The organism is Petralouisia muris (assembly GCF_004793545.1).
Lineage (GTDB): Bacteria > Bacillota > Clostridia > Lachnospirales > Lachnospiraceae > Petralouisia > Petralouisia muris.
This window is the reverse complement of the sequence record NZ_SRYA01000008.1, coordinates 57,672-114,796: the sequence shown is the minus strand read 5'-3', so window position 1 is coordinate 114,796 and position 57,125 is coordinate 57,672. Positions and strand designations below refer to the sequence as shown.

The following is a 57,125-nucleotide window of genomic DNA, read 5'->3' as shown; positions in this document are numbered from 1 at the left end:
AAAAGATGCAGCCCGTGTAATCACATCAAATTCTTGAATTACATAGGTTTTAAATTTTTATTGAGCCTGCCCACCATCCAGGCAATCCGATATTTCGCCCTGCGTCTGTCTTTGCGTCAAAATATGCCCGGGTATAGGTTTTCTTAACCAATAGTGACATAGCCTCAAAATTTGTATGAGCAGGCTCATAGCCTTCCAGCAATACGGAAAGCTGAGCAATCTGTTCCTCTGTAACCGCCACTGGTTTTGTAGCGTTCCACTGTCCGTTTTTTGGGACTTCTTCTATTTTCTTTCTGCCAAAATCGGTCATAAGCCCCGTTCTTCCAGCTCTGTCCCAAGAATGCCGCTTAATTCAGTGTCTCCTATCCCATTCACGAATTCAAACCAACCATCTGCGAAACTCCTCTCCCCTTCCGCACATTCCGTGATATAGTTACCTCAACAACAAAACAACAGCAAAACAAACACCCAAACAAAAAGAGAACAACATGACAACTTTAACATTTTTATTCTTAGCGGTAACTGTTTTAACACTGGGGATGGCAGAAAATCTGTAAAAAACTTCACAGAGCCATTTCCCGTGAAAAGCACCACATTTTCAAAAGCTTTAACCAGTGGCGCACTGCCATCCTCTCTGCTTTTGGCTATGACCCGCTCAAATGTGAATGTGGCACAACTATGCTGTTTTTAGAACTCTATTTCAACCACAAGCGCGTTTCCCTGGAAGAATTGTACGAGAAAGCCATGTCCCGTTCTCGTGGAAGAAGGTCGTCTGCGTGACTTTCTTAATTCCCATTCCTGTGGTATACTCCTTTCAAAGGAGGCTGCACTTATGAACCCAAACACAGAGAAACTACGCAAAAAATATATGGATAATCCACCCGAAGACATGACATCCGGGGACATACGCCGCATGAGCGAGGATGACCTTCTTGATATGGATTATTTCTTAAATGAAGACGACTTATTTGATGACGAGGCTGGAGTGGAAGGTTTTTATATCTTCTAAACCGCGTCGTCCTGTCGTTGTTCCCAGACAAGAGTTTATCTAACATATGTTCGGTAAACTCTTGTTCTTTTTCTCTCCTCAAAAATCGCAATTTCCTATAAAGTAAAAAAGTGTCTTCGACACTTCAACTCCCCTGGCCCCTCATTCATAAGGGGAATTAGGGGTTTCTTTTTTTGCTGTTTCCCTGCATAATAATCTCATGAGCATACTGCAAGATATTTTTAGAGACCATTATGAAGAAATGGTTTATCTTCTTCATCCCCGTGACTCTGTCATCAAAAATGTTGAAAAAATGATCAACTGCGGCGCAATGTACGGCTGCCCTCATTGCGGTAAGTTATAATTCGTTCCTTTCCGCTGTCACAGCCGCTTCCGCCCCACCTATGGCAATTTGTGCGCCATGCAGCGCGCGATCCTTGAGGGCCGCTCCCGGCTTGACTGTCTCTTTCATTCCGTAAACAGCGTTGTTTCACAAATGTTTTTCAAGCTAAATAAGTACATGAATTTCACTCCCGGTTTTATCATGGTTCTCCATACCTTTGGCAGGGATTTGAAATGGAATCCAGGATCGGACACTCTTTTAAAAAAGTGAAAGCTCGCTGTTGCCGGGAACACAAGGAAGGCTTTTATGTCTATGCAAAACCAAACAAACGCGATCACAAAACCGTGGCGAAATATATTGGGCGTTATCTCGGACGTCCCGTGATTGCCACTTTCCAGATTGATAAATACGATGGCGACTTTGTCACTTTCCATGATAATCGACACGAAGATGACGCCTATGTGGAAGAAACGCTTCCTGTTATGGAATTCATTGAACGCCTGATCCGCCATATCCCAGAAAAGCATTACAAAATGATCCGTTATGGCGGCATTTATGCAAGGCACCGGGAGATTGACAAAAAACTCCACAGAGCCATCTCCCGTGAAAAACATTCGATTTACAGAAGTTTTAACCAATGGCGCACCGCCATCCTTTCTTCTTTTGGTTATGACCCTTTAAAATGTGAATGTGGCACGGCCATGCTGTTTTTTGAACTTTACTTTAACCATAAACGTATTTCTCTGGAAGAAATGCACGAGAAATCCATGTCCCGTTCTCGTGAAAGAAGGTCGTCCGCCTGACTTCCCCAAATCCCGTTCCTATGGTATACTCCTTTCAAAGGAGGCGGCGCCTTTAACCGTCTGTTTTGTACGTCTTAAACACATATCTATTTAACATATGTTCAGTAAACATATGTTTTTCTTTGTGTCTCAATAGGTCGGAATTTCCTATAAAGCAAGGAAATAGGTCAGCATGGCTGCCCCTATGGCTTTTGCCAGAGCTGTATGATAAATCCTGCAAAGCAGCAGGGAAAGCAGAAATAAAATGGCAAGGGAAAGCGCTGCCTCGGTTAACAGCACCTGCAGGCCCTCTTCCTGTCCAGTGAGCCCCGATACCCGTACAAATCCCCATTCACTGCGCAAAAACCAATATAAATATCGTATAATGCTTCCATTTTTTTCTCTCCCGCTAATGCGGCTGCAATTCAGAACATGGCTGCGGACTGGACAAAAAACAGTAAAAATATCGCTGCAACCCGAAAACTAAGCGGCATAACTCATTCCTCCCTGAATGGCAAACTCATCATTCCGTTTCTATCTGGCACATACTCATAGTAAGCAGCGCCGCCTTATGAGAAGCAGGCGTCACGCCTGCACAGCAGGAAGGATCTACCCGGATGGTATTTTGAGGCATTGCCGCTTTCAGCAAAAGCGCGTTGCTTACCACACAGATATCGGTACACAGGCCTGCCAATTCTATTTCCAGAGTCTCCTTTTCATTTTCCTGCTTCAGCAATTCCATCAGCTTCAGGGAACCAAAGGTAGGTTTGTCAATCACATGGGACTGCTCTGCGAGAGCCTCGATCGCTGGATGAAGCTGCCAGCCTTCTGTCCCCTTGATGCAATGAACCACCGGAAGCTTCTTTCCTTCCGCCGTGTCCAGGTAATCCTCCCCATGGGTATCCCGGGTGACATAAATGTCTGATTTATCATAAGATTTCATTTTCTCAATCACAGGATTTACAATGGCCTGGGCTTCCTTTGTTCCCAGGGAACCGTCAATAAAATCCTTCTGCATATCTACCACTACTAATATCCTACGCATTTCTCACGCTCCGTTCCCCGGCTGATGGGACAGCCGGAAATACTCCGATCTTCCGGCGCAGGAAGTGCTGATGGACTCAATAGCCACTCCTCCGCCCCGCACAATCTCAATATGCCTGTATTTACTCCGCAGCAAATCAATCAGCTCATTGTTGCGCCGCTCCGTCATTTTACACTCCAAAAGTACGCTGTCTGTGCCGATGTCTGACACTTCCACATGAAACACCTGTGCAATCTGAAACAGCTCCGCCTTGTCTGCCACAGAGCAGTTTTTCACTTTTGCAAAAAGGATTTCCTTCATATGGATAGGCATATCTGTCAGGTCAATGACCTTAATCACTTCCACCATCCGGTTCAGCTGTTTCTTAATCTGCTCAAAGGTAATATCATCGCTGGTCACGCAGATCGTCATCCGGGAAACCGTTTCATCCTCCGTAGTTCCCACCGTCAGGCTCTGCAGATTATAAGATTTTCCGGAAAAAAGCCCGGATACCTTCGCCAGGACGCCCACCTGATTTTCCACATACAATGCAATCCATCTGTTCTTCATTCCAGTTCCCCCTTCCTACTTCAAAATCATTTCTGTCATGGGATTGCCGCCTTTTACCATCGGCAGCACAATTTCCTCCGCAGCAATCATAAACTCAATAAAAACAGGAACCTTCTGTTCTTTCGCCTTTTCCAAAGCAGGGGCAATCTCCTCCTCTTGTGTGACACGGACGCCCATGGCTCCATAGCTTTCCGCCAGCTTCACAAAATCCGGCTCATAGGGGGGACAGGCCGGATTCGGCCCTTTGCAGTCGTTGGGACAGTTTTTTCTCCGCCGCAGACAGGTGGCCTTATAGCGTTTTCCATAGAAAAGCTGCTGCATTTGACGCACCATGCCCAGATAATAATTATTCAGGATACACACAATCACATTGGCGTCCTGAGCCATGGCGGTAGCCAGCTCCTGCAGGTTCATCTGCATGCCGCCATCTCCGGTAATGCACACCACCTGTTTCTCCGGGCAGCCGATTTTGGCCCCGATGGCCGCTGGAAAACCGAAGCCCATGGTTCCAAGGCCGCCGGAGGTGATGTACTGTTTCTTTTCATTCAATTCTATGTACTGGGCCGCCCACATCTGATGCTGCCCTACATCTGTAACTATAATTCCTTCAGTAAACTGCTCATTGATGCATTCCATAATCATCTGAGGAGTCATGCCCTTGTCCCTGCGCATTTCCAGGGGATTTTCCTGATCCCATTCCTGAATCTTAGAAAGCCACTCTTGGGTGTCCTGAGGCTCCGCCCACTCCAGAAGCTTCTCTAAAGCCAGATTGGCGTCTGCTACAATGGGCACATCTACCACTACATTTCTGGAAATGGCTGCTGTGTCAATGTCCACATGGACAATCTGGGCATTTGGGGCAAATTCATTCAAATCCCCGGTAATCCGATCATTGAACCTGGTGCCGATGGAAAACAGCACGTCACACTGACCCACTGCCAGATTCGCGGCATATTTTCCGTGCATGCCGCTGTTTCCAATATAATAGGGATGATCTGTGGGAATGGCGCCTTTCCCCATAATCGTAGTCACAACAGGCACCTTTGTCTGCTCCACAAGCTGTAACATTTTCGCATTGGCTCTGGCAATATTGATGCCCCCGCCCACCAGAAATAAGGGCTTTTTGGCTGACTTCAGCAATTTATAGCCTTTTTTTAACTGTCCTACATGGACGCTCTCATTCGGCTTATATCCCCGGATGGATACCTCCTTTGGGTATTCTCCCGGCCCCTGGGCCGTCTGGATATCCTTGGGCAGATCAATCAGCACCGGCCCCGGTTTGCCAGTTTTGGCAATGTGAAAGGCCATTTTCAGGATTTTCCCCAATTCTCTCCGGTCACGGACGGTAACCCCATACTTGGTAATGCTGCGGGTCATGCCCACAATATCCACCTCCTGAAAAGCGTCATTTCCAATGAGATTTAAGGGCACCTGGCCAGTAATGCATACCAGCGGGATATTATCGTAATGGGCATCTGCAAGGCCCGTAATCACGTTGGTGGCCCCCGGGCCGCTGGTTACCACGCATACCCCGACTTTGCCGGTTGCCTTCGCATAGCCTTCCGCTTCGTGGATCAGCCCCTGCTCATGTCTTGGCAGCACCAGCTCAATTTCCTCATGCTTGTATAATTCATCCAAAATATCTGTTACCATGCCGCCGGGATAGCCGAACACAGTGTCCACCCCTTCTTCCAGCAATGCTTTTACAAATAATTTTCTTCCTGTTATATCCATCGCCATAACATTCACCTCTGCTTTTTTTACTGTATCTGCTCTATTGTAGCAGAAATTTCAGCTTTGGAAAAGTGGCATTCTTAACCAATCTTAAAATTTATCCAAAATTTTGGTTCAGGAGATGCAGCGCCCGAAAAATCTGTAAAAAAACAAGAAACTTATTTCACCTGAGAAACAATTATAGTATAATACAGACAGGGATGATTAGAATGAGTTGCGTTACGGCTGCAATCGGAACCCGAATGGCTGGCGAGAGTAAGGAGCACGTTAAAATAAAATTTTTAGGAACAGTTCTTTCTATAGGAAGTAAAAACCATGGAAAAAAATAACCGTTTTGAAACGATATATAAAGAAGACAATGCACTTGTAAAAGGATTAAAAATAGTACTGGTCGATAAGGAAACCGGCGTCAATTATCTCTTTGTGGCAGCAGGGTACGCAGGAGGATTAAGCCCTCTGTTAGATGCGGATGGCAAGCCTGTAATCAGCGACTTGCACAAGTAAAGCAAAATTAGCAGCATATTAGAACATGAAATTGGAGCGTGAAGCAAATATGAGCATTGATTTAAATTTTTGGAAATATCAGGACGGCAGATACTTAGATCCTGCTGCTGTCTATCAAAACGCCTGCTGCAACCATGAGGAAATGGAGGGATTGGAAGTCCTGCCAATAGAGGATATTTTGAAAGAAACAGCAGCCGCTTTCCATGGATGGAATTCCCCTGACCCCTTCCATTATGAGAGACCAGAACATGGCTCCTTCCAAATCTCAACTACTCCGCACACAGTTCGTTTTGATTGCTATTCGATGGAACAGACGGATATGAAACGTTTTTCATCTGTTATGTCAAAATTCGGGTGCCCTCTATATGACCCACAATTAGGTGTGCGCTTTGATAAAATAGCCGCTTTTTTGGTCGATGAAGCAGGCGAATATAAAACGCAGATAGAACAGGAACTTTCCCGTTTGCTCCCCTGTTTGGAAATTATAACGCAAACAGTAAGTTGGGATGAGTATGCACAGCTTTCTAAAACGCTTAAACACATTCAATATAATGCCGTTATCCATCGTGCAAAAACCTTGACGAAGGTAACTTCATTTATGCAGTTTGGCAGCGCCTGGGCAAATCGCCCCTGCCAATGTAAAACCGCCCAGCTTGCAGATAAGGATACGGCACAAAAGCTTCTGGAGGGATTGCTGCAAAAATCTATCCAACGTGTCGTAAATGATTTTCTTGACAGAACTTATTACGGATAATTGTATGCGTTTGCTGTGTGATTCAATCGCAGGTTGATAAGGCAAGCGAAGGATAGTTCCAAAAATCAGACTTTACCATGTCTGGTAACATAGGGAGAAGAAACGATGGAAATAAAAGCCGTAACAAATAATGACAAACAATTTGTCATGAGCATTGATAAGCATATTGATGATACAGGTTTCGCCAATCGGGTATATACAAAATCCGGTTACGTTATTTGGGAAGGAAACCAACAGATCGGAACCATAGCGCATTGTGTTTTGTGGGATAACCTTCCATTTATGAATTTGATATTCATCAAAGAGGAATACCGCAGGAAAGGATTTGCAAAGCAGGCAATCCTTAATTGGGAAAATGAGATGAAACGTCAAGGCTATCTGATGACTCTGATTTCCACACAGGTTGATGAAAAAGCGCAGCATTTATATCGAAAGCTAGGGTATATAGATTGCGGTGGGTTAGTGTTCCATAATACGCCGCTTGACCAGCCTATGGAAATGTTTTTTAGAAAAGTTTTATAGGAAACTGCCATCATGCTCGGCCTGCCAGATGGCAGGCCGCATGGCCATCCTTATTATGGAAGCCGAAGGCTTTCATAATAAGGATGGAACATTAACCTTGTAATAGCTTCATCACGCTCTGATTCGCCATATTTGCCTGAGCCATGACAGCCGAATTTACCTGCTCAAGAATTTGGCTGCGTGAAAATTCCACCATCTCATCTGCCATGTCGGCATCAGCAATCCTGCTTTCAGATGCCGATACGTTCTCACTTGTAATGGCATTGGCAGCATACAGATGCTCGAGTGCATTTTGATAGCTGCCGTAGCGGCTTCTTTGCTTAGAAACATAACCAATGGCCTGATCGCACAAGGAGATTACCTCTTGGGCAGCGCTATGGCTCATCACATTCAAAACCGCATCTTTGCCAAAGACCGCTGTGGTGCGCATATCGGCATAATCAATTCGAAAGAAGTTCCCGCTGTATGCGCCCACCTGCAGATAGATAAAACCATTTTTGGCGGATGATAACCCGCCGCCTGTACCGCCGCCGGAAGATGGTGCGTTTCCACCCGTCTGCCCATCCAGTTTGAGAAACCATGCATCATTGTCTCCTTTGTTTTTGCCTGCAATGTCCCCGTCATTGGAGCTGCTGTTGCCGCCCAGCAGAATATCGCCGTTTCCGTCCTTAAAGATGAAGTTGAAAGAGTCGTTTCTGCTTCCGCCATGCACTTCATCCCAAATAATATCACCGGAGTCCTTGTCAATCATAAATACCCATGCGTTCTCCCCGGAATACCCAGGCTTTTGGGTTACATCCCTGTCCATTGCGCCTACTTTTCCGGCAATGGCAAAGCCCTTTTCTGTTTCAACAACGACGCCTCCAGCATCATCTTTGCTGCTTCCATAGGATCTGCTCCAAATAGGGGTCAAGTTTTTGTCCAGCTTCATGACCCAGATATTTGAACCATTTGTTTCGTCAGTGGAGGGTGCAGCTGTCCCCACAGTATCCGAAATCTTGGCTGTTCCGACCACGAGATACTCTCCGGCAGAGGTCTCTATAATTTGATTGATGTTTTCTCCGCTGTTGTGAATTGTGCCTGGGGCATGGTCATCCCCGAACCGCAATATCTTTTCCACATCCCCATTCTTATCAAACTTCGTAATAAAGGCGCTGTGGCTGCCGTTTCCGATTTGATCTGCCGGCGGTTTGCTGATGCTGCCATCGTTATTGCTCTGCACGAAATTCGTCGTGAGTGTATAGTTTCCGCCGATGTATCCACCATCTGAGGTAGGATAGAGCCGGGCAATTTGTTCGTTCCCATCACCGCCGACCCGATATGCCTTTTTCTCAAAAGCATCATAATCATCATTCGGGTTGACCGAAGGGTCAATCACCAGCATGATTGCATCCCGGCCGCCCAGAGCCGCTCCTCCTAAAGGATTGCCTCTCCCGTCCCTGATACCATTTCCATCAAATGACTGAATGGAGAGAAAGACATGCCCGCTGCCGTCCTGCATGAGAAATGCATTGTTGGCATTGTTATCTGTGCCGCTGCATTGAAACTGGTATGTCCATGCAACACTTCCATTTGTATCCAACTTTGCCAGAAAAGGGCTCCCATTGCTGCTTCCTACCGCCAAATATCCACCGTCTGCTGTAGCAGTGATGGAATTAAAAGTTTCCCTTCCAGCATTATCTACCTTTGTCGTCCAAAGAACCTCACCGTCCGTCCCAACCTTGGTGACCCATCCGCTTTGCACTCCTGATGCTGAACCGACACCATCCAGATCCTGGTCACTGCTGGTTGTCCTTCCGCAGAAAACGATGGTGCCATCGGGGTTACAGATAGCAGAGCCCATATAATCATTTCCAGAACCGCCATAAGTAGTGCGATTGGAGAGTGCATCAGAGACGGCGCCACCTATCACAGAGCCCGTGCCAATGCTGCCACTACCTCCTACTACTCCGGCAGTTTCTCCACAGAGCATATGATGCCCGTTGAAAGAGGTGCCATATGCGATCTTGCTAATTTCTGCTGAGAGGGCATCAATCTCCAATTGGATTGCATTGCGGTCCCCCAGCGTATTTGTATCATTCGCTGCCTGGACAGACAGCTCACGGATCCGTTGGAGAATTTTGTGTACCTCCTGCATTCCGCCTTCTCCAACTTTCACAAAATTGATGCCGTCTTGTATATTCTCATTTGCCTGATTTAAGCCGCGAATCTGCGCACGCATTTTCTGCGAGATAGAAAGGCCAGCCGCATCGTCTGCCGCACGATTGATGCGATAGCCACTGGCGAGACGTTCGGATGTCTTGGCCTTCCGGGCAGAGGTAACCTTGGATTGGCGGAAAGCCCCCATGCTTGCTAGATTATGTTGAATAATCATTGCATTTTCTCCTTTTAGATTTATTTGCCATAGGCATACCTTTTGAAAGTTCTCTCATTACCTTGTATTATACCAAAAAATTATAGGAAATCAATAAATTGTGGCAAATAATCAGGATACACTTAGCGATTGATTATATTCAGGAATATGGTATGATACTATTATGGTGAGCCCTACTGTAAAGCGGACTGCTTAAAGCGTTAACAACTCCCATGGAGTTATTGCACAAATGGCTATGTGGAAACACATAGCCATTTCAATTTCAATTCACCAAAATCTAAGGAGAAAACGAATATGAAATTACATGAATTATATGATCTGATTGGCCTGCAGGCTGAGATCATCCAAAAACTGAACGCTGCCGGTGAGCAAATGGATTTCACGCAGATTGATTTCTATCTGGAACAATTGATGGACATGAAGACAGCGGCTTCTTCCTACAAACATTTGAAATCTATATGGGAAGAGGATACAGATCAGATAAAGATGCTGTACTGCCAATTAGAATGTGCCCGGCGGGTATATGCCCACTACCTTTCGCAGCATATTCCAAAAGCAATTTATATTGGCACAATGAAATGTTTTTCCAGACATATTACGGCGGTTATGAATACCAACATTATACCAGCAATTCATGGCTGCTGTCACCGGTATTGACGCCGCTGTTATCTGAAACCTCCCGTATATTATCCTTCCAGAGACGTTTTAACATCCTCCAGAAAAACAGGGCGGATCAGGAATATATCGAATGGCTGTTCCAGGTTCCGGTTGATACAGACGCCCAAAACCTGCCTGCAGAAACCAGCCTGCAAAAAAAGGTCAAAGAACTGCTTCTGGATGGCAAAACTGTTGGATGTGCGTATGGAATTATGAAAGCTTCCATATTATAATTACTGCATTTTAGGAAATGTAATAACAAAAATACTCTCACAAATTTTTAATACTTCTTCCCGTGGCTTTCCAGAGAGTTTCTCCCGAAACAACTTTACAATTAAATTATTAAATTCATAGGCTGGCATTTTTCCATTGTTATCAATAACATTCCTGATAAAATCAAACAATTGACGTGATCGGTATTCTGGATCATTTAAACGAAATCTATAGATATGCGTTTCGATAAATCTAAGTTCTTTCTGTGAATATGCATGCTTGTTTTTTGCTGGCTCAAATTCCATCTTCATAACATTATACTGCAAAGCCTGCATTTCATTTGAATCGCTGCCCCTTATCCCCATTGGCTGTAATAGAATTTCCGCCCCTGGCAGACTACTGTAACTTTTCTGCAATTCCCTCAATGCCTGGCAAGGCATCGTACATTGCTTCCGGCTTATGAGGGAACATCTGCTATTTTTCTCATATTCATTAATAACAGATTTCGATATTTTTCTCTTCTTTTCTCCTATACGCTTAAATGTCTGATTGCATACGGAGCAGGTTAACCCTATATCCGGCACGCAATCAATCAGTTTTTGAGAATTTCCCTTTTCAATCGCATGTTCTAAATTAGCATATAATTTTTCATCCACTCGTATTCTTGAAAAACAATACATACAATATCCATCTGTACTCTCTTCCAGAACTGCTTTCAGATTATTTTTTCTTTGGCATTAGTATATCCATATGTTTCTTCCTTAACATCAAATCCCCTGTTTACTGCATCTATGAAATATACTGCCTGGTCATTCCTTACCATTTCGATAAAAAGTTTTAATAACAATGTTTTTCCGCTAGAATTATCTCCAATGACCACATTGTCTCCGTAAGGCAGTTCATTTGAATGTATTTTCTTCACGATATGATTTATCGTCTCCAGTCCAAATTTCATATACTGCTTTCCACCTTTCGTTCATACTTTTCATCTTTACAGTACCTTGCTTTGCATTTGCAATATATTTTGGATTCTTCAAAACGTCATTATATATTGCAGGCGTTATATATTTATGAACGTCCAGTTTTTCATAAACAATATAAAAACTCTCCAATAGAGCTACTTTAGATGACTGCGTTACATTCACTTTAAACAAATCCAAAAATTTTACCAGGCTGTTTTTGTATTCCGCTATCTGTTTTTCATTATACTCCATGACCTCCTCAGAAAACCGATCTAATAATTTTGCATAGGAACTTTGATACCCTTCTATTACGAAATCAAAACTTTTCTGCTTTTTTATAATATTGACATAATTCCTCAATGCGCAAAGCCGCAGCAAAGCCTCCATATCACGTTCCCCTGCATCTTCCCTCCCCCATATCTTTCTCCAAATGCTGCTATGCCTGTTGAAATCCTGCAACATATCATAAAAGGCACAGCCATATATTCCATTCCTTTGCTCTTGTAATGTTAATACCGTACCGCCTGCATTTAAATTTGCAAATATCTTCCTTAAAATTTTTGAGCGCTGTTTTTTATCATCAATCTTTATCTCTATCACAGTAATGGATGTATAATCCACACGCCTTTTCATTTCTAAAGGCAGTGCAGAATAATCCACATTTACCGAATTCCCTTTTCCCCCTCTAACTCAATATGAAGCTCTTTTAATGCAAACTGATCCATCAATGCATCCTTAAATGATCTATTATCTATCACAAGTTCCGAAAAATTAATACAACTGTTCTTACTATTATCCAAATAATAGCCAATATAGTAAAAAAACAGGCTCATAATCCGCTGCTGCCCATCCAGTATTTCTAACTGATTGTCTTCATTTCTGCACGTATAAATCGGAGGAATCGGCATACCGAAAATCAAAGATTCCACTAAGGAAGAAACCTGTTCCTTCGTCCAGCGGTATTTTCTCTGATACCTTGGTATAATATACAGATTTTCATTTACACTTTCCACCAGTGTCCGAAATCCAATATCTGTTTTATACTGCTGAATGCCCATCCCTTCATGTCATTCATCAAATATCCTCCTTAGCTGTCGTATACGGCTGCACAAGCGCATCGTAATATCTCTATTTCTTAGATTTTATCTTAGCATAAATCTTTCAGAGAATCTACATGCTTTATCCCAAAAAAATAATTTCAAATACTCCCAAGAGTCTTCAGCAGAAAAATCCATCCTGTCAAAGTAAAAGACGCAAGCAGCGTAGTCGCAACCACAATACTGGCCGTCAACGTCCCATCATTCCCCATATTTTTTGCCATAATATAGCAGCTTGGAGTGGTGGGGGAGGCCAGCATAATCAGAATCCCAATCAATTTCTCTCCATCAAATCCAAGGGCTATGGCTATGGGCAAAAATGCCAGAGGCTGCACCGCCAGCTTTATCATAGAAGCGGCTAATGTGGGCCTGAGTTTTGCCAAAGCCTTTCTGCCCTCAAATCCTGCTCCCAGGGTAATCAACGCCAGCGGCGTTGCCATCTGGGACACATTGCTTATGGTTTTATCTACCAGAAGCGGAAACTGAATCCTGCACAGTGAAACCGCAAGCCCTAAAAATATACTGATAATTATGGGGTTTTTCAGAATATTAATGCAGGCTTCCTTGATTTTTTCCTTCTTATCCGCATTCTGGCTTTGCCGCCCCTCAAACGTCAGCACAATCACCGAGTAAATATTGTACAAAGGCACCGCGCCCACAATCATCAATGGCCCCATTGTCGACTGCCCGTAAATATTCTGAATAAAGGCAAGCCCCATCACCGCCGCACTGCTGCGGAAAGACGCCTGTACAAAAGCTCCTCTCATAGAACCGTCTTTCAGAAATAATTTCGCGCCGCCCCAGATTACCCAGAAACAGGCGGAACTTGCCAAAGCGCAAAACAGCACATACTGCAAATCAAAAACAGCCCGGATATCCACCGAAGAAATATCCCGAAACAGCAGGACAGGCAGCGTCACCTGAAAATTAAATTTGTTGGCCACTGTCACAAAATTATCATTCAGCATTCCCATCTGCTTTAAGGCCCATCCCAACGCCATTACCAGGAATATCGGAATCGTCACGTTGATGCTGAACACAAAGTTTTCCATGCTACTGCGCCTTCTTCCGCTGATATTTCAGAAAATAATATTCCAGATCAAAATAGGTCTGCTCTTCGCTGTCCTCTACAAGCTCCCACTCTTCCTTTTCATCCAGATTCGGAAACCAGACGTCCGCCAGATATTCAAAATTAATTTTCGTAATATAGGCGGTATCGCACAAATCTGCCATCTGCCGGTAAACGCTCTCCCCTCCGGCAATATAGATATCCTGGCTGTCGTACTTTTCCAGTTCTTCCAAAAGCTCTTCCATACTGTGTACCACAACGGCGCCTGTTATCTTAACATTCCGATTGGCCGTCAGCACGATATTCGTCCTGTTTTTCAAGGGCTGTCCGCCGGGAAAGGTTTCTAATGTTTTCCTTCCCACCACTACCACTTTGCCAGTGGTCATTTTCTGAAAAAATTTCATATCTTCGGGAATCCGCACCAGCAATTTGTTGTCCATGCCGATGCCCCAGTTCTTATCTGCCGCTGCAATTAAATTCATTGTCTGTCCTCCTAATCCAAAACACAGGTTCCGCAATCCGCCCAACATCATCCACAGCTTAAACCGCCACTGGAATATCCGTAATCTGCGGGCCTGTCACATAGTTTTCCAGCCTGACGTCATCCCTTGTAAATTCATAGAAATCCTTCACCTCCGGGTTCAGCCAGAATTTTGGCGCAGGATATGTTTCCCGCCCAATCAGTTCCTCAATCAGAGGAATATGCCGATCATAAATATGGGCGTCCGCAATCACATGCACCAGCTCTCCCGCTTCCATTCCGCAGACCTGGGCCAGCATATGCATCAGCACCGCATACTGGCATACATTCCAGTTATTTGCCGTCAGCACATCCTGAGAACGCTGGTTCAGAAGCCCGTTCAGGGTCAGCTTCTCCTGTCCCGGCTTCTGAGTCACATTAAATGTCATGCTGTAGGCGCAGGGATAAAGATTCATCTCACTCAAATCCTGGTGCACATACAGATTGGTCAGAATCCTGCGGCTGAAAGGATTATGCTTCAAATCATAAATCACCCGGTCCACCTGATCCATCATCCCTTCTTTATAGGAATGCTTCACTCCCATCTGATATCCATAGGCTTTGCCGATGGAGCCTGTCTCATCTGCCCACTCATCCCAGATATGGCTGTGCAAATCCTTGATGTTATTGGATTTTTTCTGCCAAATCCAAAGCATTTCATCAGTGCAGCTTTTGATGGCTGTCTTCCGCAGGGTAATCGCCGGAAATTCCCTGGACAAATCATAGCGGTTGACCACTCCGAATTTTTTAATGGTATAGGCGCTGGTTCCGTCTTCCCAGTGGGGACGCACCTTTTCTCCCTCTGTGCTGACGCCATGCTCCAGAATGTCCCGACACATTTCTATAAAAATATGATCTGCTAAACTCATTGAATTCTCCTTGTTCCACTTATTTTTCCATCCAGATTATCATAACACAAATCTATCCAATTTCAAGCCTTTCTTCCAAGCCCATTCCCTGAGACAAGCCCTCGCCATGACTAACTGCACGCCTGCGCCTTTATAAAAATTATTTTTTTTCTTTTTTTTAAAGATTTTTTCACAAAAATAGTGTATACTGTAAAAGATTAAGAGCCAAAAACCGCTCATATATTACAATGTAAGGAGAATGGCTATGAGTCAGAAAAAAGTAGACCAGTATAAAAAAGAAAAAGCAAACCGCAAACAGATTATGAAACGTGAGAAAATGAGGCGCACGGCGGCGGCTGCATGCGGCACCGTTGTCTGCGTTGTAATCGTAGGCTGGGTTGGATATTCCGCTTTCGGATATTTTAACCAGAAAGACGCGGAAAATCCCACCCAGACAGAAGTAGATTTAAGCTCTCTGACAGAATATCTCAGCGGTCTGCAAACAGAAGAAGCTGTGGAGGAATAATCCTTCCACAGCTTTTTACAGGCAAACTGTTATTTGATATAGGTTTTTCCCTGATAAACTGCAGCAATCCATCCGGAAGGCGTTTGTATCCAAATGTCTTTTCCAACGGTTTTCACTCCTGTGCAGGTTACCCTGGTTCCCGCGTCTACTGCACCGTCCCGATCCGAATCATGTTTCTGACCATTGGCCGTTAACTCGCTGTAGCTTTTGGCCCGGTAATTGGTTCCGGCCCCGGTACGCACCTTCATTTCCGCCTGCAGAGTATACACCTTGCCCACCTGATAATTGCTAACTTTTTCAGGCTCTTTGTCTGTGACCGCCTCACCATTTTGATCAAACAAGGTACGCACTTCTATCATATCATTTCTGCGGCTGATGTTCGAATAGGTAACGCCCAGCCCCGGATTCTCTTTGGTATTAATAGATCTTCCAATCGATTCATACATTTTCCCATTTTCATCACAGATGGACACATGGACTGCCCGTTCAGGGGTTCCAAAAAACAGCAAATCCCCTTTTTTCCTCTCGGCAAGCGGGATTTTTCTTCCTATGGCCCTATACCCCTGGGAAGTGGTGCGTCCCACCTGGAATCCAGAATCCTGCAGCACCCGGTAAAGCAGTCCGGAACAGTCGTACCCGCCTTCTTCCATACTCTCACCGCCCCAGACATAGGGCCTGCCAAGATACTTTTTACAATTTTCTATCAAAACATCTCTGTTGATCTTTCCCATTTTTACTCACTCCCATTTCTAATTCTGTTAATGTTTCCAAATCTCCCCTCAGAATATTATATGCGCCAGGCGGGATTTGGACTGTGCCAGAAAAAATTTCAGATTTCGGAGTTACTCTCCAAAAACTGCCAGATTTCGCCTTCATTAATTGTTACAAATGTAATATGCAATTTAATTTTAAAATAAGGGAGCTGTATGTTATGAATGCCGACTATTCAGATATTACACGGGAAATGAAGGAAATACTGTCCGCCCCCTATGAAGACGGAGACATTTTGGAGAACCGTTACCGGATTCTGAGCCAAAATCCCGGCAGGCAGGGCCAGATTTATTACTGTTATGATTTATGGAGCCAGGTTCCATGCGTGCTGAAAACATCCAAAGTTCAGAATCCAGATGCTTTCCAGACAGAAACAAAAAAATTACTAAATCTTCCTTCGCATAAAAATGTAGTGAAACTCTATCGCTTTGAACAGAGCCAATCCGGATATTATACCGTAATGGAATGGCTCCCAAACTCATTAAAATCCCTGATTGCCAGCGGAGCGCCTGTTTCTGCGGATAAAATAGCATCCATCGCATTATCTGTCTGCCTTGGCATAAGCCATTGCAGCAAATACCTGTCCGAACCAGGAAAACCTTTTGTGCACGGACACTTAAGACCTGCCAATCTTCTTTTTACCTGGGACGGCGATGTCAAAATAGCTGACCTCATTGGCGGCACATATCCTTTACAAACTCCGGCCTTCCATGCCGACGACGATATTTTCAGCCTTGGAAAAATGATGGAAATGCTGTTTCATTGCGGAAAAGGCGACAGACAGCCGCGCACTTCTCAGGAACAGCAGTTAGAGCATATCATACAGGGCTGTATTGCCAAACAGCCAAAAGACAGAATACAGTCTTTTCAGCAATTAATGGATTTATTAACAGAATTTTTACATCTTCCCTCTGACTTTGACGAAAAGGGACATTGCTGCGCAGACCCGGAAGAAAAGAACTGGCTGAGAGTAAAGGCATGCGACTGGGCAATTCTTGGCGAATACCAAAAAGCAGATCGGCTGCTTTCTCAGCTGTTAGAAGCCGAAGAAACAAATAATGATAACTTCCTGGCGGACGCCTGCTGCAGCCTGGCAGAAATATACCGGAACCAGAAAATGTTTGAGAAGGCGCTTCCCCTTTACGAGAAGGCAATCGCCTATGACGGGGACAGAAATTCTTATCTTTGGACAAGCAAGGGAATCACACTCCGCTGCATGGATCGCCGGGAAGATGCTTTCCAGTGCTTTTGCCAGGCCCTTACTATCAACCCTTATGATTTTCCCGCCATCAAAAATGAGCTTGACATTCTCTGCAGGCAAGGGCGCATACATGAACTGAAAAAGGCCAAGGTCCGGCTGCTTTCCCTTTACAAAAAGCAGCCGGACGAAGAAGAACTTTTAAAACACATCGGGTACGCCTGTTATGCTTTAAAAGAATTTGAACAGGCCCGAAGCTGCTTTCAGAAATATCTGGAATACAATCACAATGACTGGGAAGCGATCTATTATTGCGCCATGTGCTTGTACACCGGCCGGGACATCACCCATTCACGGAAATATTTTCAGACAGCCGTCCGAAAAATGGAAGAAGAAGGCATTACAGATGAGTCCCAAACAAAGCTTATGTATTTAAGCGTCAGTCTTTACAACCTGGGAGATTTTTATGGGGCTATGGAATATCTTGAACAATATCAGCGCAATTTCGGCAGCACGGCACAGACAAAGCATCTAAAACTGCTGCTGCAATTGGACTGTCAGCTGCAGGAAAAATACGGTCCCTTGCTCTCAGACGTGTACAGACAGCTCACCAATGTAATTTTTACCAATGACCCCAGGAAACACTATACGCCCATGCTGGAACAGCTAATTTCTATGAAAGAATACTGGGAACAGAACAAACTCACCGAAAACCTCACCGGACATGCCTGCGATATGTATCTCTCATGCCTGGATTACCTGGTGGCTTGCTGTGAAGGACTGGGCGAAACGGAACGTGCGTTAGCTTATTGCGATCAAATCCTGTCTTATGACCGCTCATTGCCGGAAGGATTATATAATAAAGGAAGAAACCTTTTTCTTTCGGAAAGGGTCTATGAGTCACTGCCCTATTTTCAGGCTGCTTTACAATACCAGCAGGATCCGGATACACGAATCCAAATGGAAGAAAGCCTCCACCAGGCGCAGAGCACAGCAGAGGCTTCCCCGGAATGCAGGAAGCTGTTCCTGGAACAAATCATCAATGAAGCTGCCGAAGCCAATGGCAGGCCCGAAACCCTGCAGGTAATTGTAGAAGAAAAATCTTTTTTTCTGAAAGAAGAGTTTCCAGACATGCTGCAGGCTTACGTCAGCGAAAGAATCACCAGCTTAAAATCCTCATCCTGCGGGGCTGGTTCTTTGGACGCACCGATACATAATTCCGAGGACAACGTCTGGAAATTCATACTGCAAATCCTGAATCTGGCAGGCGCCCTGCAGCAGATTTCCGGGGAAAAGAAACATATCTGCGCCAGTGGGGCTCTAAGCCTGTACCGGATACTGGATGAATACGCTGCGGAGGCAAAAGACGATCTCAAAGAAAATTTGTCCAAAGCCCGAGAGGATTTACTCAAAAAGGCCAAGCTGTCAGAAGGTAAAACCATTTACGCCAACGCCTGCATAGAACTGGGCGATATTCTTATGGAAAAATATCTGGATGCAGAACGTCCCCAGGAAATGCTGAAAGAGGCAGCCATCTGCTACCATCAGGCGCTGAATCATTACCGCCAAAACACCTTTCCCCGGCAATACGCTTTTTTGATGCTCCGCATCTCTGCATTGATGGAAAAACGCTACCGGCTGCTTAAGGATCACAGCCTGCTTCTGGCCCGGGTCTATTTCAGTCATGTCACCCCAAACGATCTGCCCGAAGGGAAAGAAGCAGCTGACCTGTATCGCCGCATGAAGCAAACGCTTCAGTAAATAGCAGCCGCCTTGCAACGAGATAATAGCAGCCGCAAAAACGTCGTCTCCCCATTGAAAGAGGCGCAGACAGATTCAGCCCGCTTCTGCTATATCTATACAGAAGCGGGCTGGCATTTATACTATTTTTTGGGTTGTCCATAGCTTTTGAAGCCTTCCAGCACTTTTGCCATCTCTTCCTCTGACAAATAAACCGGATTGCCAATTGTTTTTGCCCGATACTCTACCTCGGCGCAAAACTCCATTCCGCATGCAAGAGAATATGCGCTCTTCAAGGTTCCTCCGCAGACCAGCAGGCCATGGTTCGCAAGCAGAACCGCATTGCTGCCGCCAATCGTACTGGCTGCCGCGTCCGCAAGCTCCCGCGTCCCAAACGTGCAATAGGGAGCGCAGGGAACCGTATCTACGCCTGCGTCTGCAATTACATAGTGGGCGGCTTTCAAGGGCTGACGCAGCGCCGCAAATACGGTACAGTACATGGAATGGGTATGTACAACGGCCCTGCAGTCCTGTTTCGCCTTATACATCGCCGCATGCAACGCCCACTCACTGGAGGGCTTGCGCGCGCCGTCTATGATTTCTGCATCTAAATCCATAATTACAACATCCTCCGGCTTTGTATCGAAATACCCGATTCCGGACGGGCTGATTGCCATCCAGCCTTTCTCGGCATTGTAAATACTAATGTTTCCGCTTGTCCCGGCTGAAAGTCCGTCGCCGCTCATCCTTTTCCCATACTCTACAATCTGTTCTCTCTCTTCCTGTAATACCATTTTGTCTCCTTCTTTCTGCTTCACTTATAATGTTTTTATATTCCATTCCCGTTTTCAGGGATTCAATGCCTGACGGTTTGCGAGCCATTCTTCATAATATGCATGAATTAAACTCTGTTCACAGGGTATATAAACTTTTTCTTCCTTGTCACCCGTCTTCTCTTCTGTATCTATTCCATAATGCCGGTTACAAACCTTTCTGCATCCGTGAATGGACGCCTGCTCAAATCCTTCCCTGATAATCAGCTTCTTGCCTGTAAGATCTGCCAGGTGCTGGCATAACATCTTAGAACGGAATCCGCCGGCGCATCCTAAGAGGTAATCCTTCTTATGCCCTGTCATCCCGCACAGACTATTATATTGCACATAGATGGAACAGGCAATATCCGCCACTACCGCCCAGGCAAAATCAACGGCTCTCAAAGCGGCGTCAAAGGGCGCCTTCGTGACAAATCCTCCCTTTTTCAAAGAGCGTTTTTCCGAAAAATGCAGGGATGAGAATGAAGCGGTGCATACGTATTCTCTCTGCCGCGCCATATTCTCTTCTAATTCTTCATACGATATATCCGGAAAGAACATCTCTTTCATTCTCTGATAATTCAGACCGGTTACACCCGGATTCGTCTCTATCTGATAGGTCTCTCCTCTCAAATTGGAATCTGTCCAGCACCTCTTTTGTTCATCGGAATATTTGTAATCCGTAATGGTTACCACCGGCGAAGTCGTCCCTGATACAACGGCCACATCTCCAACGCCGATTCCAATGCCTTCCACCGCTATCTGCGTATCTGCGCCACCTACAATAAACTCCGCGTTCTCACTGATTCCAAGCTCACTTGCAATCTCCTGTTTGATGGTTCCCAAACGGTCTCCCGCTTTCGCAATTTCCGGCAATAGGCTTATTGATATCCCATAATCCCTGCAAAGCCTCTCTGACCACTTTCTCTCCTGAATATCGAATAGCTGCGTTTCACATGCTTGAGAGGGTTCTATCACGAGTTTTCCTGTAAACACTTCGCCAATCCACTCGCTCAAACTTGTAATTTTCGCAATGCTTTGAAACTCTCTGGGGTACTTTTTCCTATACCCCATCAGTTTCGCCGCCGGAAAATCTTCCGTCACCCATCTCCCCGTCCGGTCATAGATAAATTCACGATCTTCAATCTCGTTCATCCATGCGCGGCCCCGGTTATCAATATTCGGAAGGCCCATGAAAGCCTCCCCATCCGCATTATAGAGAACAATGCTCTGTCTGGCTCCGGTTGAAGTAACGGCCTTCACTGGATGCCCTGGAAATTCTTCCATTAATTCCCGGCATCCCCGCACCAAATTTCTTTCCCACTCTTTGGGAAGGAAATACTGCGCGTCTTCATATAGTTTATCGGCGTAATACTGATTCACGTAGCTATGGATCCCCCAGATGGTTCCGTCGGCAGATACAAGCGCGACTCTGGAATTTCCGGTTCCCATATCCATAACCAGATAATTATTCTCCACCCGCTTCTTCTCCCTTTCTTTTTATTTGTTCTCGTTCATCCATGCAGCCACCTTCTCTGTCATAATCAGCGACTGATGATCCGTCACCTCATAGGCGGCCCCGCAGATATGAGGCGTTAAGAGTACATTGTCTAATTTTGCAATCTCAAGAGCATCTTCCGTTGGCGGCTCAACAGACAGCACGTCCAAAATCGCTCCTCTGATTTTTTTCGCTCTCAATACTTCCAGCAGCGCCGGCTCTTCAACCACTGCGCTTCTGGCCGTGTTTACAAATATGGCCGTTTCCTTCATCTTTGCCAACAGCTCCGCATGGATCATTCCCTTGGTACTGTCAATGACTGGAAGATGAATGGATATAATATCTGAATTCTCGAATATTTCTTCTAATCCGCATTTCTTATAGGCATCCTTGACAAAATCCACAAATGGATCATAGAAGAAAATCTCGCATCCATATGCTTCCAAAATCTTGGCCGCATGCTTCCCAACCGCGCCAAATCCAACGAATCCAACCTTTTTCCCATACAGCTCGTTTCCCATCCAAGTATAATAAGGGGTCGTTCCTTCCACCCATTTACCGTCTTTCACCCACTGCACTGCCGGAATAATATTCCGCATGTAGGCCACAAGGAGGCCTGTCAGCATTTCCGCAACTGCCTGCGCATTTCTTGCAGGGGTGCACAGCACCGGCACGCCTGCTCTCTTACAGGCTTCCACGTCAATGTTTGCCGGGTTTGCGCGGCAATCCCCGATGAAGATCAATTTCCCATATCCCTCCAGAACCTTCTCCGTGATACGGTCAAGCTCTGTAATCAGCGCATCCGGCTGCTCTTTTTTCAATACTTCCAGCATCTCGTCTTCGTAATAACGCTCTCCTGTCCTGGTCCATGGGTCATAGATAATCTCATCAAAATAGGTTTCCAGCCTTTTTCTTTCACTTTCTGCAAAAGGCGCTCTTATTAATAATTTCATTGTTCCATTCCACCTCTCTGGTATTATTATCATCTTATATTAATAGAAATTACTGACTTTTCCCTCAAAGTAGTCGTTTAACAGATACGGCACATAGATGCCCTTATCGGTTACCACGCCGCTGATTAAATGCGGCGGCACGACGTCAAAGGCAGGATACATTCCTTTGACCTGTGGAATGACGCTTGGAATTCCACGATAGGAAAGCGCTTGTTTCGGATCTCTTTCTTCTATAATAATTTCGCCGCCATGCATCTTGTCTTTATCAGGGATTCCAGTCACATAATACGGAACTTCAAAATATTTTGCCAGAATCGCAATCTGGAACGTTCCAATCTTGTTCGCAATATGGCCGTCCCTGGCAATCGTATCCGCCGCCGAAGTAAAGAGATCAATTCCTTTCCGCTGCATGGCATAGGCCGCCATATTATCCGTAATTACCGTAGTGTCAAACCCCATCTGCGCGCAGCAGGTTGCCGTTAATCTCGCCCCCTGAAGATAGGGCCTTGTTTCTGCGCAATAAATCCTGATGTCATTCTTATTTTTTCTTGCCGCCCGCAACATCATTCCTATGATGGTCTCGCCAAAGCACTGCGTCATAATAGTTCCATTCTTCGGAAACAGAGCGGCCAGATATTCTCCCACTTTCTCCATTGCAGAATATCTTCGATTCAATGAATCAATGGTTCTGGCGAAACAGGCGTCTACTGCGCTCTCTCCTTTCGCAAGCGCTTCCTTTGCCGCCGCAAGGCATCCTTCCGTTACGATTTTCATTCGGTTTGCGGTTGTGGGCCTTGCATGGGAAATGTCATAAGAAGCCTGAGCAAGGAATTCCAACTGCTCTTTCTCCGTCTTCCCTTCTGCTTCATGCGCCGCAAGAGCCATCCCCATTCCCGCCGCAGTGTACGGCCCCGCGCTCTGAGTGACCATATCGGCTATGGCTTTCGCAACTTCTTTATAAGTCCTGCACTCCACAAAGGTCACTTCTGTCGGGTAAATTCTGCGATCTAATATTCTTACCTTCCCGTTCTCGTACCATGCCACATTCTCATACTGCAGCATGAACGCCAAATCCTGGTCACATCTTTCCATCGTACAACCTCCTTTGCAAACCAGCAGTTTAACAGAGATATAATGTCCCGACAGCCTTAACGCCTGCCCCGTTTTCCAGCGCGCCCCTGTTCTTAATCAGCTTAATTCCGATTTCAATTAAGGCTCTTTCCATGGGAACGCGAATCCTTCGGTCTTCCACGTCCGTAACTTCTTTAACCTTGGAATCCCCAACGACGCGTCTGATAATCTCTGTCCCGGCATATCCGAAAGAATCTGCCATCACCTTGTCTATGTAAGATTTTTTGAATCCTGGATTTGTATATAAGGGAAAAGTTACAATCTGATCCCATTTTTCATTGAATTTCTCTTTAAATCTGTCTGCAACTTCGTCAACCGCAGCTGAAATCCAGGCCAAAAATTCCGAATTTCCAGGATCCGTATAGTATTGATTCGCCCATGCAAAGAACAGATTCCCAATCACGTTTCCAACGTCATATCCCATTGGCCCGTAGAACGCAAACTCCGGGTCAATCACCTTTGTCCCTTCCTGATTCACAAAAATCGAGCCAGAATGCAGATCCCCATGGAGCAAAGCCTGGGCATGATTCATAAATTCGTCCCGAAGCTGCCCTACATTGGCATGAAGCTCCTTATCGCTATAAAGCTTTTCTTTTACAAAATCCTTATTCTCATCCAAAATCACATTGCGTCCCTTATAATCATAATACGGCTCAGTAAATACTAAATCTTCGGTGATATCGCAAAGCTCCGGATTTATGAATAATTTTACTCTTTCCTTTTTCTCCGCCCGGTCCATAATCAGATCTGTGGTGGGCAGCAAGGTTCCCGCCATAAATGCCGCAATATCTTCCGCCAGTCTGGGAAAAATCTTACCCGCCGCCATTTCCGTGCGAAGATTCTTGTATTTAGATATATCTTCCATAGACACCGCATGCATAATCTCATCATACCAGTATATCTTCGGCACGAATCTCTCTGCTAACTGGCCCTCAATACTAAGCATTTCCGCTTCTATCTTATTTCGGTGCACGTCGAGGGGCCTTCCGGAAGAGCGAAGCGCCGTATCCGCCTGTTTGACAATCAGAGATTTCCCATTCTGCAAACTCCACACCTTAAATACATAGTTGATATTGCCGTCACCGATCTCGACTGCCTCCAGTTTTTCTTCTTCTGCAAAATACCCAGCCTTTTCTTTTACATATTCTTTTACCGTATCAACGTCCAGCAAAAAATACTTTGAATACTTTCCCATCTCCTGATTCCTCATACGCTCTCTGCTATTTCAATTCTCTACTGTTTCAACTCTTTTCTTTTGAATTTCGGCAGCCCCAAAAGAATAAAAAGCACGCCGAATATAATCATAAGAATGTCGTACCATACATATGGTATAATGGTTACCGGGGCTATCTTCGCCATTGCGCCCGCCGTCAAAAGCTGACCTGCGTAAGGCGTCAGACCGTTAAACGCTGATGAAAACAAGTCTAAGATACTTGCCGTTCTTTCCGGAGCGATGTCAAACTCCTCCGAAATATCTTTCGCAATTGGCCCGCACGCGATAATCGAAATTGTGTTGTTTGTGGTAGCCACGTCCACTAAGCTTACCAAAGCGGCAATGCTGAGCTCCGCTCCCACTTTGGATTTCATTCCTTTCGCCAATTTATTCAGCAGCCAGTCAATGCCTCCTAAGTACTGCATGATTGCCACAAGTCCTCCTACAAAAATGGCAATAACCGCCATGTCCTGCATAGAGCACATCCCACCATGCACAACCGAAAACGATTCAATAAACGAGAAATCTCCATGAATAATTCCAATTACCATGCCTGAAATTACAGAGAGGGTCATTGCCATCACCGCATGCATACCGATTAACGATAACGTTATAATCAGTATGTACGGAATCAGATTCACAAGATTGATATCGCCTCCTGCAGAAATCTTAGCTGCGTCAATTGGATACAGCGCCAACGCTATAATCGTAAGGAGCACCGCAGGCCCAACCATTAAAATATTGGCTTTGAACTTTTCTTTATTCTTAATTCCCTGCGTCGTGGTCGCCGCTATCGTCGTATCCGAAATAAACGAAAGATTATCGCCAAACATGGCCCCGCCCACTACGACGCCGCTGACAAACGCCACGTTAACGCCGGTCTTGGATGCGATATCAATGGCAACGGGCATCAGCGCCGCCACGGTTCCCATGGAGGTTCCCATGGAAAAACTAAGCGCGCAGCCAATCAGGAATAACCCTGGAATAATCATATTGGCCGGCAAAATAGAAATGCCAATATTCGTAACCGTATCCGTTGCGTGCATTCCGCTTGCCACTCCATAAAAAGCTCCGGCCAGCATGTAGATGATTACCATCAGAATCAGGGTATCGTCTCCTCCGCCCTTGCAAAACATAACAATCTTCTCAGAAAATGTTTTTTTCTCCGCAACCGGGCTTTTCATAAATAAAGAAATAGCAGACGCCAGAAAAATCCCGATCATCAACGGGAAATTCGAGAAGTCCCCGGTTCCGATTCCCATCGCGAAATAAACAACCAAAAAGATAACCAGCGGCAGCAACCCCATAAAGCTCCCTTTTTTATTCGTTTTTTCCATTTCTTCCTTTTCCTCTTCCTTTCCATGTCATTCAGCCTTTTTGTTACCTGACGCTTTCTTCTCCTTCCCTTTGCGTCTGTTTTTATACCTGCAAGTCAAATGATTCGCCAGCAAATTCCCGCTGTTTCAAAAAGAACGGCAAATCATTTGGCAAACAAGTACGTTTTGGAGTATACATTCAATATGAAAGCCATTTTTCTATTGTTTCCCAAAATCACATTTTAATTTCATCTGCCCTCCTTCAGTTATTTTGCTATATCAACACATTACAACACAATCCAACATTTGTCAACATTTATTTGTTGATTTATTTTGAATTTTTTGGATTTTTTTATATTTTTATGGTTATTTTCACAATTATTTTCATTTTAATGTTGATTTTTGATGTTTTTTTTGGTATTATAGCAATACATTCAATATCATTGATTTATTTTTCTATAAATAATGCCGAAAGGATTTGTAAGCTATGTTAAAAATTGACCGTCACAAACTCTTAGAGGAGGAATTGCGTACCTATGGAAGCATTCTAATCTCCACTATGAGCCAAAAGCTGGATTGCAGCGAAGAAACTATCCGAAGAGATTTGAAAGAGCTGGAAGCGCAGAATAAGTTAAAGAGAATCCACGGCGGGGCTTTCCTGCCGGAAGCTGACGACAAAGGAGCGCCAGTGCAGCTTCGGGAGACGTTTTTCTCCGAAGAAAAGAAAAAACTTGCAGCATACGCAATCGATCATTTCATTCACAACAACGACACGATTTTCCTTGACTGCAGCACTACCTGCCTGGCGCTTGCAAAAGAGATTGTGCAGCGGAATTTAAGCGTTACTATAATTACGAATTCACTTCGTATCTTTGATCTGTTCAGCAATCAATTTTCTAAAGTCAAATTGATTGCCCTGGGCGGAACCTTCCGCCAGCGCTCGAATTCGTTTTCCGGATATCAGACTACCAGTGCAATCTCTTACTATCTTGCAGACAAATGCTTTATCAGCAATCCGGTCGTTGACTTAGATCATGGCTTGCTTGACAACAACATGAACGAAAGTCAGGTACGAAAAGCTTATATTTCCCAATCCCGAGAGCATTATCTGATTGCAGATCATACCAAATTCTCTGATTCCGCCGATTACATCATAACCGGCCTTGACAGCATCAACATGATCATTACAGATAAATGTCTGCCTGATATATGGAATGAAAAACTGCAGCAATGCAGCATTCCTATCCGTTATTGCTAAAAATTTATCACTTTAGGAGGCATTACGATGTTAAACTTTCACTATAATAATCCGGCCCGAATCTTTTTTGGAGACGGCGCAGAACACAATCTATACCATTTATTAAAAGAATACAACGTTACTTCCCTGATGTTTGTATACAGCGGGAATTTTGTAAAAACGCTGGGAATCTGGGACGCAGTTAAAGACGCCTGCCGCCGCCTGGATATTGATTTTCTGGAATGCGGCGACGTTGTCCCAAACCCTAAGATTGAACTAATCCGCAGTCTTATCGCTGTTTCTAAGAAGCGTTCTGTGGATTTCATTCTGGCGGCAGGCGGCGGAAGCTCTGTAGACACCGCCAAAGCAATCGCCCTTGGAATTCCCTACGATGGCGATGTATGGGATTTCTTTGACCAAACGGCAGTTCCGCATTGCGCCGTTTCCATCGGCGCAATCACAACGCTTCCGGCAAGCGGCTCTGAAACGTCCAATGCCGCTATTATTTCAAACGGATTGATGAAACTGGGATTCGAAGATGACATGATTATACCGAAATTCGCCATCATGAATCCCAAATACACCTTGGACCTTCCGGCATACCAAACTTCCTGCGGATGCGCCGATATCCTCTCACACTTGCTGGAGCGATATTTCTCAGACACGGCTCATACGGACGCCACCGACTATATGATTGAAGGCGCAATCTGCGCAGTCCTGGTGAATTCACTGCGTCTGATGAAAGAACCGTCCGATTATAACGCGCGGGCCGAGATTCAGTGGCTGGCGTCTATTGCGCACAACGGCATTCTCGACACAGGGCGCGCCGCAGACTGGGGCTCCCACAGAATCGAACATGAACTCAGCGGGCAATACGGAATTACCCACGGAGAAGGCATGGCTGTCGTATCCCTTGCATGGTGCAGGTATATGGCAAAAACCAAACCTTACAAGCTTGCGCAGCTTGCCAGCCGCGTCTTCCACGTAGATTCTTATAACCATACGGAACAAGAGATGGCATATATTCTGGCAGACAAATTAGAAGCCTTTTTCAAATCGCTGAATCTGAAGACTACGCTGACAGAGATGGGCATAGACGATACGCATTTCGAGGAAATGGCAAATAGAGCCACGAATCACGATACGGCCTCCGTTGGGCATTACGTGCCGTTACATGTGAAAGAATTTGTTGAAATTTTAAAATTAGCAATTTAGCTCTTCTTTTCTTCCCATTGCGCATTATGGCATAAGGAAGCAGACCGGAATCAGAAAACCACCCTATGACTCGTCAAAGTTTCAAGGGTGGTTTTTTGGCGCATAACTAATGGCTGTTCTAATAGAAATGCAATCCTTTTCCTTCTGCTGAACCATTATTAGCAGGAAAGAGGCCTAATAGTTTTTATAATATAAAAAACTTCCAGAAAACTCTGGAAGCCTTACTTTACTTAAAAGCGATAGACGGGGCTCGAACCCGCGGTCTCGACCTTGGCAAGGTCGCGCGTTACCAACTACGCCACTATCGCATGTCATAGATGATACTACAAAACAGTTTTTTTGTCAATAGGATTTTCTAAATTTCCCAACGAATATTTCCTCTCGTTCTCTCATATAGTAGTTCAAAGAGAAATTAAGGAGGAATCCTGTGAGTTCAAAAACAAAGATTGTTGTTCTGCATTTAAAAGAAGTAGTCTACACAGCGATTTTCGCAGTACTTGGAATTCTGTTGATTTTACTTCTGATCTTTATGTTCCTGCCGGATGACAAAGACAAGGCTACGGAAGAAACCATGAAATATACGGCGGGGGTATATACTTCCTCCATACAACTAAATGACAACGCCATAGACGTGGAGGTGGTAGTGGATGAGAACCACATCAACTCTATCACTCTGGTAAATCTGGACGAAGCTACCGCTGCCATGTATCCGCTGATGCAGCCTGCCCTGGATAACCTTACCGAGCAGATTTATGAAAAACAATCTCTGGAAAATATTTCCTACGGAGACGACAACCAATATACCTCCATGGTCCTGCTGAACGCAATCCACTCCGCTCTGGAGAAAGCCGCATACATACAAGAATAATATCTCCAAAAGATAACGAACGCAATCCACTCCGCTCTGGAGAAAGCCGCATACATACAAGAATAATACCTAGAAAACAGCCTGGGAATTGTCCCTCAACCGAATGCACAATTCCCAGGCTGTTCTTTCCTCCGGATTACACAACCATGATAATTCCGCCGTCACTGGCATACATGCTGCTGATGCCGGCTGTCTCCACCACGATGATTTTCTTGAATTCTGCCATTTTCCTTATTTTATCCACCACTGCTTTTGCTCTCTCAGGACAATTGCAATGGGCAATGGCAAGGATTTTTTCTTTGGAATTCACGGTTTTGGACACCATATCTTTAATCATTTTATCCACCGCTTTTGTGATCCCCCTTGCCTGCCCGATTTGATAAATCGTTCCTTCCGAACTTCCTGCCATCACCGGTTTAATGTTCAAAGTATTCGCAACAAACGCCTTGATATTGCTTAACCTGCCGTTTTTCCTGAGGGTTTCTAATGTCTCCAGGACAAAAGATGTGTTCTTCTCTGCAATAAACGCCTCCACCTTCTCAATCACCTCTTCAAAGGCCAGCCCCGCTTCCTCATATTCCTGAATCTTCATCCCAACCAAAGTTTCTCCCACAGAGGCAGATTTGGAATCAAAGATATAAATTTTCTTATCACCTTTTTCCTCTAAATAGAGCTTCTTTCCCAGCTCTGCACTGTTGTAGGAGCCGCTGAGCTGGGAAGAAAGGGTCACTCCATAAACATGCTTTGCATCGCAGTCAAAGGCTTCCATGTAGCGTTCCGGTGAAGGGCAGGTGGATTTGGGACAATTGGGACTGGCTGCCACCTGTTTCAAAAACTCCGCCTGGTCAAAGGTTTCATCATCCACAATATGGTAATCATCCACAAAAATTTCCAGAGGCACACTTTCAAAATGCCTGTCATTTTTTAACTCTTCCGTCAACTCTCCACAGCTGTCTATTACAATTTTATAGCTCATAGTTTCCTCCTGATACAGCATTCTATTCCACGATATTCGACATTTAGATGAACCTTTTACTTTTCTTCTGTCAGTTCACATAGTTTTAATTTCTGACTATATTTGACATTAAAAAAACTTTTCATTTTATCATTATTATTGCACATAGTTTTTAATACCACTTTATACTAACATAAATATTTTCCTTTGAAAAGCCCTTTTTACAGAATTTCACTGAAAATTCCAAATCTGCCCGCCGCTCCTTCCTGAAGCTCATTTCACGAATATCATTCTGCGAGGCTTTCCCTCTCAATATCTAAGGAACTGTTAAGAACGAAAAACAGCCGCTTTCGTATTATTTATACAAAAGCGGCTTCGCTGCAGTCTGTCAGTTAAAGCAAAAACTGATCTCTTTCCACATATTATCCTCAATATAATTAACTTCCGTAATTCCGTCACAATAATCTGCAATATATCCTTCTTCTATAAAATACCGAAACGCCTGCTTTTTGAGAATATCATCGGAAAACCGCAGGGTTACCACCCGTCCCTGCATCCAGGCTTCCGAAAGAATCGCGCCCATAAGCTCTGGATTCCATTCCTCAATATAGGTTCCCTCTTTGATATAGTAATTATTCATTACCGCCGTACATTCCGGCAATTCAATTTCCGAATCCGGCACATGGCCCATCAGCATTTCTTCAGTAGTCATAGCCATATAATTGTAATCAATAAATGATGTTTCCAATCCCTCCTGATTCCGGTAGCCGTTATTCCCCCAGGTAGCGTCCATGTAATAATATTCTCCATCCAGACAAATCAGATTCCATGCATGCGCGTCTCCTAAAGCCGTACCGCTGACAATCACACTCTGCACGCCCAGTTGTCCCAGAAGATACTGAACTGCACAGGCATATCCCTGGCATACAGTCTGCTGCTTGATAAACACACTGATAATATTCTGGCTGTCCGTGGCGTCCTGCACATATTCCGTATTCAGGGCCAGCAGCTCATACACATATTTTGCCTTGTCATAATCCGTATCATTGATGAAAATTCCATTCAGCCACATCTCCACAATTTCGTCAATCTGATCCTGGGTAATCTTCCGTTCTTCCTCCGTCATGGTATATTTCGGGGCAAATTCCAGGCTTACCAACTCCTCTCCCTTCGTATACCTGGTAAATACATACCCTTCTACCCAGAAGAGGCCGCCGTAATCGCCGCAGACCGCCGTATAAGCCTTACGCATCAAATCCAAATCCGTAGTGGAAAGCCTGATTTTCTCTTCATGATTCAAAATTGCTGTAAGCATTTCATCATAAATCACCTGTCCCTGCTCATCCAGATGTTCGTAGGCATACTTCCCAACAGAAATCTGCTCCCTTGGCGTTCTTTCCAACTGTCTGGTATCTGCTGTGGGAGATTCTGCTTTCTGCTTATTCTTATCATCCTCAACGCTCTCTGACTGTATGTTCTCTGTATCTTCCGGTAAAAAATCCCACAAATTATACGGGGAACATGCATTTGCAAAAATGCCAAGCAGCGCCATCAAACACAACCCTGCCGCCCTGCTTCTGATCCATCTCATTTCCCGTTTCCTTCCATTACTTCATACTTTCATCCAAATCCGAATAATAAGCTGTCATCAGTCTGGTCAGCGCTTTCATATCCGCCGCTCCCATGGTCTCTACTGCAGAATGCATCGCCAAAACAGGCACTCCCAGATCCACAGTGCGAACCGACAAAATGCTGGAAGCAATGGACCCAAGGGTTCCTCCTCCTGCAAGGTCAGAACGGTTTACAAATTTCTGATAAGGAATCTTATATTTTCTGCAGATCTGCTCAATCACCGCAACCGCTTCACAATCTGTTGCGTAAGATTGTGAACCTGCCTCTTTGATGCAGAGTCCCCGGCCCAGCACCGGTTTGTTGGTAAGATCCATTTTCCCCATCTGATTGGGATGCAGGCCGTGAGCCACATCTACAGACAGGAAAAAGGCGTCATAGAGTCTCTGCCTCATCTGTTCCTCTGTTTTCCCAAGGCTGGCATTTATTTTTTCCAAAAGAGTGAGCAGCATCAGAGAACCGGCTCCCTGTTTGGTTCTGCTTCCCACTTCTTCATGATCGAAGAAAGCAGCCACATTCAGGCCGATTTCTCTTTTGCCGCGGATCAGCCCGGTAAGCAGCGATTGAACCGAGGTAAGATTATCCAATCTTGGAGAAAGAATAAATTCCTCCTGAATCCCTGTATACCTGGGCTTTTCTGCACAATAAGCCCACAGCTCATAATCCAGAATCTTTTCCGGCTCAACCTGAAGCTCTTTACCAAGAAAATCCATCAGCATCTTCTGCTCTTTCAGATTCTCATCTATCAGTCCCAGAATCGGAAGCATATCCGTCTGTTTATTCAGCTCCAACCCTTTGTTAATTTCCCGGTTCATATGAATTGCCAGGTTCGGGATAACGAGCAGAGGCCGTTCCACCGAAAGATAACGAATCTCAGGATGCAGCACATCCTCACTCTGCAGCGCCACCCTTCCCGAAATGCTTAAGGGTCTGTCCAGCCAGGTATTTAAAATGGCTCCGCCGTACACTTCCACATTCACCTGCCCATATCCTCCGGCAGAAATATCTGGATTCGGCTTAATTCTCAGACAGGGAAAATCCGTATGAGCCGCCCCGATACGGACTGCTTTCCGAAATTCCGCCCTGGCTCCTATGGTAAATGCAAACAGCGCGGTATCGTGATGTCTGACATAATATCTTCCATTCTCAGTCAGGCCCCAGCCTGTACTGAAGCTCAGTTCTTCAAATCCCGCCTCTTTCAGTTGGCGGGCCGCCTCCTGAACCACCATAACGGCGCTGGTTCCTTTTTCCACTAAATGAAATAACTTTTCTTCCATATTTTACCTCCGAAACTGCCATATGCTCTGCATGATGGCTACTTCCTGACATTATACTATAATCAGATGTTTTTTTCTACTGGGGAGGACAAAAAACGGAAATTTTTCATTGCTTGTTATTCACAGTTAAATACATATTTGTCCAGACGTTCAAAAGCTTCTTTCACCCGGCTAAGGGGAAGGGCAAGATTAATGCGCACAGAGCAGGGCCCATGGAACATCCGGCCGTCCTGCCATGCCACGCCCACATCCCATGCAGCCTGCTCAAGCTCATCAATGGTTTTGTTGTGAGCCTCACACCATTTTGTACAATCCAGAAACAGCATGTAGGTCCCTTCCGGCCGGAATACTTCCACTCCTTCAAAATGGCTGCTGATATAATCACACGCATAGCTGACATTTTCGGTAATCACCTGACACAGCTCGTCCACCCACTCATGTCCTTCCGGTTTGTATGCACCGATTAAGGCATGCATGGAAAGCACGTTCATATCGTTATAATGGGGCTTGCTGCCCTTGGCAACCGTGCGGTCCCTGAGATACTTGTTATAAATAATGTGATAGCTTCCCACCAGGCCGGCCAGGTTAAAGGTTTTGCTTGGCGCATATACTCCTACGGTACGGTTTCTGGCGTCTTCACTGACCATTTGAGTGGGGATATGCTTATGGCCTTCCAGAATAATGTCAGACCAGATCTCATCGGAAATGACGATACAATCATTTTCTTTATAGATCTCCATTGCCCGTTCAAGCTCCTGGCGCTCCCAGACACGGCCGCAGGGATTATGAGGGCTGCAGAAGATTGCAACATGAATATTTTCCGCCTTTATCTTCTTCTCCATGTCTTCATAATCCATCCTCCAGACGCCATTTTCATCTTTGACTAACGGGCTGTGGACAATTTTAAATCCATTGTTGCTGACGCAGGAAGTAAATCCGATGTAAGTGGGGCTGTGCAGAAGAACAGGATCTCCAGGGGCTGCAAACGCCGTTAGCGCAGAAATTACGCCTCCCAGCACCCTGTTCTCATATCCGATGCATTCCTTCGTCAATCCGGTCACTCCATTGCGGCTTTCCTGCCATTTGATAATGGAATCGTAGTATTCCTCTGTAGGCAGAAAATATCCATATGCCGGATGCTTGGCCCGCTCAATAATGGCTTCCGGAATTGTGGGAACAGTGGGAAAATTCATGTCCGCCACCCACATGGGAATTCCGTCAAACCCCTCCTTCGGCGCGCTGGGCGCAAATCCCGGTCTCATGCCAAGGCCGTCCACCGCTATGGCGTCTTTGCCATGACGGTCTATGATTGATGTAAAATCGTATTTCACAGATAACACCTCTTCCTTTGCAATATCTTTTGCATGATTTATCTGACTGCTATTACCTCAATTTCTACCAGGGCGTCTTTCGGCAGCGCCGCTGCCTGAACTGCAGATCTGGCTGGACAGTTTTCTGTGAAATAGCGGGCGTACACTTCATTCATTGCTGCAAAATCCCCGATATCCTTCAGGAAAACAGTCGCTTTCACTACATGTTCCAGAGTAAGGCCGGCTTCCGCAAGAACCGCCTGCACATTTTTCAAGGACTGCTCTGCCTGACTGGAAATATCCTGTCCTGCGAATTCCCCTGTCTGGGGATTAATCGGAAGCTGGCCGGATACATAAACCGTTCCGTTTGCTTCAATTCCCTGTGAATACGGCCCGATTGCCGCTGGTGCATTTTGGGTGGAAATTACATTTTTTCCCATAATAATCGTCTCCTTTTCCATTCATTTTTATCATATCCAGATAAAAGAAATATATTTTTATGGCTATATAGTATAATATTTTTATCAAGTTGTAAATATTTTTATCAAAAAAAGTAAGCCAGACCCTAATCCCGCACATATTCCCAAAAAGTTTTCCGTTCCTGATCCCTGCAGCCAATCTTGCAGATACTTCTTTCCCATGGTACAATGTACTATAATCTATCATGAACGAATCAGACAAAAACATTTAGGATCACAAAATCAAGGCAGGTAACTACATATGACAGATCAAGAATTATTACAGGCATATATCAATATTGCCCCTTTTCTGGCAGAAGTCTGCGGTCCCGGCTGCGAAATAGCTGTCCATGATACAGCCAATCCACAACATTCTCTGGTTGCTATCCACAACAACGTGTCTCACAGGGAGATTGGCAACCCTCTCACGGATCTTGCCAGGGATATCATTGAGAAAGGTTCTTACCATAGGACAGATTATCTGACCAATTATACCGGCCGGAATAAGAATGGAGAATTTCTCTCTTCCACCTATTTCATCAAAAACGATGGACGGCTCATCGGCCTTCTGTGCATCAACAAAGACATGCATGGAGTGCAGAACCTGAATAATGCCGTATCAAACCTTCTGGAATTGTTTAACCTGTCTGAAAGCAAAGAGACAGAATATTCAGAAAGCCTGGACAAGCCTATGCCCAGCCTGATGCGGGAACGGATTCAAGAAATCATCGCAGAGAGCGGCATTGCGCCTGCCCGGATGTCCCTTCAGGAAAAAGTCCGCACAGTCCACCGGATGGATGAGGAAGGTATTCTGAATGTAAAAGGAGCTGTCGCAGAGATCGCTGCACAGCTCTTTGTATCGGTTCCCACGGTTTACCGTTATCTGAACAAGCATGAACAATAATTTTTTTGGAGGCGAATTATGACGGCATTTTCCATTCCGGATGTAAAAGAATTTATGAATATATTTTTGCGCACAGATACCTTTGACAGTTTTCTGCTGCGGGAAGGAGCTATTACCACCTGCATGACCTATCTGCTGGACGGCCGCGCCAAGGCCGATTTTTTCAGCCCGGAGGATGATCCTTACCCGCTGGTGTCCCAGGAAGAATACATCCCTTTTTCCCTTGTGCGCCCAATCTGCTTTGACATTATCAAGGGAAAACGCACCCCCCTGGCGTTTAAATTTGTGTTCCAGCTGTCTGCCGAAAACCAGAAGCGCACGGCTGCCTCCATTCACAGCAGCCTGTCCCCGGAGGATATTTCCGGCATGTATCTGAACCTGAAATATCAGAATCAGCAGCTTATCTGCACCACAGGGATTTCCTGCCATATTTTTTCCATGGATAAATCCTTAGAATATGCCTGGGACGATATGGTAAAACGCTTTTTTCGGAAGCGCCAGATTGCCTTTGAACCCCTGAATTAACAAATTTTTTACTTTTTTTTAATTTTCTATGAATATTTCTTTACTTTTTTCATATTATATGTTACTATAGTCCTACGTTGTAGAAAAATGCAACATAGATTATTTTTTTGGAGGTACTTGGCATGCAAGGTACAGTAAAATGGTTTAACAACCAAAAAGGATATGGTTTCATTTCCGATGAGTCTGGAAACGATGTATTTGTTCATTATTCTGGATTAAACATGGAAGGTTTCAAGTCCCTGGAAGAAGGCGCATCTGTAGAATTTGATGTTACAGAAGGCTCCAAAGGACCCCAGGCTGTAAACGTAACTGTAATCCACTAATTTTAATCCGGTTATTCACAATGTACCTTTGTCAATAATATAGAAATTTCGGTTTTTATTTTGATATAAGATATTGAGGAATTACGGTTTATCAAAAGAATTGCTGTATCCGCTGAGAAAGCAGATGCAGCAATTTTTTTCATGTATGCCAGATTCAGATCCATCCAGGAAATCTTTGCATCCTCCAAAAAACCTCTCCGTATCGGCTCACAGGTTTCAACCTTTGCCCAGCTTACACGCTTCGGCGGGATTCTGCCAGCACAGCCATAAATAATCCCAAAAAGATGCAAAGATCCGAAATATTAAAAATAATCTGATTCAGCCATTTCCACGGCGTGCGGAAACTGAAATAATCCACCACATAGCCCCGCCGGAGCCTGTCATAATAATTACTTCCCCCTCCTCCGAGCACAAGACTTAATCCCAGCAAAACAGCCGGATTTTCCTTTTTACGGAAAAAGAAAAACCACAAAATTCCCAGAATCAACAGCATCATTCCGCTTATTTTTTTCACAAGTCCCGGCCGCTTTTCCATACAATTCAGCGCCGCTCCCCTGTTATGGTACTTTTTCCATACAATCCTGCCTCCAAGCAGTTCTGTTTCCTCATTCCAACCCCTGCGTTGTTCCACATGCTCCTTCAGAAAAAAATCTCCGGCAAATACTGCCGCCGCTGCCGCTGCATATTTCATCCTGTGTCTCCTTTCTGATTTCACCATATCCGAAAATCTTCAAACGCCTGATAATGACTCAGCCTCACCGTATCCGAAAATCTTCAAACGCCTGATAAAGATTCAGTCTTCCCCAGCCAAACGCCTGATCCGGATAGGTCCGTTTATCATCTCTTGTCGCGCCGCGAATCAGCACATTCTTAATTTCAATATTGGTAATCGCTGTATAATTGCCCCGTACAATCCCCCACTCCAGCATCAGAGCTGTTGCTCCTGCAGTAATGGCTGCTGCCACGCTGGTTCCGTCCTTGGTGGTAAACTGGTTATTCCCCCCGGCTCCAAATACTCCTACCCCCGGCGCCACGATATCCGGCTTAATCCATCCATTGGTGGTAAATCCTCTTCCGGAGCGCAGATAAATGCTGTTGTCCCGCACGTCATAGGCTCCTACGGCGATTGGCGCAATCGCAGTGGAAGGAACGGTAATGGTGGTATCCGGGTTAGAACGGATAAAAAACACTTCTCCGGTGGAAAGCTCATCTGACGGCAGCCACATATTAAAGATACTTGCAAACTCTCCCTCCGGAAATACACGGATATTCCATAAGCCCTGGGAAGGTTGTTCAAAACGCATATAAATCACCTGGGCCCCATTCAATATTCCGGTAATCCGGTAATCCACTGTCACTCGGGTATCTTCAAATAAGAAACGATATTCTCTGCCGCCGGAAAGAATGTATTCGCTGGGCATCCGTTCTCCAGTAGGAGATATAATTTCCACTACAAACCGCTGAGGAGCCCTTGCCCAAAGCTCTGTGGAAAATCCCTCCACGCCTTCCCCAACGCTGATTTCCACATTCTGATACTGCCGCCCTTCTTCCATCTGCCCAAAATAATGATGACGCTCATTTCCTTCATTTCCCACGGCGGTAACCGCCACCCGTCCGCTGCGCAGAGCTATATTGTTCAGCATGGTGCTCAGATGGCTGACTCCTGTATGGCTTCCCATATTAGATCCAAGGCCGAAGCAGATGACCAAAGGCACATGGCGGCTTTTGGCAAGCTGATCCAGATACGCCAGCCCCGCCATAAGATCATTTTCCTGAAACGCCTGCGCATCCTCCGGAATAAAAAAGAAGTCTCTTAAATACTGTTTAGCCTGCTTTAATTTCACCATTGCAATTCTGGCATAGGGAGCTGCGCCAATAAATTCCTCTTCCCGAATCTGACTTCCCGCTGCCACGCTTACCAGAAATGTGCCGTGCCCTTCCGGATCTGTTACCGGCACAATCTCCCTGGGGTTCTCTGTCTGTAAGGCGTCATTGATCTGGGTATCCAAATATTCCGTTCCGTAAAGAAATCCCTCCGGGGGCGTCCCGCTTCGGTCCGTCTGATCCCAAACTGCCATGATTCTGGTGCTTCCATCGCTGTTGCGGAACACAGGATTCTCATAATCAATTCCGGTATCCAGAAACCCAATCAAAACACCCTGTCCCTTCAGGGACAGGGTAGGCTGATTCTGAATCCTCAATATCCCGCTTTCTTCCAATGCGCTTTCGTCCATAAGCGTATAGCATTTCGGAATTGAAGTATAATTATAATTCTGAATATTCAGCGAAAGATTCCCTTCCCTGGGCAGATAAGCGATTCCATAGGAAGCGTCGATTTTCTGGATACAGGAACTTACCACGTTTCCGGATTCCGGCATGGTATATTCCACAATAAAATCATAATAGTCATTTGAATATACGGCTTCTTCACAATCCATAGTCTGCTCTTTTCTTTTTTTATCATACTATGTAACAAACCGCTGAAATATTCAGTTTCATTCTTCTCTGGGGAAGACGCTAGCGCGTCAGTTCAGGCTCCTGCCGCCTTTGCCTGATCCTCCAGGGCCAGACAGCCCCGCATAGCAATGACCGGACCTCCTTTATTCTCAATATAATCTTCTGTAATGGTTACCATGCCGATATTGTCATCCTTAGGAATTTCATACATAATATCCAGCATAAATTCTTCAATAATGGCGCGCAGCGCCCTGGCTCCTATGTCCTTCTTCCGGGCTTTTTTGGCAATGGCGTGCAGCGCCCCTTCTTCAAATTCCAGCTTCACCTCATCCATGGCAAGCAGCTTCCGATACTGTTTGACAATAGCGTTTTTGGGCTCTGTCAGAATCTTTACCAGCATATCCTCCGACAGCGCGTCCAGTGCAAAAATTACAGGCAGCCGTCCTAAGAACTCTGGTATCATGCCGTATTTACGAATGTCTTCCACTTCCGCCCTGTGCAGAATATTTTCCTCCTTATCATATTTATCTTTCAGATCCGCATGAAATCCCATGGCAGATTTCTTATTCAAACGTTCCTTAATCACATCATCCAGATCGGGGAACGCGCCTCCGCAGATGAACAGGATATTCCTGGTATTCACGGTAGCTAAGGGCACCATGGCGTTCTTGCTGTTGGCTCCTACGGGAACTTCTATCTCTGCTCCCTCTAACAGCTTCAGCATTCCCTGCTGCACGCTCTCTCCGCTGACGTCCCTCTGGTGGGTATTCCTTTTCTTGGCAATCTTATCAATCTCATCAATAAATATAATGCCGTGCTCTGCCCGTTCCACATCATTTTCTGCCGCCGCCAAAAGCTTTGAAACCACGCTTTCAATATCATCTCCAATATATCCTGCCTCCGTCAGGGAAGTGGCGTCTGCAATGGCAAGGGGCACATCCAACAGCTTCGCAAGAGTTCTTACCATATAAGTCTTGCCGCTTCCGGTAGGCCCGATCATCAGCATGTTGGACTTCTCAATTTCCACTCCATCTTTATTGTCACAGCCCACCCGCTTATAGTGATTGTACACAGCCACAGACATCACCTTCTTGGCATGCTCCTGGCCTACCACATACTCATCCAGGCTGGCCTTAATCTTATGGGGCGCCGGAATTGACCTGATGTCCAGCGCCGGCTTCACCTTCTTCTCCTCTTTGGCTCTCTTCTTTTTCAGCTTCTGGCTCTTGGGCATCATACCTAAATTCTGCAATTCTGACAAATTAATCATGCTGATATTGGGCATATTGCCAAAATTACTCATATCTCCTATGGGAAAGCTTACCTGACTCATGCTGTCAAAGGTCTTCTGCATACAGTCTGCACAAATGCATATCTCATTGGGTATTTTAATCATCTTGCCGGCTTTGCTTTCCGGCCGGTGGCAGATATAGCAGGTATCCTCGTATTCACTCTCTTTCTCGTCCTGATCAGAGCTGTCCTTTTTCAGCTCATTGCCCGTCAAACTCTGCTCTGTCTCCGTAATCTCTCCGCTGCCGTCAGCTCCTTTCAGCTCTGCGGAATGTTCTGGCTCCTCTGAATCTGATATCACTTCACGAAAATCTGTATCATCGAACTTCTCTGTATTGTTCATTCTGAATTCTCCTCTTTCCTTCCGAATTTTATCATCCGAAGCATGACTTTATTATAAGCCAGAGCTTCCAATAGCACAACTGTTTTTCCGCATGCTTTCGAAAAATTTAATATTCATAAAAAAAATTATATCCGCAAAAACGCTGTTCTATCGGATCATAAAAAATTCCCAGAGTTTCTTCCCCCTGCATCAGCAGCAAAATCATATCCTTCAATTCTACAATCTGATAGGAATAGCTAGGCTCCGACTCCACCGCTTCCAACGTATACTCCTTATTTGACAAATTCACCTCTGTCTCTGCGCTGCTAGTAATCATCCAATCTTCCATGATCGCCTGTACCTCGTCAGACATAGACTCATTTTTATAATCCTTTCCAGTCATAATTTTCTCCAGCCAGTATAAGCTCTGCTGGTATGTGTTAATGTATCCTTCTTTTTCATCATAAGCCACCGGCAAATCCTGATTGCGCAAAAGCATCATATACTCATAGTACTCCGCAAGCCCCGTCTCAGTTTCTTCCAATATTTCTACCAGCTTCTCCTTCCCCTCTGCCCAGGCTCCCCTGTCCCGCTCCTTCCCCTCCCGATATTCGGCACAGTTAAAGCTGATGATGTTCCAGTCACTGCAGGCAATCCGTATCTGATACTGCTTTTCCCCAAACTCCATAATATCCTTATAAAAATAAATGGTAGAGGGACCATAAGGAGAATTATCCACCTTCACCATACTGTCCATAATGCTTTTTTGTCTGTTACGGTACAATTCCCCCACTTCCTCCACAGGCGTTTCACTCTGCCAGCCAATCATCTGATACAGATACCAGTTCTGGAGCTCTTTCAGGTCCGTCTCTAAATCCTCATTCCACTCTCCATATACCTCCATTGCCACTTGCTGAAATCTGGGATAATTGCCAGTGGTTTCCGGGGAATTTTCATTGGGATAATAACTCCAGGGAAATAATTCTATATCCTCTTCAATTTTTCCATAGAAAATATTGGAACTGGTATCCTCGTACAGGGACTCTTCCAGGATCCTCTCCTTTTCCAATACCTTCTGACCGCTTTCTACAATTACCAGATATCCGGTTCCCAATATCATTCCTGCGCACAAAAATGTAAGAAATACGGATTTTATCTTATGCATGCTCCAGACCCCCTTTCATGCGGATAAAAACTCTGGTTCCCTGACCTTTAGCGCTTTCAAACTTCATGGTGCCCCGGTGAAGGGATACAATTTCCTTGCACAGGGCAAGCCCCAGCCCTGCGCCGCCGTTTGCTCTGCCCCTGGCTTTATCCACCATATAAAACGCCTGGGTGATTTTCTCAAGCTCTTCCTGCGGAATGCCTACCCCTTCGTCCGATACCTGAATACAAAACTGCCCCTGCTCAAAATATCCGATGACCTGAATCCTGCCGCCCTCCCCGGAGGCCTTCACCGCATTGTCCACCAGATTATACAGCAGTGACTTAAATAACTCTCTGTCTACGCACAAGCTGCCCTGTTCCGCCTCGCAGCTCAGGCTCATGTTCCGGTTATCAGCAATTACTTTCAGAGAGGCTCCGATTTCCCCAAACAGCTTTTGCATCTCTTCCTGCTTCCACTCCAGATTCGTCTCTCCTACGGTAATCAATTCCATCAATTTTCCTGAAAGCGTTCTCATACGGGTGGCCTCCGCCTTGATAATTCCAGCGTACTCCATTCGCTTCTCTTCTGTAATATCCTTCTTAATCTGCAGCAAATCAGAAAATCCCAGAATAGATGTAAGGGGCGTTTTCATCTCATGGGAAAGATTGTCAATAAACTGTTTCCGATCCTCTGCCACATGCTCCAGGGCTCGTACATTGGTTTCCACCGCTTCCGCCATACAGTTCATGTTATGGGCAAGCTCGGAAAGCTCGTCATGCCCCCGCTCCGGCACGCGCTCCTGATAGCTTCCCTGGGCAATGGATCTGGTTCCTTCATTAATTTTCTTCAGCGGATGCAGCAGCATTTTTACCACAATCAGCAGAATCAGCGCAATCACAACGGCGCATACCATACTGATAACCTGAATCTGCCACAACATATTTTCATGAATCCGCATCACATCCGAAATGTCATTTGCCGTCACTACATAATAAATCTTTCCCTCGATGGTTTCCGCCGACGCCGTATACAACTGATGCTCTTCCACCTGCATATAGCTTTTTCCGCTATCCATCACCGCCTCTACCAGCCCCTCGGGCACTTCTATTTCACGGCTGTTGTAAACCTGTTCATTCCGGGCGTTACAGAAAAGAATTCCGCTGCCCTCCGCAGTTTTGCCAAAGGTGCTCTCCATAAAGCTTTTCAGCTTCTTTTCCTCCAGGACAATGGCGTTTTCCCTTAAACGTTCCGTGATCATCATGCTTTTAAAGCTGGTAATCAAAAATTCATGCTCACTGTACACACTTTGCTTTTTCTGATCCAGCGCAAAAGAAAAACTGCTTTTCAAAAGTAAAATACTGGTCATGCTCACTGCCAGCATCACCAGTATCAATGTATATAAAAAAACCTTCTGCCATAATTTCATACAACTACTCCTTTGCGCTTTCCAGACGGTATCCCAGCTTGGGAATCGTCACCAGCTTATCCTTCAAATTCAGCTTTTTCCGAAGCTGCTGAATATGGATGTCTATGGTTCTGGTCTCTCCCTCATATTCAAACCCCCAGACTGCCGCCAGCAGGCGATCTCTGGAAATTGCCACATCCTTATGCTGGATGAAAAACACCAGAACTTCAAATTCCTTGGGAGTCAGATAGACTTCAACGCCATCGCACTTACAGGTATGCTCCTCCACATTGACAGAAATATTTCCATAAAAATAGGTATTCTCTGTTCGCTTCACCCGCCTGAGAATCACTTCAATTCTTGCCAAAAGCTCCATAGCCTCAAAGGGCTTCACGATATAATCTTCCGCCCCCAGCCTGAGCCCCTTCACCTTATCTGTCAGCTCCTGTTTGGCAGTAATAAATATGACCGGCGCATCTTTGTTGGTACGTTTCTGTACAATCTCAAAGCCATCCATATCCGGAAGCATGACATCCAACAGTATCAGGTCATAACTCTCATGTTCTATCTTCTCAAAGGCTTCTGCGCCGTTATTGCATACAATTCCCTCATAGCCGCCGATGGCTACGGTGGCCTCCACCAGTTTCGCTATGTTGGGATCATCTTCTACGATTAAAATTTTTATCATCTTTATTCTGTCCTTTTCTTCCTGAGTCTCCGTAATCTATGAAGCTGCCTGTACAAAACGCTTCCTTGCCAGGCGTCTTTCGGCATATCTGCGCTTGATGCCATTATACAGGTATTTCACGAAAAAGTATTCATAAAGTTGTAAGAAAAATGTAAAAAGTATGCCCAAACACGAATGTACTGCATTTTCTCACAGCCACCCAGATTTATTCCTCAGAAGATTCCCTCTTCTTTCTGGAAAATACTGCCAAGTAGAATATCACTCCTGCCAGGCTTCCAATGCCGTCAATACAGACGTCGGTAATCCTGCCTGCCCTGCCCGGCACAAACAGCTGATGGAACTCATCGGTCGCCGCATAACCTGCAGCAGCGCCCAAAGCCAGAAGCGCCGCTTTCTTCCCTGAAAAAGAATAGCATCCCAAATGGAGCGCAAGCAAAACTGCCAGCAGCGCATATTCGCTCATATGAGCCCCCTTTCGGATGACAAGCTGCATTCCCTCTGCCTGTTCCAACAAATCTTCTTCCGTCTTCTCCTGCCCAAACAGACGGCTCTGCCATTCTGCAATCCGATAAGAGACAGACTGGCTGGTCTGAGAGGATTCTGACGCATCCTGGGCGGAAAAAGCAAAAATCACCACCATCCATACAAGCGCCAGAAAGCCTGTTAAAAATTTTTTCATAACAGATCCGCTCCTTTTTGAAAATCCTTCAGATAAACTTCCATGGAACGGTTCATCTCATTGGAAAAATCACTTTCATATTTCCGCTTCCAAAACGCTTCCATCCACTCCTCATAGCTTTGGCTCCCTGTTTTTTTGGCAAACATTGACCGGATTTCTTCACTGGTTTTCTCCTGATAAGCATTCTCGCAGACAATATCAGAAAGCGCAAACCGCTCTGGCTTCTTCCGTTCCTTCTGCTGGCTGACGGGATGCCCGAATACCAGCATACAGGCCGGATACACATAAGCCGGCAGCTTCAAAAGCTCCTTCATCTCTTCGGCGTTTTCCATCACATCCCCAATGTAGCAGGAGCCGATTCCAAGGCTTTCCGCCGCTGTCACTGCATTCTGAGCCGCTATCAGAGCGTCCTCTGCTGCCAGCAGCAAATCTCCCGGCCCGGGGGTTCTGGGGGCAAGCCCCGCCTCTTTGTAAAAAGAAAGCCATTTCCGGCAGTCTGCGCAGTAAATCAGCACCAGCTTTGCCTTTGCGATAAAGGGCTGATGGTCGCAAAGATCTGCCAGCTTCTCTTTCTTACTCTGATCCGTAATATCAAGAATTGTGTACAACAACTGGCAGCCTGCAGACGGCGCCTGCAGGGATGCATGCAGAATGGCCTCCCTGTCTTCTTTTGAAATCTCTTCTTCTGTAAATACACGGACGGATTTCCGTCTGTGCAGGGCTTCGAGCACTTCATTCATAAATTTTTGTCCTCCTGTGTGCTTGGAATTCAATGATACTCTAATTGCACAATTTCAATCATTTTCTTTATTTCTATCCAATGAAAACGGTTTTTCCCTCAAATGCAAACCTATATTTTTAAATCCGTTCCTGCGGAATTCCTTTTGTCTCCAGTGAAGCGGCGTATTTCATACGTTCAATTCGCGCCAATGCTTCCTGCGCCGTGTTCCTGCAGGTTTTTTCCTGCCAGATAGACAGATTTTGAAATAAGTCGCTTCTTCCAGCATATTTGACAGAGAAAAAATGTTCTATCATATCCAGATTCAGCGTTTTCCCAAATCGCCTGGGGCGGGTAATCAAGGTTACCGCATCATTGTTCTCCCACCATTCTTTGATCAACATAGTTTTATCAATATAAAAATTATCATTTGAAGTCATCTGTTCAAAATCCTGATAGCCAATCCCTACTGCCCTTGCCATAGCCGCACCTCCTCATGCTTTCTTGTATCTTATCATTCTTTCAGGAAAAATTCAATGAATGCAGAGCGTTTGCCAGCCAAGGCTGTAATTTTGCTGCTCTGAACGCTGCAGGCGTAAGCCGCCACCCAGTCTTATCTTATGGCGTCCTTCATGGATTTCACATACCTGCCTACATGTTCAGGCGCATCCTTCCCATACTGTTCTATCAGCTTTATAATCGCCGAGCCTACAATCGCGCCGTCAGAAATATCCGCCATTTTTTTTGCCTGCTCCGGCGTGGAAATGCCGAAACCAATGGCACAGGGCACGTCTGTATTTTCTCTTACCACCTTAATAATAGAAGCAAGATCAGTCTTGATCTCCTCTCTCGTACCTGTTACGCCAAGACTGGAAACGATATATAAAAAGCCTTCCGCTTCTTTTGCAATCATAGCAATGCGGTTTTGGGATGTGGGCGCAATCAAAGACACCAGTTCTACGCCATACTTATGGCACAGGGGCAAAAATTCCTCCTTTTCCTCAAACGGAAGCTCCGGCAGGATCAGTCCGTCAATCCCAATATCCCTGCAGGCAGAAATAAACCGCTCGGCGCCATAGGAAAACACCACATTTGTATAGGTCATAAAAACCATTGGAACTTTAACGTCACGGCGCAGTTCCCTGACAAAAGCAAAAATTTTATCGGTGGTAATTCCGCCCTTTAACGCACGTAAATTTGCTCCCTGAATGACGGGACCTTCCGCGGTGGGATCGGAAAAGGGAATTCCAAGCTCAATAAGGTCTGCGCCGTTGGCTGCGGCGGCTCGGACAGCGGCAGCAGTAGTTTCCAGATCCGGATCGCCGCAAGTGATAAATGCAATAAATGCTTTTCCGTTTTCAAATGCTTTTTTGATATTACTCATGGATATCCTCCCCTCTGTAACGGGCAATGGCGGCGCAGTCCTTATCGCCTCTTCCGGATATGGTGATAACAATCATCTTGTCTTTGTCCATTCCCGGCGCAATCTTCAACGCGTGAGCAACCGCATGGGCCGATTCGATCGCAGGAATAATCCCTTCGGTTTTGGCAAGGTATTCAAAGGCGCATACCGCTTCCTCATCCGTGACAGGAACGTATTCGGCTCTTCCAATATCATGCAGATAAGCATGCTCAGGGCCGATGCCGGGATAGTCAAGACCGACGGAGATTGAATAAACGGGCTCTATCTGACCGTCTTCATTCTGGCAAAAATAAGATTTCATACCATGGAAGATTCCAACCCTGCCAGTATTGACCGTCGCTGCCGTCTCAGCAGTGTCAATGCCTCTGCCTGCCGCTTCACAGCCGATGAGACGAACCTCCTTATCTCCGATAAAATGGAAGAAGCTTCCCATGGCGTTGGAGCCTCCGCCCACACAGGCGATCACTGCATCCGGCAGCCTGCCTTCCTTCCTGAGAATCTGTTCCCTGATCTCTTTTGAGATAACCGCCTGAAAATCACGGACCATAGTGGGAAACGGATGGGGCCCCATCACCGAGCCCAGGCAATAATGAGTATCGGAAATACGGCTGGTCCATTCACGCATGGCTTCGGATACCGCATCCTTCAATGTGGCTGTTCCGGATTTTACAGAAATGACTTCTGCGCCCAGCAGGCGCATACGATACACATTGAGAGCCTGACGGATCGTATCTTCTTCCCCCATAAAAACCACGCATTCCATGCCCATAAGGGCAGCGGCAGTGGCTGTTGCAACTCCATGCTGACCCGCTCCGGTTTCAGCAATTAACCGGGTTTTGCCCATTTTCTTTGCAAGCAGCGCCTGGCCCAGCACATTGTTGATTTTATGTGCGCCGGTGTGGTTGAGATCCTCGCGCTTTAAGTAAATTTTTGCACCGCCCAGATCTGACGTCATTTTTTCTGCAAAATACAGTCTTGACGGCCGGCCTGCATATTCGTCAAACAGCTCTGTAAGCTCTCTGTTGAATACCGGATCATTTTTATAAAAGTTATAGGCTTCCTCCAGCTCAATCACAGCGTTCATCAATGTTTCAGGGATATACTGCCCGCCGTGGATACCGAAGCGCCCCTTTGGATTCGTCATGTCACATCTTCCTTTCTGACAGCGGCTGCAAATGCCGCCATTTTTGTTTTATCTTTCACTCCGTTTGTTTCAACGCCTGAACTGACATCCACTGCAAAGGGTTCGAATGTCCTGACAGCCCTGTCAACATTGCCAGGAGACAGCCCTCCTGCAAGAAAATAAGGTCTTTGGATATTCTGTATCAGCTTCCAGTCAAACGCCGTTCCTGTCCCTGCGCCGGAGTCAAGAAGGACATAGTCTGCAGGGCTTTGTCCGGCAGCCGCAATATCTTTTGCCGTTGTTATGCGAAAAGCATGTATGATCGGCTTGCTGGTCAATTTCCGCAGATGTTTTATATAATATCCATCCTCCTCCCCATGAAGCTGGGCAAGGTCAATGATTCCTTTATTTAAAAGACGGGCAATGTTTTCCGGCTGTTCATTCACAAACACTCCTACTGCTTTTATCCCGGAAGCAAGCAGCCGTTTCAGTTCTCCCGCTTTTTCGGGCGTTACATACCGCTTACTTTTCGGTGCAAAGACAAAGCCGATATATTCAGGCTTTATTTCATTGACAGCCGCTATATCGCAGGGCCGAAAAAGGCCGCAAAGCTTAATTTTTGTCATAACACACCCCGCAGTTCATGCAGTCTGGCCTTCTTATCCTCTGCCCGCATCAGCGTTTCGCCTACCAGAACTGCATCGGCGCCGATTTCACGGAGCCTCGCCACATCCTCAGCACTGCTGACGCCGCTTTCGGAAACAAACAGTACGTCTCTGGGTATCAGCGCCCGAAGTCTCCGGCTGTTATCAGTATTTACAGAAAAATCCCTGAGGTTGCGGTTATTGACGCCGATGATATGCGCTCTGGCCTTCAGCGCCATTTGCACCTCTTCTTCCGTATGCGCCTCTGTCAGAGCAGAAAGTCCAAGTTCCTCACAAATGCTGATATACTCACTGAGCTCTTTCTCTGTTAATATGGAACAAATCAGCAGCACGGCGGCCGCACCCAGCGCCTTTGCCTCATATATCATGTAGCTGTCCACCGTAAAATCCTTGCGGAGACAAGGAAGGGAGACGGACATTGCAATCTCTTTCAGATACTCGTCACTGCCCAGGAACCATTTTGGTTCAGTCAGTACGGAAATACAGTCAGCTCCTGCCGCCTCATATTCCTCTGCAATTTTAAGATACGGAAACTCAGGAGCAATCAGCCCTTTGGAAGGAGACGCTTTTTTACACTCACAGATAAAAGAAACGCCTGGCTTTTTCAAAGTCTCCTCAAAAGCAAAGCTTCCTCTCGGAAGCGACATTGCCTGCCGCCTGATTTCTTCCAACGGCACCCTCTTTTTCGCCTGCCGGGTCCGTTCCCGTGCGTAGCCGGCAAGCTGATCCAGAATCGTCATGCCTCCACCTCCGGTCGGTTACTGATTTCGATAAACTTATTCAATGTTTCCAACGCTTTGCCAGAATCAATAAGTTCTGCGGCAAGGGCAATCCCCTTCTTTATGCTTTCCACCTTGCCGCCGATATAAAGAGCCGCGCCTGCGTTCATAAGGACAGCGTTCCTCTTATGGCCCCTTTCTCCATTTAAAATTGCGAGGGTGATTTTTGCATTTTCTTCGGGAGAGCCGCCCTTAAGCTCCTCTTTGGCGCAGCGCTCAAACCCAAAATCTTCCGGCACGATAACAGAAGATTTGAACCAGCCGTCTCTGATATCACATATGGAAGTGGGCGCGCTTAAGGATATCTCATCCAGCTTATCCTGACCATATACCACCATACCGCGCCTGACTCCAAGATTGATCAGCACCTGTGCCAGCGGCTCTACCAGGTAAGCATCATATACGCCGAGAAGCTGCATGGAAGGCGTGCCGGGATTCGTAAGAGGTCCGAGAATATTGAACACCGTACGGAACCCCAGTTCTTTCCGGATCGTTCCCACATATTTCATGGAGACGTGATATTTCTGTGCAAAGAAAAAACAAATGCCTGCCTCATTCAGAAGCTCCACACATCTGGCAGGGCTTTGCTGAATGTTTACGCCAAGGGCTTCCAGGCAGTCTGCCGTTCCACACTGGGAGGATGCGGCCCGGTTGCCGTGCTTTGCCACCTTTACGCCGCCTGCCGCTGCCACAAGCGCGGATGTGGTGGAAATATTAAAGCTGTGGGCATTATCACCGCCTGTGCCGACAATTTCAAAAAGCTCCATTCCGGTTTCTACTTTGGTGGCGTGGGCTCTCATGGCAGCGGCACAGCCTGCGATCTCGTCTGCAGTCTCTGCTCTTGTGCTTTTCGTAGACAGCGCCGCAAGAAAAGCGGCATTCTGCGTGGCTGTAGTTTCACCGCTCATGATTTCGTTCATGACAGTATACGCCTCGTCATAGGTAAGGTCTTCTTTGTTTACGATTTTCACGATTGCTTCTTTGATCATGGCTCATATCTCCTTTATAAAATTTTCAAGCATCCGGATTCCATTGGGCGTCATAATAGATTCCGGATGAAACTGTACGCCGTAAATGGGATATGCTTTGTGCTGCACGGCCATTATCTCCCCTTCTTGGGCAACAGCAGTTATTTTGAGTTCCTCTGGCATTGTGCCGGCGTCTGCCGCAAGGGAATGATACCGTGCCACAGGGGCAATTTCCGGGCAGCCGCCAAACAGCGGACAGCCTGTGTCAAATTTCACCTCCGACTGCTTTCCGTGCATCAATTTTTTTGCATAAGTAATTGCTGCGCCGAACGCAGCGCATATGGCCTGGTGACCCAGGCAGACGCCGAGAACAGGAATAGTTGGGCCAAACGCTTTTACGGCTTCAATACTAATTCCTGCATCTTCAGGCCTTCCCGGACCGGGTGACAAAATGATGCGCTCAGGATTCATATCCCAGATTTCTTTGACTGTCATTTCATCGTTTCGAATGACCCTGATATCAGAATCAATTCCGCCGATCAGCTGATAGAGGTTATAGGAAAAACTGTCATAATTATCAATGAGTAAAATCATAATTCCGCCTCCTGTGCAAGCTCCAATGCCTGGAGCGAAGATTTCGCTTTATTCAGGCATTCCTCAAATTCCTTTTCGGGTATGGAATCCGCTACGATTCCGGCTCCGCTTCTCACAAATACTTTGCCGTTTTTCTTATAGGCAATGCGAATGGCAATGCAGGTATCCATATTTCCGGTGAAGCCGATATATCCGATGGCGCCGCCGTAGATGCCCCGCTTATTGTTTTCCAGCTGTCCGATCAACTGGCAGGCCCTGATTTTAGGCGCTCCGGAGAGCGTTCCTGCAGGCAGTACCGCCTCAATAGCGTCTAACGCATCGTAACCCTCTGCAATCTCGCCGCGGACGGTAGATCCGATGTGCATGACATGAGAAAAGCGTTCCACCGAATGCAGCGTTTCAACCTGAACGGTGCCAAATCTGCTGATTTTGCCAAGATCATTCCGCCCCAAGTCTACCAGCATATTGTGTTCGGCAAGTTCTTTTTCGTCTGCAAGCAGCTCCTGTTCCAGGGCTTTGTCTTCCCCGTCGGTTTTGCCCCGCGGCCTGGTTCCTGCAAGAGGAAACGTATGCAGCACGCCGTTCTCCAGCTTTACTAAGGTTTCCGGGGAGGCTCCTGCAACCTCCACGTCGGTGCCTGAAAAATAGAACATATACGGCGAAGGATTGAGCGTTCGAAGCACACGATAAGCGTTGAAAAGACTTCCTTCAAAGGGAGCGCTCAATCGGTTGGAAAGAACAATTTGAAAAATATCGCCCTCATGGATATAATGCCTTGCCTGCTCTACCATGCCGCAGAACTGTTCCTTTTCGTACAGCGGCGTAACTTCGCCCAGCAGCTTCCCGCCCGGCTCCTTCTTCTTCTCGCCGTTTCGAAGAAGGGCTGCAAGCTGATTAATCTCCCTAACTGCTTTGTGATATTCCTCTTCTGCATGATCCAGCGCCATATTTACAATGAGGATAATTTTCTGCCGGAAATGGTCAAAGGCGATTACCTTGTCAAAAAGCATCAGGTCAACATCCTTAAAGTCTTCCGTATCTTCCACCTCACATCGCACGGCCGGCTCACTGTATCCGAAATAATCATAGGAAAAGTATCCCACCAGCCCGCCTGTAAAAGGAGGAAGATACGCAAAGCGCGGACTTTTATAATCAGCCAGAATCCGGCGAAGATATTCAGAGGGATTATCAATCTTCCCCTTAAAATCGCCGGCCTTTATTTCGCCGCCGATACAGGTAATTTCCAGCTTCGGATCAAAGCCAAGAAACGTATAGCGCCCCCATGTTTCGTTTGCCTGGGCTGATTCCAGCATATAGCAATGGGTGGACACGTTTTTCAGTATTTTCATCGTTTCAATGGGCGTGATGAAATCAGAAAGAATCTCACAGCTCACTGGCAGCACATGGTATGTTCCTGCGGCTGCGATTTTTTTAACCTCACTAAGGTTCGGTAAAATTTTCATAATCTGTACCTCCAAATAAATAGCGCTCCTTCGATTTTCTGTCAAAGAAGTAAAATAAAAACGCCCCTGACAGAAATATACTCTCTGTCAAGGACGAATAATACCATTATTATCCGCGGTGCCACCTTGATTCACGGCATAGCCGTGCCCTTAAGCAGGATACCAACATATCCCCGGCAAATAACGTCTGCCTGCAACGTCGCAGATTACTTTGTGAAAATCACATTTGACTGCGCCCTCAGCGGTCCATTTGACAACTTGTTTCTTACCTGACTCTCAGCGCCGCAGGCTCTCTGTAAAGGCATCATTGCCGTTATCTCCGCTTCAACAGTTTAATGTTTTAAATCGAAATAAATCATAGCACAGTCCTCTTGCAATGTCAATAGAATAATCATTTTAAAAATAAAAAAACCGTTATAACTATTGACATTACAACAAGTCCATGATATAACATAGTTGTATCAATCAATATTACAACAAGCGCACGCAAGGGCAGAGAATGCACATTTACAATAGCATTTACGCCCAGAATCAACGAAAGGAACAGGTGATTATTATGGCAAATTTTAACAAAGTAAAGGTAGGACAGGATGCAAGAACGGAACTTCATGACAGGCTTTCCTTAACCGGAGCAGAAGTGAGCATCAACAATCTTCCGGCAGGAGCCTGTGTGCCGTTTGTTCACTGGCATAAAAATAACGAGGAAATCTATGTCATTCTTGCAGGAAACGGCAAGGCTGTGATTGATGGGGAGACTACGGAACTTACAGCTGGCGACTGGCTTCGGATTGCCCCGGCTGCAAAGCGTCAATTCTTCGCCTCAGAGGATACTGCCATGAGCTTTGCCTGCATCCAGGTAAAAGAACATTCTCTGGAAGGCTATACGAAGGATGACGCCATCCTGGAGAACTAGAGAATGCTTAAATCTTCCATTTATGAACTTTCTTCTAAATCTATATATCTGGCATTTTAAAAATGCCAGATATATAGCCCCACTGGGGGATGCGCACCCACACGAAAACATAGGCCGCCGCAATATTGAACTGCCGAAGAATAATATCTTCTTTCCCTATTTTATGGCATAATGGAATATCCGCCGTCTACCAGCAGACACTGGCCAGAGAAATAACAACTGTCCGGACCGCTTAAAAAGGCGATTACAGGAGCGATGTCATTTTCCGGATCACCAAGACGGCGCATTGGCTGCTGTTGAATAATCGCCTGATATTTTTCTGGGAACTTTTTAGCCCATTCTTTGGCTGCAGGCGATTCTGCACCTGGAAGAACACAGTTCACGCTTATTCCGTACTGTCCCCATTCCTTGGCTGCAATTTTTGTCATGCCCCGGATGGATTCTTTGTTGCACGCATAGGCAAGCTGTCCAGCATATCCAAACATTCCAGTTGCAGATGCAAAATTGATGATACGGCCTTCCTGCTGCTCTTTCATATACGGAAAACATTCCTGCATAAAATTCAGAGAGCCGATGGTTCCGGTGGACCATGCCAGATACATATTCTCATAAGTAGTTTCTTCCACTGGCGCGTTGGGCGGAATACTCTGCGCATTGTTAATCATAACGTCAACGGTTCCAAAAGTTTCCACTGTTTTTTTCACAGCTTCTTTTACCTGTTCCCGATCCGCCGTGTTGCATGACATGGAGAAACTCTGGCTTCCCAATTCCTGAACCTCTTTTGCAGTCTGGGCAATGGGTTCGGGACGTCTTCCAATACATACGATTTTAACGCCCCTCTTTGCCAGGTGAAGGGCGAGCCCCTTTCCAATTCCCTGCCCTGCGCCTGTGATAATTGCTACCTTTTCATTTAACTGCTTCATAGCTGATACCTTCTTTCCTAAATAAATATTGTTTGTTGATTACAGTTAAGTAATAACCCCCTGTTCAAACAGTATAACACAAAAAGTCTGAAAAAGAAATTTTTTAATTTTACCAGTTAATCTTCGAAATATTTTCTGAAATTATAAAAATTATCAGCCAAATTATAAAAAAGTACCTTTCAGAGCTGTTCACATATGGATTTTCTTGCATTTCAGATATAATAACTGGTATAATATGACAAATAACAAAAAAGATTCTTTCCCACTGGAGTTAGAGAGCTTGCGTGAATGAAGAAAAGATTACAATTATGGTTTTTGAAAAGACAGAATCTCACGATGAATATTTGAAGGCAGTGGAGCAGTATCAGCGCCTCAATAAAACGAAAGGAATGAACGGTTATTATGAAAAAAAGAGAACGCTTCCAGCAAATCAAGCTGTCTGATGCGCAGAAAAAAAAACTTAACGCTGAAATCAAAGCATTCTATCTGGATGAGCGGGGAGAAGAAATCGGGATGATTGAGCAAATGCAGTTACTTGAATTATTTGAGCAGCGCCTGGCTCCCATTATTTATAACAAAGCGCTGGATGACGCAAAACAATGGTTTTCCCAGATGATGGAAAACATGGATTCTGATTATTATGTACTGTATAAAAATGAAACATGAGAGTCCTGCTTGACTGATTGAAAATTGTGGGATAAATACTTTTTCAGTCATAATTTTCACATTTTTTGAAGAAAGGAAGATGCCCATATGAATTTCCGTTTAGCCGTTCTGTCAGATCTCATACAACTCAAACAGACCTATGCCGAAATCATCCAACATATGAACAACAACCAGATTCCCATCTGGGATGATATCTATCCCTGTGAATTCTTTGAGGAAGATATCAAACAGAACCGGCTCTATCTCCTGACAAAGCACACAGAAATTATCGCTGCCTTCGCTTTGTGCAGTTCCCATTCCGGTGAACGTCATGTGAACTGGGAAAACCCTGACAGCAAAGCTCTCTATCTTGATCGCTTGGGCGTAAACGCCTGCTATATGGGAACAGGAATCGGAAGCCAGATGTTAGAAAAAGCAAAAGAAACCGCAAAAGCCCTGGGCGCAGACTATCTTCGGTTATTTGCTGTTGACATCAATACTCCCGCCATCCGCCTGTATCAGAAAAACGGCTTTTGGCAGGCAGACGGCTTCTATGACGAAGTAATTGATGATGAATTCGTATTACATGAATATGGATACGAAATCTGCCTAACCTGAATGGAAGTCAGCCGGGGACTGAGGTCATCGCCCGGCTATGCTTCTTCCAACCACATAAACGCCCGCCAACATTTCGACGATTGATATCCCCAAAAGAAATCCGGAAAAGAAATCTTTTACAGCAGAACCGCCCCACGTATTTGAAAGCGCCTGCAGCGCGATTCCCATTACGATCAGTAAAATTCCATATAACAGATTTTTTTGTTTCTCTAACTCCTGTGTTCGTCTTAATAAATCCATGATCCGAACATCCTCATAGATAAGAACGCTTTTATCTTCTGCTTCTTCTCCATCTATCAATTCCGTAACCGTGAGTTCCAATTCTTGGCACAAATTTTTCACAATCGCATAATCCGGCATACATTTACCGTTTTCCCATTTTGAAATTGTTTTGTTAGAAACTCCAAGTTTTTCTGCCAGCTGCTCTTGGGTAAGATTTTTCCCTTTTCTTTTTTTCAAAATTAATTTTCCTGTCATTAATTGATTCATATTCTTTGCCTCCATTGTTTTATAATGGAAAATTATCTTTTTTTCGCCGAAAACAACATCCCCTGTTTGGAGAATTTCGGTGGAATTACTATTTTCGCTGGCATATTACCATTGACATCACCTCAAATTTCAGGAGTCATGGTAACGTTTCCAGACTTCAATACTCTCATCCCTTTCCAAAAAACATAATACGCTCTTTCATTTCTTCTACATACCGGTCGCATCCCTCTTCATCCAAATTGGCGATGTAGTCAATATGCTTGTCCTTTTTATAAAAAAGCATTTCCATTTCCTCCGGAGATAAAGACGCCAGAAAACGGCTGTTCTTTTGGCTGTTAACATTATCCATGTCTATGGTAAGCCTGTTAAGCTTATCCCATAAAATTTCCTGATATTCCGTAAAAGGAGTCTGAGACAAAAACACAGACCAGAGAAAACGGTTTACCTGCGTATTGTCATTTGCATCAAAAAATGTTTTAAATTGTTCGGAACGCGAATCAGAAAAATTCATTTTCAATAGATATCTCCTGTTATCTGTTCTGATGATGTTCCTTCTGTTCCTTATCACACAGTATATCACAAGTAAAACGTACAGTCGAGTGTATAGAAAAAAATCAGCCAGATGTTCAAAATCTTTGAAAAATGAGCAAACTACACAAAAAATACAGAGAGATTCCATAAAATCCAGAACAAAATTTTCCGGAGACGGCAGCTATGTAACTCAGCAACTGATCGACTATCATGTTGCCCGTGTAAAAGGCGGCTGTGCATTGAACATTGTAGAGGTCTGCAGCGTATATACGCCCGCTGGGCAGAGGAAAACAACAAGACGGAATGGATTCAGGCTTTCTTCGGCTCACTGGAAGAAAAGCAAAAGCCTGTCGGCTCCAAGTATGACCTCCACCGTCCAAGCGACGAAGAAAGTTATCTGGACCATGGCTATGATGAAAGCAACCCCCTGTAAGAACAGACACCGGAAGATTTGAAGAAAGCCGC

61 protein-coding genes, 1 tRNA gene, 5 pseudogenes and 1 other annotated feature are annotated in these 57,125 nt (G+C 45.3%); of the genes and pseudogenes, 21 read left to right on the top strand and 46 right to left on the bottom strand.

Going from position 1 to position 57,125, the window contains the following annotated elements:
• Positions 1-38: 38 nt before the first annotated feature.
• A pseudogene (locus tag E5329_RS05595) lies at positions 39-319 on the bottom strand (YdeI/OmpD-associated family protein); the annotation flags it as partial.
• 224 nt (positions 320-543) lie between these two features.
• On the opposite strand from E5329_RS05595, the pseudogene E5329_RS32805 reads away from it, so the two are divergent.
• The 3 genes and pseudogenes from E5329_RS32805 to E5329_RS32800 all read left to right on the top strand — a co-directional run.
• Positions 544-780, top strand: a pseudogene (locus E5329_RS32805) (IS91 family transposase); the annotation flags it as partial.
• 52 nt (positions 781-832) lie between these two features.
• Positions 833-1,009, top strand: a complete 177-nt coding sequence (locus tag E5329_RS29640) for a hypothetical protein (protein ID WP_168356533.1) — start codon at positions 833-835, stop codon at positions 1,007-1,009.
• A 199-nt stretch (positions 1,010-1,208) separates the two neighbouring features.
• A pseudogene (locus E5329_RS32800) lies at positions 1,209-2,134 on the top strand (transposase).
• A 147-nt stretch (positions 2,135-2,281) separates the two neighbouring features.
• Here the strand turns inward: E5329_RS32800 and E5329_RS30445 are convergent.
• The 4 genes from E5329_RS30445 to ilvB all read right to left on the bottom strand — a co-directional run bounded on the left by E5329_RS30445 (position 2,282) and on the right by ilvB (position 5,441).
• Positions 2,282-2,413, bottom strand: a complete 132-nt coding sequence (locus E5329_RS30445; protein ID WP_275443048.1) for a hypothetical protein — start codon at positions 2,411-2,413, stop codon at positions 2,282-2,284.
• Between the two features lie 223 nt (positions 2,414-2,636).
• Complete coding sequence (locus E5329_RS05580; protein WP_135988607.1) at positions 2,637-3,158, bottom strand: cysteine hydrolase family protein; 522 nt, start codon at positions 3,156-3,158, stop codon at positions 2,637-2,639.
• A gap of 3 nt (positions 3,159-3,161) precedes the next feature.
• Positions 3,162-3,707, bottom strand: coding sequence for an acetolactate synthase small subunit (gene ilvN, locus E5329_RS05575; protein WP_135988606.1), 546 nt, complete (start codon positions 3,705-3,707; stop codon positions 3,162-3,164).
• 15 nt (positions 3,708-3,722) lie between these two features.
• Entirely contained in the window at positions 3,723-5,441 is a 1,719-nt protein-coding gene (gene ilvB / locus E5329_RS05570) for a biosynthetic-type acetolactate synthase large subunit (protein ID WP_135988622.1), read from the bottom strand.
• 315 nt (positions 5,442-5,756) lie between these two features.
• Between ilvB and E5329_RS05565 the strand changes: the two genes are divergently transcribed.
• The 3 genes from E5329_RS05565 to E5329_RS05555 all read left to right on the top strand — a co-directional run bounded on the left by E5329_RS05565 (position 5,757) and on the right by E5329_RS05555 (position 7,221).
• Positions 5,757-5,945 carry a DUF6440 family protein gene (locus E5329_RS05565; RefSeq protein WP_135988605.1) on the top strand — a complete coding sequence of 63 codons (189 nt, stop codon included), beginning with the start codon at positions 5,757-5,759 and terminating at the stop codon, positions 5,943-5,945.
• 142 nt (positions 5,946-6,087) lie between these two features.
• On the top strand, positions 6,088-6,699 hold the full coding sequence (locus tag E5329_RS30440) for a hypothetical protein (protein WP_275443047.1): 612 nt from the start codon (positions 6,088-6,090) through the stop codon (positions 6,697-6,699).
• Positions 6,700-6,804: 105 nt separating this feature from the next.
• Positions 6,805-7,221 carry a GNAT family N-acetyltransferase gene (locus E5329_RS05555; RefSeq protein ID WP_135988604.1) on the top strand — a complete coding sequence of 139 codons (417 nt, stop codon included), beginning with the start codon at positions 6,805-6,807 and terminating at the stop codon, positions 7,219-7,221.
• Between the two features lie 91 nt (positions 7,222-7,312).
• Here the strand turns inward: E5329_RS05555 and E5329_RS05550 are convergent, their stop codons facing one another.
• Positions 7,313-9,595, bottom strand: coding sequence for a flagellin N-terminal helical domain-containing protein (locus E5329_RS05550; protein ID WP_135988603.1), 2,283 nt, complete (start codon positions 9,593-9,595; stop codon positions 7,313-7,315).
• Positions 9,596-9,889: 294 nt separating this feature from the next.
• On the opposite strand from E5329_RS05550, the gene E5329_RS05545 reads away from it, so the two are divergent.
• Positions 9,890-10,252 (top strand): acyltransferase domain-containing protein, encoded by a 363-nt coding sequence (locus tag E5329_RS05545; RefSeq protein ID WP_135988602.1) that lies wholly within the window; start codon positions 9,890-9,892, stop codon positions 10,250-10,252.
• Complete coding sequence (locus E5329_RS05540) at positions 10,174-10,485, top strand: hypothetical protein (protein ID WP_135988601.1); 312 nt, start codon at positions 10,174-10,176, stop codon at positions 10,483-10,485. The genes E5329_RS05545 and E5329_RS05540 overlap by 79 nt, the downstream gene beginning before the upstream one ends.
• Here the strand turns inward: E5329_RS05540 and E5329_RS05535 are convergent, their stop codons facing one another.
• The 7 genes from E5329_RS05535 to thyA all read right to left on the bottom strand — a co-directional run bounded on the left by E5329_RS05535 (position 10,486) and on the right by thyA (position 14,982).
• Positions 10,486-11,121 carry a hypothetical protein gene (locus E5329_RS05535; RefSeq protein ID WP_135988600.1) on the bottom strand — a complete coding sequence of 212 codons (636 nt, stop codon included), beginning with the start codon at positions 11,119-11,121 and terminating at the stop codon, positions 10,486-10,488. It lies immediately after the preceding gene.
• 59 nt (positions 11,122-11,180) lie between these two features.
• Positions 11,181-11,387 carry a hypothetical protein gene (locus E5329_RS05530; protein WP_135988599.1) on the bottom strand — a complete coding sequence of 69 codons (207 nt, stop codon included), beginning with the start codon at positions 11,385-11,387 and terminating at the stop codon, positions 11,181-11,183.
• Positions 11,365-12,087, bottom strand: coding sequence for a hypothetical protein (locus E5329_RS05525; protein ID WP_135988598.1), 723 nt, complete (start codon positions 12,085-12,087; stop codon positions 11,365-11,367). Before E5329_RS05525 ends, E5329_RS05530 begins: the two co-directional genes overlap by 23 nt.
• 2 nt (positions 12,088-12,089) lie before the next feature.
• Positions 12,090-12,485 carry a DUF262 domain-containing protein gene (locus E5329_RS05520; protein ID WP_135988597.1) on the bottom strand — a complete coding sequence of 132 codons (396 nt, stop codon included), beginning with the start codon at positions 12,483-12,485 and terminating at the stop codon, positions 12,090-12,092.
• A 140-nt stretch (positions 12,486-12,625) separates the two neighbouring features.
• The gene (locus E5329_RS05515) at positions 12,626-13,576 is read right to left on the bottom strand and encodes an AEC family transporter (protein ID WP_135988596.1); all 951 of its coding nucleotides are present in this window, start codon (positions 13,574-13,576) and stop codon (positions 12,626-12,628) included.
• Between the two features lies 1 nt (position 13,577).
• Entirely contained in the window at positions 13,578-14,075 is a 498-nt protein-coding gene (locus E5329_RS05510) for a dihydrofolate reductase (RefSeq protein ID WP_135988595.1), read from the bottom strand.
• A 58-nt stretch (positions 14,076-14,133) separates the two neighbouring features.
• The gene (gene thyA, locus E5329_RS05505) at positions 14,134-14,982 is read right to left on the bottom strand and encodes a thymidylate synthase (protein WP_135988594.1); all 849 of its coding nucleotides are present in this window, start codon (positions 14,980-14,982) and stop codon (positions 14,134-14,136) included.
• 244 nt (positions 14,983-15,226) lie between these two features.
• Between thyA and E5329_RS05500 the strand changes: the two genes are divergently transcribed.
• Positions 15,227-15,487, top strand: coding sequence for a hypothetical protein (locus E5329_RS05500; RefSeq protein WP_135988593.1), 261 nt, complete (start codon positions 15,227-15,229; stop codon positions 15,485-15,487).
• Between the two features lie 29 nt (positions 15,488-15,516).
• Here E5329_RS05500 and E5329_RS05495 read toward each other — a convergent pair whose 3' ends face one another.
• Positions 15,517-16,218, bottom strand: a complete 702-nt coding sequence (locus tag E5329_RS05495; RefSeq protein WP_135988592.1) for a C40 family peptidase — start codon at positions 16,216-16,218, stop codon at positions 15,517-15,519.
• A gap of 200 nt (positions 16,219-16,418) precedes the next feature.
• On the opposite strand from E5329_RS05495, the gene E5329_RS05490 reads away from it, so the two are divergent.
• Positions 16,419-19,217, top strand: a complete 2,799-nt coding sequence (locus E5329_RS05490; protein WP_168356532.1) for a protein kinase domain-containing protein — start codon at positions 16,419-16,421, stop codon at positions 19,215-19,217.
• A 122-nt stretch (positions 19,218-19,339) separates the two neighbouring features.
• Here E5329_RS05490 and E5329_RS05485 read toward each other — a convergent pair whose 3' ends face one another.
• The 7 genes and pseudogenes from E5329_RS05485 to E5329_RS30430 all read right to left on the bottom strand — a co-directional run.
• Complete coding sequence (locus tag E5329_RS05485; RefSeq protein ID WP_135988590.1) at positions 19,340-19,990, bottom strand: L-fuculose-phosphate aldolase; 651 nt, start codon at positions 19,988-19,990, stop codon at positions 19,340-19,342.
• Between the two features lie 54 nt (positions 19,991-20,044).
• Entirely contained in the window at positions 20,045-21,487 is a 1,443-nt protein-coding gene (locus E5329_RS05480) for an FGGY-family carbohydrate kinase (RefSeq protein ID WP_135988589.1), read from the bottom strand.
• 21 nt (positions 21,488-21,508) lie between these two features.
• Positions 21,509-22,459 carry a 2-hydroxyacid dehydrogenase gene (locus E5329_RS05475; RefSeq protein ID WP_135988588.1) on the bottom strand — a complete coding sequence of 317 codons (951 nt, stop codon included), beginning with the start codon at positions 22,457-22,459 and terminating at the stop codon, positions 21,509-21,511.
• A 39-nt stretch (positions 22,460-22,498) separates the two neighbouring features.
• The gene (locus E5329_RS05470; RefSeq protein WP_135988587.1) at positions 22,499-23,551 is read right to left on the bottom strand and encodes an S-methyl-5-thioribose-1-phosphate isomerase; all 1,053 of its coding nucleotides are present in this window, start codon (positions 23,549-23,551) and stop codon (positions 22,499-22,501) included.
• 28 nt (positions 23,552-23,579) lie between these two features.
• Positions 23,580-24,785 carry an S-methyl-5-thioribose kinase gene (gene mtnK / locus E5329_RS05465; RefSeq protein ID WP_135988586.1) on the bottom strand — a complete coding sequence of 402 codons (1,206 nt, stop codon included), beginning with the start codon at positions 24,783-24,785 and terminating at the stop codon, positions 23,580-23,582.
• 38 nt (positions 24,786-24,823) lie between these two features.
• Positions 24,824-25,444 carry a Na+/H+ antiporter NhaC family protein gene (locus E5329_RS30435; protein ID WP_275443053.1) on the bottom strand — a complete coding sequence of 207 codons (621 nt, stop codon included), beginning with the start codon at positions 25,442-25,444 and terminating at the stop codon, positions 24,824-24,826.
• A gap of 63 nt (positions 25,445-25,507) precedes the next feature.
• Positions 25,508-26,143, bottom strand: a pseudogene (locus E5329_RS30430) (Na+/H+ antiporter NhaC family protein); the annotation flags it as partial.
• 463 nt (positions 26,144-26,606) lie between these two features.
• Between E5329_RS30430 and E5329_RS05455 the strand changes: the two are divergent.
• Together E5329_RS05455 and E5329_RS05450 are read left to right on the top strand one after the other, a co-directional pair.
• Positions 26,607-27,377 (top strand): DeoR/GlpR family DNA-binding transcription regulator, encoded by a 771-nt coding sequence (locus E5329_RS05455; protein ID WP_135988584.1) that lies wholly within the window; start codon positions 26,607-26,609, stop codon positions 27,375-27,377.
• 27 nt (positions 27,378-27,404) lie between these two features.
• The gene (locus E5329_RS05450; protein ID WP_135988583.1) at positions 27,405-28,571 is read left to right on the top strand and encodes an iron-containing alcohol dehydrogenase; all 1,167 of its coding nucleotides are present in this window, start codon (positions 27,405-27,407) and stop codon (positions 28,569-28,571) included.
• A gap of 235 nt (positions 28,572-28,806) precedes the next feature.
• Here the strand turns inward: E5329_RS05450 and E5329_RS05445 are convergent.
• Positions 28,807-28,879, bottom strand: a tRNA-Gly gene (locus tag E5329_RS05445).
• 119 nt (positions 28,880-28,998) lie between these two features.
• On the opposite strand from E5329_RS05445, the gene E5329_RS05440 reads away from it, so the two are divergent.
• A complete protein-coding gene (locus E5329_RS05440; RefSeq protein WP_135988582.1) occupies positions 28,999-29,439 on the top strand; it encodes an FMN-binding protein in 441 nt (146 codons plus the stop codon).
• A gap of 136 nt (positions 29,440-29,575) precedes the next feature.
• On the opposite strand, the gene E5329_RS05435 is transcribed toward E5329_RS05440, so the two are convergent.
• From E5329_RS05435 to E5329_RS05415, 5 genes are all read right to left on the bottom strand, one after another.
• A complete protein-coding gene (locus E5329_RS05435) occupies positions 29,576-30,415 on the bottom strand; it encodes a DegV family protein (protein WP_135988581.1) in 840 nt (279 codons plus the stop codon).
• A 367-nt stretch (positions 30,416-30,782) separates the two neighbouring features.
• Positions 30,783-31,985: a transglutaminase domain-containing protein gene (locus E5329_RS05430; protein WP_135988580.1), complete on the bottom strand. Its 1,203-nt coding sequence runs from the start codon at positions 31,983-31,985 to the stop codon at positions 30,783-30,785.
• 16 nt (positions 31,986-32,001) lie between these two features.
• Positions 32,002-33,300: a M18 family aminopeptidase gene (locus tag E5329_RS05425; RefSeq protein ID WP_135988579.1), complete on the bottom strand. Its 1,299-nt coding sequence runs from the start codon at positions 33,298-33,300 to the stop codon at positions 32,002-32,004.
• A gap of 116 nt (positions 33,301-33,416) precedes the next feature.
• The gene (locus tag E5329_RS05420) at positions 33,417-34,631 is read right to left on the bottom strand and encodes a MalY/PatB family protein (protein ID WP_135988578.1); all 1,215 of its coding nucleotides are present in this window, start codon (positions 34,629-34,631) and stop codon (positions 33,417-33,419) included.
• Between the two features lie 38 nt (positions 34,632-34,669).
• On the bottom strand, positions 34,670-35,050 hold the full coding sequence (locus tag E5329_RS05415; RefSeq protein WP_135988577.1) for a RidA family protein: 381 nt from the start codon (positions 35,048-35,050) through the stop codon (positions 34,670-34,672).
• A gap of 280 nt (positions 35,051-35,330) precedes the next feature.
• On the opposite strand from E5329_RS05415, the gene E5329_RS05410 reads away from it, so the two are divergent.
• The 3 genes from E5329_RS05410 (at position 35,331) to E5329_RS05400 (ending at position 36,820) form a co-directional block, all read left to right on the top strand.
• Positions 35,331-35,972, top strand: a complete 642-nt coding sequence (locus tag E5329_RS05410; protein ID WP_135988576.1) for a helix-turn-helix transcriptional regulator — start codon at positions 35,331-35,333, stop codon at positions 35,970-35,972.
• 18 nt (positions 35,973-35,990) lie between these two features.
• Positions 35,991-36,497: a DUF5721 family protein gene (locus tag E5329_RS05405; RefSeq protein WP_135988575.1), complete on the top strand. Its 507-nt coding sequence runs from the start codon at positions 35,991-35,993 to the stop codon at positions 36,495-36,497.
• A gap of 122 nt (positions 36,498-36,619) precedes the next feature.
• Positions 36,620-36,820 (top strand): cold-shock protein, encoded by a 201-nt coding sequence (locus E5329_RS05400; protein ID WP_135988574.1) that lies wholly within the window; start codon positions 36,620-36,622, stop codon positions 36,818-36,820.
• 232 nt (positions 36,821-37,052) lie between these two features.
• On the opposite strand, the gene E5329_RS05395 is transcribed toward E5329_RS05400, so the two are convergent.
• The 16 genes and pseudogenes from E5329_RS05395 to E5329_RS05320 form a co-directional block, all read right to left on the bottom strand.
• Positions 37,053-37,511 carry a signal peptidase II gene (locus E5329_RS05395; RefSeq protein ID WP_168356531.1) on the bottom strand — a complete coding sequence of 153 codons (459 nt, stop codon included), beginning with the start codon at positions 37,509-37,511 and terminating at the stop codon, positions 37,053-37,055.
• A gap of 64 nt (positions 37,512-37,575) precedes the next feature.
• The gene (locus E5329_RS05390; RefSeq protein ID WP_135988572.1) at positions 37,576-39,258 is read right to left on the bottom strand and encodes a S8 family peptidase; all 1,683 of its coding nucleotides are present in this window, start codon (positions 39,256-39,258) and stop codon (positions 37,576-37,578) included.
• Positions 39,259-39,350: 92 nt separating this feature from the next.
• Positions 39,351-40,910: an ATP-dependent Clp protease ATP-binding subunit ClpX gene (gene clpX, locus E5329_RS05385; protein WP_135988571.1), complete on the bottom strand. Its 1,560-nt coding sequence runs from the start codon at positions 40,908-40,910 to the stop codon at positions 39,351-39,353.
• Positions 40,911-41,016: 106 nt separating this feature from the next.
• Complete coding sequence (locus tag E5329_RS05380; protein WP_135988570.1) at positions 41,017-42,054, bottom strand: hypothetical protein; 1,038 nt, start codon at positions 42,052-42,054, stop codon at positions 41,017-41,019.
• Positions 42,047-43,462 carry a sensor histidine kinase gene (locus E5329_RS05375; protein WP_135988569.1) on the bottom strand — a complete coding sequence of 472 codons (1,416 nt, stop codon included), beginning with the start codon at positions 43,460-43,462 and terminating at the stop codon, positions 42,047-42,049. Before E5329_RS05375 ends, E5329_RS05380 begins: the two co-directional genes overlap by 8 nt.
• A gap of 4 nt (positions 43,463-43,466) precedes the next feature.
• Positions 43,467-44,129, bottom strand: coding sequence for a response regulator transcription factor (locus E5329_RS05370; protein WP_135988568.1), 663 nt, complete (start codon positions 44,127-44,129; stop codon positions 43,467-43,469).
• Between the two features lie 205 nt (positions 44,130-44,334).
• Entirely contained in the window at positions 44,335-44,808 is a 474-nt protein-coding gene (locus E5329_RS05365; protein WP_135988567.1) for a VanZ family protein, read from the bottom strand.
• Complete coding sequence (locus tag E5329_RS05360) at positions 44,805-45,548, bottom strand: nitroreductase family protein (protein ID WP_135988566.1); 744 nt, start codon at positions 45,546-45,548, stop codon at positions 44,805-44,807. The genes E5329_RS05365 and E5329_RS05360 overlap by 4 nt, the downstream gene beginning before the upstream one ends.
• Positions 45,549-45,756: 208 nt before the next feature.
• Positions 45,757-46,008: pseudogene (locus E5329_RS05355) on the bottom strand (AAA family ATPase); the annotation flags it as partial.
• 131 nt (positions 46,009-46,139) lie between these two features.
• Positions 46,140-46,910, bottom strand: coding sequence for a tryptophan synthase subunit alpha (trpA, locus tag E5329_RS05350; protein ID WP_135988564.1), 771 nt, complete (start codon positions 46,908-46,910; stop codon positions 46,140-46,142).
• Positions 46,903-48,093 (bottom strand): tryptophan synthase subunit beta, encoded by a 1,191-nt coding sequence (gene trpB, locus E5329_RS05345; RefSeq protein ID WP_135988563.1) that lies wholly within the window; start codon positions 48,091-48,093, stop codon positions 46,903-46,905. Before trpB ends, trpA begins: the two co-directional genes overlap by 8 nt.
• Positions 48,090-48,698 (bottom strand): phosphoribosylanthranilate isomerase, encoded by a 609-nt coding sequence (locus E5329_RS05340; protein WP_135988562.1) that lies wholly within the window; start codon positions 48,696-48,698, stop codon positions 48,090-48,092. Before E5329_RS05340 ends, trpB begins: the two co-directional genes overlap by 4 nt.
• Complete coding sequence (gene trpC / locus E5329_RS05335) at positions 48,695-49,477, bottom strand: indole-3-glycerol phosphate synthase TrpC (protein ID WP_135988561.1); 783 nt, start codon at positions 49,475-49,477, stop codon at positions 48,695-48,697. Before trpC ends, E5329_RS05340 begins: the two co-directional genes overlap by 4 nt.
• On the bottom strand, positions 49,474-50,505 hold the full coding sequence (trpD, locus tag E5329_RS05330) for an anthranilate phosphoribosyltransferase (protein ID WP_135988560.1): 1,032 nt from the start codon (positions 50,503-50,505) through the stop codon (positions 49,474-49,476). The genes trpC and trpD overlap by 4 nt, the downstream gene beginning before the upstream one ends.
• Before the next feature lie 3 nt (positions 50,506-50,508).
• Positions 50,509-51,078, bottom strand: coding sequence for an anthranilate synthase component II (locus E5329_RS05325; protein ID WP_135988559.1), 570 nt, complete (start codon positions 51,076-51,078; stop codon positions 50,509-50,511).
• Complete coding sequence (locus tag E5329_RS05320; protein WP_135988558.1) at positions 51,075-52,541, bottom strand: anthranilate synthase component I family protein; 1,467 nt, start codon at positions 52,539-52,541, stop codon at positions 51,075-51,077. Before E5329_RS05320 ends, E5329_RS05325 begins: the two co-directional genes overlap by 4 nt.
• 86 nt (positions 52,542-52,627) lie before the next feature.
• Positions 52,628-52,878: a binding site (T-box leader), on the bottom strand.
• A 219-nt stretch (positions 52,879-53,097) separates the two neighbouring features.
• On the opposite strand from E5329_RS05320, the gene E5329_RS05315 reads away from it, so the two are divergent.
• Positions 53,098-53,454 (top strand): cupin domain-containing protein, encoded by a 357-nt coding sequence (locus E5329_RS05315; RefSeq protein ID WP_135988557.1) that lies wholly within the window; start codon positions 53,098-53,100, stop codon positions 53,452-53,454.
• Between the two features lie 161 nt (positions 53,455-53,615).
• Here E5329_RS05315 and E5329_RS05310 read toward each other — a convergent pair whose 3' ends face one another.
• Positions 53,616-54,377: an SDR family NAD(P)-dependent oxidoreductase gene (locus E5329_RS05310; protein WP_135988556.1), complete on the bottom strand. Its 762-nt coding sequence runs from the start codon at positions 54,375-54,377 to the stop codon at positions 53,616-53,618.
• Positions 54,378-54,661: 284 nt separating this feature from the next.
• Between E5329_RS05310 and E5329_RS29635 the strand changes: the two genes are divergently transcribed.
• The 3 genes from E5329_RS29635 to E5329_RS05300 all read left to right on the top strand — a co-directional run bounded on the left by E5329_RS29635 (position 54,662) and on the right by E5329_RS05300 (position 55,640).
• Entirely contained in the window at positions 54,662-54,820 is a 159-nt protein-coding gene (locus E5329_RS29635; RefSeq protein WP_168356530.1) for a hypothetical protein, read from the top strand.
• Positions 54,780-55,043 (top strand): DUF2164 domain-containing protein, encoded by a 264-nt coding sequence (locus tag E5329_RS05305; protein WP_275443042.1) that lies wholly within the window; start codon positions 54,780-54,782, stop codon positions 55,041-55,043. Before E5329_RS29635 ends, E5329_RS05305 begins: the two co-directional genes overlap by 41 nt.
• Before the next feature lie 87 nt (positions 55,044-55,130).
• Positions 55,131-55,640 (top strand): GNAT family N-acetyltransferase, encoded by a 510-nt coding sequence (locus tag E5329_RS05300; protein WP_135988555.1) that lies wholly within the window; start codon positions 55,131-55,133, stop codon positions 55,638-55,640.
• Between the two features lie 24 nt (positions 55,641-55,664).
• Here E5329_RS05300 and E5329_RS05295 read toward each other — a convergent pair whose 3' ends face one another.
• A complete protein-coding gene (locus E5329_RS05295; protein WP_135988554.1) occupies positions 55,665-56,129 on the bottom strand; it encodes a helix-turn-helix domain-containing protein in 465 nt (154 codons plus the stop codon).
• A gap of 166 nt (positions 56,130-56,295) precedes the next feature.
• Positions 56,296-56,646 carry a hypothetical protein gene (locus E5329_RS05290; protein ID WP_135988553.1) on the bottom strand — a complete coding sequence of 117 codons (351 nt, stop codon included), beginning with the start codon at positions 56,644-56,646 and terminating at the stop codon, positions 56,296-56,298.
• Positions 56,647-56,764: 118 nt separating this feature from the next.
• Here E5329_RS05290 and E5329_RS05285 point away from each other — a divergent pair, with 118 nt between their 5' ends.
• Positions 56,765-57,115 (top strand): hypothetical protein, encoded by a 351-nt coding sequence (locus E5329_RS05285; protein WP_135988552.1) that lies wholly within the window; start codon positions 56,765-56,767, stop codon positions 57,113-57,115.
• The last annotated feature ends 10 nt before the right edge of the window (positions 57,116-57,125 follow it).

Coding starts and splice junctions, on each gene's coding strand:
- E5329_RS05400 (WP_135988574.1), top strand. CDS start 36,620: ATGCAAGGTACAGTAAAATGGTTTAACAACCAAAAAGGATATGGTTTC.
- E5329_RS05515 (WP_135988596.1), bottom strand. CDS start 13,576: ATGGAAAACTTTGTGTTCAGCATCAACGTGACGATTCCGATATTCCTG.
- E5329_RS05395 (WP_168356531.1), bottom strand. CDS start 37,511: ATGAAATATGCAGCGGCAGCGGCGGCAGTATTTGCCGGAGATTTTTTT.
- E5329_RS05550 (WP_135988603.1), bottom strand. CDS start 9,595: ATGATTATTCAACATAATCTAGCAAGCATGGGGGCTTTCCGCCAATCC.
- E5329_RS05450 (WP_135988583.1), top strand. CDS start 27,405: ATGTTAAACTTTCACTATAATAATCCGGCCCGAATCTTTTTTGGAGAC.
- E5329_RS05380 (WP_135988570.1), bottom strand. CDS start 42,054: ATGCATAAGATAAAATCCGTATTTCTTACATTTTTGTGCGCAGGAATG.
- E5329_RS05320 (WP_135988558.1), bottom strand. CDS start 52,541: ATGAAAATTTTACCGAACCTTAGTGAGGTTAAAAAAATCGCAGCCGCA.
- clpX (WP_135988571.1), bottom strand. CDS start 40,910: ATGAACAATACAGAGAAGTTCGATGATACAGATTTTCGTGAAGTGATA.
- E5329_RS05565 (WP_135988605.1), top strand. CDS start 5,757: ATGGAAAAAAATAACCGTTTTGAAACGATATATAAAGAAGACAATGCA.
- E5329_RS05485 (WP_135988590.1), bottom strand. CDS start 19,990: ATGGTATTACAGGAAGAGAGAGAACAGATTGTAGAGTATGGGAAAAGG.
- E5329_RS05545 (WP_135988602.1), top strand. CDS start 9,890: ATGAAATTACATGAATTATATGATCTGATTGGCCTGCAGGCTGAGATC.
- E5329_RS05360 (WP_135988566.1), bottom strand. CDS start 45,548: ATGAATGAAGTGCTCGAAGCCCTGCACAGACGGAAATCCGTCCGTGTA.
- E5329_RS05305 (WP_275443042.1), top strand. CDS start 54,780: ATGAAAAAAAGAGAACGCTTCCAGCAAATCAAGCTGTCTGATGCGCAG.
- E5329_RS05455 (WP_135988584.1), top strand. CDS start 26,607: ATGTTAAAAATTGACCGTCACAAACTCTTAGAGGAGGAATTGCGTACC.
- E5329_RS05390 (WP_135988572.1), bottom strand. CDS start 39,258: ATGGATTGTGAAGAAGCCGTATATTCAAATGACTATTATGATTTTATT.
- ilvB (WP_135988622.1), bottom strand. CDS start 5,441: ATGGATATAACAGGAAGAAAATTATTTGTAAAAGCATTGCTGGAAGAA.
- E5329_RS05315 (WP_135988557.1), top strand. CDS start 53,098: ATGGCAAATTTTAACAAAGTAAAGGTAGGACAGGATGCAAGAACGGAA.
- trpD (WP_135988560.1), bottom strand. CDS start 50,505: ATGATCAAAGAAGCAATCGTGAAAATCGTAAACAAAGAAGACCTTACC.
- E5329_RS05415 (WP_135988577.1), bottom strand. CDS start 35,050: ATGGGAAAAAATGTAATTTCCACCCAAAATGCACCAGCGGCAATCGGG.
- E5329_RS05375 (WP_135988569.1), bottom strand. CDS start 43,462: ATGAAATTATGGCAGAAGGTTTTTTTATATACATTGATACTGGTGATG.
- E5329_RS05370 (WP_135988568.1), bottom strand. CDS start 44,129: ATGATAAAAATTTTAATCGTAGAAGATGATCCCAACATAGCGAAACTG.
- E5329_RS05425 (WP_135988579.1), bottom strand. CDS start 33,300: ATGGAAGAAAAGTTATTTCATTTAGTGGAAAAAGGAACCAGCGCCGTT.
- E5329_RS30440 (WP_275443047.1), top strand. CDS start 6,088: ATGGAGGGATTGGAAGTCCTGCCAATAGAGGATATTTTGAAAGAAACA.
- E5329_RS05470 (WP_135988587.1), bottom strand. CDS start 23,551: ATGGAAAGATGTGACCAGGATTTGGCGTTCATGCTGCAGTATGAGAAT.
- trpA (WP_135988564.1), bottom strand. CDS start 46,910: ATGAGTAATATCAAAAAAGCATTTGAAAACGGAAAAGCATTTATTGCA.
- ilvN (WP_135988606.1), bottom strand. CDS start 3,707: ATGAAGAACAGATGGATTGCATTGTATGTGGAAAATCAGGTGGGCGTC.
- E5329_RS05495 (WP_135988592.1), bottom strand. CDS start 16,218: ATGGGAAAGATCAACAGAGATGTTTTGATAGAAAATTGTAAAAAGTAT.
- E5329_RS05580 (WP_135988607.1), bottom strand. CDS start 3,158: ATGCGTAGGATATTAGTAGTGGTAGATATGCAGAAGGATTTTATTGAC.
- E5329_RS29640 (WP_168356533.1), top strand. CDS start 833: ATGAACCCAAACACAGAGAAACTACGCAAAAAATATATGGATAATCCA.
- E5329_RS05295 (WP_135988554.1), bottom strand. CDS start 56,129: ATGAATCAATTAATGACAGGAAAATTAATTTTGAAAAAAAGAAAAGGG.
- E5329_RS05490 (WP_168356532.1), top strand. CDS start 16,419: ATGAATGCCGACTATTCAGATATTACACGGGAAATGAAGGAAATACTG.
- E5329_RS05405 (WP_135988575.1), top strand. CDS start 35,991: ATGACGGCATTTTCCATTCCGGATGTAAAAGAATTTATGAATATATTT.
- thyA (WP_135988594.1), bottom strand. CDS start 14,982: ATGAGTTTAGCAGATCATATTTTTATAGAAATGTGTCGGGACATTCTG.
- E5329_RS05475 (WP_135988588.1), bottom strand. CDS start 22,459: ATGAAATTATTAATAAGAGCGCCTTTTGCAGAAAGTGAAAGAAAAAGG.
- E5329_RS05510 (WP_135988595.1), bottom strand. CDS start 14,075: ATGAATTTAATTGCAGCGGCAGATAAGAACTGGGGCATCGGCATGGAC.
- E5329_RS05500 (WP_135988593.1), top strand. CDS start 15,227: ATGAGTCAGAAAAAAGTAGACCAGTATAAAAAAGAAAAAGCAAACCGC.
- E5329_RS05520 (WP_135988597.1), bottom strand. CDS start 12,485: ATGGGCATTCAGCAGTATAAAACAGATATTGGATTTCGGACACTGGTG.
- E5329_RS05410 (WP_135988576.1), top strand. CDS start 35,331: ATGACAGATCAAGAATTATTACAGGCATATATCAATATTGCCCCTTTT.
- E5329_RS05555 (WP_135988604.1), top strand. CDS start 6,805: ATGGAAATAAAAGCCGTAACAAATAATGACAAACAATTTGTCATGAGC.
- E5329_RS05435 (WP_135988581.1), bottom strand. CDS start 30,415: ATGAGCTATAAAATTGTAATAGACAGCTGTGGAGAGTTGACGGAAGAG.
- E5329_RS05325 (WP_135988559.1), bottom strand. CDS start 51,078: ATGATTTTACTCATTGATAATTATGACAGTTTTTCCTATAACCTCTAT.
- E5329_RS05430 (WP_135988580.1), bottom strand. CDS start 31,985: ATGAGATGGATCAGAAGCAGGGCGGCAGGGTTGTGTTTGATGGCGCTG.
- trpB (WP_135988563.1), bottom strand. CDS start 48,093: ATGACGAATCCAAAGGGGCGCTTCGGTATCCACGGCGGGCAGTATATC.
- E5329_RS05540 (WP_135988601.1), top strand. CDS start 10,174: ATGTTTTTCCAGACATATTACGGCGGTTATGAATACCAACATTATACC.
- E5329_RS05310 (WP_135988556.1), bottom strand. CDS start 54,377: ATGAAGCAGTTAAATGAAAAGGTAGCAATTATCACAGGCGCAGGGCAG.
- E5329_RS05365 (WP_135988567.1), bottom strand. CDS start 44,808: ATGAAAAAATTTTTAACAGGCTTTCTGGCGCTTGTATGGATGGTGGTG.
- E5329_RS05340 (WP_135988562.1), bottom strand. CDS start 48,698: ATGACAAAAATTAAGCTTTGCGGCCTTTTTCGGCCCTGCGATATAGCG.
- mtnK (WP_135988586.1), bottom strand. CDS start 24,785: ATGGGAAAGTATTCAAAGTATTTTTTGCTGGACGTTGATACGGTAAAA.
- trpC (WP_135988561.1), bottom strand. CDS start 49,477: ATGACGATTCTGGATCAGCTTGCCGGCTACGCACGGGAACGGACCCGG.
- E5329_RS05300 (WP_135988555.1), top strand. CDS start 55,131: ATGAATTTCCGTTTAGCCGTTCTGTCAGATCTCATACAACTCAAACAG.